We start from the raw sequence: 54,315 nt of genomic DNA, 5'->3' as shown, positions 1-54,315 counted from the left end.
CCGAATGGGCCAACTTCCGCTCGACGCACTCGACGTCCGGCTGGTCCGGGATCGGCGGCCAGACGAACAACCCGTACGTCCTCGACCGCAACCCGTGCGGCTCGTCCTCCGGGTCCGGCGCGGCCGTGGCGGCCACCCTCGCGCAGGTCGCGATCGGCACCGAGACCGACGGCTCGATCGTGTGCCCGGCCGGCGCCAACGACGTCGTCGGCGAGAAGCCGACCCTGGGCCTGGTCAGCCGGACGGGTGTCGTGCCGATCTCGGCCGAGCAGGACACCGCGGGGCCGATGGCCCGCCACGTCGTCGACACCGCCGTCACGCTGTCCGTCCTGCAGGGACCCGACCCGGCCGACCCCGCCACGGCCGCCATTCCCGCTGGTCAGCCGCGCGACTACGCGGCGCTGCTGCGCCCGGGAGCCCTGCGCGGCGCCCGCATCGGCGTCTGGCGGCTGGCCGGTCTGGACGCCGACGTCGACCGCGTCGTCCAGGACTCCGTCCGCACGCTGACCGCACGCGGCGCGACCGTCGTCGAGGTCGACCTGCCCTACCAGGACCGGATCGGCGCGGCGGAGTCCCCCGCGCTGCTCACCGAGTTCCGGCGCGACCTGAACGCGTACCTGACGCACCGGCCGGGCCACCCGGCGACGCTGAGCGAGCTGATCGCCTTCAACCGGCGTGACCCGGTCGAACTGTCGAAGTTCGGCCAGGAGCTGTTCGAGCAGGCGGCGGCCGCCCCGGGCCCGACCGACCCGGTCTACCGCGAGCAGCGCGCGACGGCCACGGACCTGGCGCGCCGCTCGATCGACGAGACGCTCGCCCGGTACCACCTCGACGCCGTGGTCGCCCCGACCAACAGCCCGGCGTGGAAGACGACCTACGGCACCGGGGACGCGTTCGTGCTCGGCTCGTCGACCCCGGCGGCGGTCGCCGGCTACCCGAACGTTTCGGTGCCGGCCGGGTTCACGGGCCCGCTGCCGATCGGCGTGTCGTTCTTCGCCGGCCGCTGGGCCGACGCGCGGGTCCTCGCGCTCGCCGCAGCGTTCGAACGCGCGGCCCCGGCCCGCCGGGCGCCGGCCTACCTGCCCACGATCGGGTGAGTCAGCGCCGGTAGCTGTCCGCGGCGATCCGGACGAAGCTGCGCACCAGCGGGCTGCGGCCGGTCTCCGGCCACGCCACGACCAGGTCGCTCGGCGGCCGCCCCGCCAGCGGCACGACCCGCAGCCCCGCCGGCAGGGGCTGGTCGACCGGCGCGAGGGCCGCGGTCCCGTTCCACAGCACCGCCTGCACGCACTCCTGGACGGTCCGCAGCACCGGCGCCGCGTCCCCGGGCGCGCCACCCGTCCAGTACGCCGTCCACGCCGGGTCGGTGTCGTCCGGGAGCCGGACCCAGCGGCGGCCCGCCAGATCGGCGGCCGCCACCGAGTCCCGCCCGGCCAGCGGGTCGTCGTCCCGCATGAGCACGCCGACCGGCACCGAGCGCAGCACGTGCGTGCCGAACCCCGTGGTGTCGAAGGGAGTCCGGGTCAGCGCGACGTCGACGAGCCCGGCGCGCAGCCCCGCCGTCGGGTCGCCGAGGTCGGCTTCGTGGACGGTCACGGTCACGTGCGGGTGGCGGGCCCGGAACAGCGTCACCAGCCGGCCGCCGACGTGCTCGGCCGCGTCGGCCAGGGTCCCGATCGCCAGGGTCGCGGCGCCGGCCGCCGCCGTCACGCGGCCGCGGATCCGGTCGGCCTGCCCCAGCAGCGCCGCGGCTTCGTCGTGGAGCACCGCCCCGGCGGGCGTGAGCGTGACGCCTTTGGGCGTGCGGTCGAAGAGGGTGACGCCGAGCTCGTCCTCCAGCTGCCGGATCGCCCGGCTGAGCGGCGGCTGGGTCATGTGCAGCCGGCTCGCCGCGCGCCCGACGTGCCGCTCCTCGGCCACCGCGACGAAGTACCGGAGCGAGCGCAGGTCCACCCCGAACACGATACCGGCACGGTATCGAGTTCACCGAGCCGGACTTGGACACCCCGGGCCGTGGCGGCCGACGATCGAAGGCATGACCCCTTTGACGATCGGCTGCTACGAGTACGACACGACCCGCGCGCTCTTCGACGACCCCGAGCCCGGGTTCACCGCAAAATCCGCCCCCACGCTGCCGGACATCTTCGAACGCGCGATCAGCGGGCACGAGTACGACATCGCCGAGCTCGGCCTGACCTTCTACCTGCGCCTGCTCGAGGAGGACCTGCCGTACGTGGCGCTGCCGATCTTCCCGAACCGCGTGTTCCGCCATTCGTGCGTCTTCGTCCACCGGGGGTCCGGGATCACCGGTCCGGGTGATCTCGTCGGCCGGACCATCGGCGAGTTCGGCACCTACGGCCAGGACTCCGGCGTGTGGGCCAAGGGAATCCTCATGGACGAGCACGGCTTCGAACCCCGCCGCAACCGCTGGGTGATCGGCGGCCTCGAGCACCCGGCCCCGCCGTTCGGCTTCATCCCCCACCCGCACCCGGACGACCTCGACGTGTCCGAGGCGCCCGAAGGCCGGACGCTGAACTCGATGCTCGAAACCGGCGAGATCGACGCGCTGTTCACGGCGAACGTCCCGCAGTGCGTGCTCGACGGGTCACCGGACGTCGTCCGGCTGTTCCCCGACTTCGAGCCGCTCGAACGCGACTACCACCGGCGCACCGGGATCTTCCCGATCATGCACACGATCGTCGTCCGGCGGGACCTGCTGGCGGAGGTGCCCGGCCTCGCCCGTGACGTCTACCGCGTCTTCTCCACGGCGAAGGACACCGCTGCCGACCGCTACCGGAGCGCCCGGCGGCTCTACGAGGTGCAGACCATGGTGCCGTGGATGAACGCGCTGGTGGAGCGCAACGAAGCGGAGTTCGGCGCCGATTGGTGGCCCTACGGCGTCGCCGCCAACCGCGCCACGCTGGAGACTTACCTGCGCTACCACCACGAACAGGGGCTTTCTTCGAGGCGGTGGACGGTCGAGGAGCTGTTCACCCCGGAGCTGCTCGGCACGTGAGTACGGTGGCGCCCGGAGGTGATCGTCGTGGCCGATCTGCTGGCGCCGCGGGTGCCCGGTCCCGCGCGGCTGCGGGAGCTGCTGGCCGGTGACGAGGTCGTCGTGGCGCCGGGCGCGTTCGACGCCCTGAGCGCGCGGCTGGTCGAGGCGGCCGGTTTCCCCGCCGTCTACCTGACCGGGTTCGGCACAACAGCGTCGCTGCTCGGGCGGCCCGACGTCGGCCTGCTGACGATGACCGAGATGGTCCAGGCCGCGGGGCGGCTGCGCTCGGCCGTCGAGGTGCCGGTGATCGCCGACGCGGACACCGGGTACGGCAACGCCCTCAACGTCATCCGCACGGTGCGGGAGTACGAAGCCGCCGGTGTCGCGGCGATCCACCTCGAAGACCAGGTCGCGCCGAAGCGCTGCGGGCACCTGGAAGGCAAGCGCGTGGTGCCGGCCGAGACGATGGCCGACCGGGTGCGGGCGGCCGTCGCGGCCCGGCACGACCCGGACTTCCTGCTGATCGCGCGGACCGACGCCCGCGCGGTCGAAGGACTCGACGCGGCGATCGACCGGGCCCGCCGCTACCGGGACGCGGGCGCCGACATGCTCTTCGTCGAGACGCTGCAGTCCGAGGCCGAGATCGAACGGGTCGCCGACGTCTTCCGCGACGTGCCGCTGCTGTTCAACTGGGCCGAGGGCGGCAAGACCCCGCCGCTGGGCCGGGACCGCTTGCGGGAGCTGGGTTTCCGGCTCGTCATCTGTCCTGTTTCGACACTCCTGGCCGCCACCGAGGCGATGCGCGCTGTGCTCGGGCGGATCGCCCGGGACGGGACGCCGGCCGGTGTGGTGCGGGACCTGCCGGGGCTGACCGGTTTCGCCGATCTCGTCGGCCTTCAGGAGGTCAACGAGATCGGCGAAACCTACGGCGACGGCTGAGCGTCAGCGCAGCGGCTCGAGCGCCTTCGCCAGCGGCTCCAGCACGGCCGGGGTGTGCGGCGGCGGCAGGTAGACGATCGCCAGGTCGAGGCCCACCTCGCCGAGAGCCTCCGCTTCCGCGGCGACCTTGGCGTAGTCGGCGTCCGGGCCGAGGCGGACGTGCGAGGACAGCGTGATCTCCGCCGGGTCGGCCGATGTCCGCGCAGTGGCGGTGCAGCACGTCGCGCTTGTGCGCGAACTCCTCGGGGGTGCCGCCGACGAAGTTCCAGTGCTGGGCGTACTTCGCGGTCGTGCGCAGGGTGCGCTTCTCGCCGCCGCCGCCGATGCAGATCGGCGGGTGCGGCGTCTGCACGCCCTTCGGCTCGCAGCGGGCGTCGGTCAGCTGGTAGTGCGCACCCTTGAAGGTCGTCGTCTCCTGGGTCAGCAGGCCGACGAGGACCTCACAGCCCTCCTCGAAGCGGTCGCTGCGTTCCTTGACCGTGCCGAGCTCCATGCCGTAGGCGCCGGACTCCTCTTCGTTCCAGCCGGCGCCGATGCCGATCTCCAGCCGGCCGCCGGAGACGATGTCGAGCGTCGCGGCCATGTTCGCGAGCAGCGCGGGGTGGCGGTAGTGGATGCCGCTGACCAGCGTGCCCAGGCGGAGCCGCTTGGTGGCCTGCGCCAGCGCGGTGAGCGTGACCCACCCTTCCAGGCACGGCCCGGTCGAATCGGAAAAAATGGGATAGAAGTGGTCGAACGTCCAGCCGGATTCGAACAGCTCGATCTCGTCGGCGGCCTGCCAGACGGCGAGCATGTCGGCCCAGACGGTGTTCTGGGGCGAGGTCTTGATTGCGAATCGCATGATCACGATCGTAAACCTGGAGTTCCTCCAGGGCCGTACACCGGAAGTTCGGCCGGAACCCGGGAGAAGTCCACCCCGCCGGGGTAGCTTGCCTCGCGTGAAGACGAAGCTCCCCGCCGCGCTGGCCCTGTCCGCCGCGCTGACCGTCGCACTGGGCACACCCGCGTCGGCCGGCGACGACACGCTCGCACCCGGCGTCACCGTCCACACCACGGTGACCGGCGAAGGCACCGGCCACAACACCTGGACGGTCACCGTGCTGGTCCCCGGCGGGTCGAGCCCCGACCCGGACGCGCCACCGGCCGCGCTCGGCAGCCACGAGCACGCCGAGACGCTGGTGACCTCGTTGCGCGGCAAGGGTTTCGCGGCGCGGGCCGAGCGCGTCGACTGGCCGGCCTTCGCCGACACCCCGCGGGGCGCCCTCGGCTGGCGGGTGCGGGTCGGCTCCTTCGCCGACCGCGCGCAGGCCGCCGCGACGGCGAGCGCGATGACCGGCTTCACCACCGCGGTCGAGTGGACCGGCCAGGACGGGCCGGAGGCCCAGGGGCCGCAGCACGTGCGCGTCGCCGTCGTCGATCCTCGGCGGTTCACCGGAAGCGTCGTCGCGTCCCACGGCGAATCGGTGTCGGGACGGCGGACGACGTCCGCGCTGGCGGCCGCGGCCGGCGCGCTCGTCGGCACGAACGGCGGGTTCTTCGTGATCGACCCGCGCGACGGCATCCCCGGCGAGCCGGCCGGCGTCGGCGTCTACCAGGGCCGGCTGCAGAGCGAAGCGACCACCGGGCGGCCCGCCCTGTTCCTCGGCGACCGTCCGTCGATCGGCGTCCCGCGGACGGTGGTGACCGTCGGCGGCCGTGCGGTCAACGGCGTCAACCGCAAGCCGGGGATCGTGCGCAACTGCGGCGAGCCCGGCGACGTCCCGACCGACCGTCCGCTGCACGACACGACGTGCACCCACCCGGACGAACTGGTGCTGTTCACGCCCCAGCTGGGCACGCCGACTCCGGCCGGCGACGGTGTCGAGGCGGTGCTCGACGCGCGTGACGTGGTGACGGCGGTGCGCCCGGCGGGCGGCGAGGTGCCCGCGGGCGGCCACACGGTGCAGGGCATCGGCACGGCGGCGACCTGGCTGACCGGGCACGCCCGGCCGGGCGCGAAGCTGCGCGTCGAAACCCGCGTGTTCGAGGGCGCCCGCCCGGCCCACCCGGCCGGCGTGGTCAACGGCGGCCCGTGGCTGGTCCACAATGGACGAATCTCGGTGAACGCGGCGGCGGACGGGGTCGTGCACCCCGGTGACCCGTCGTTCGTGTACGGCTGGGGCGTCAAGCGCAACCCGCGCACCATGGTCGGGCTCGACCGCCAGAGCCGCCTGCTGGTCGTGACGGTCGACGGCCGTCAGCCGGGGTACAGCGACGGGCTGTCGCTGATCGAGGGCGCGCAGCTGATGGCGCGCCTGGGCGCGGTGACCGCGATCAACCTGGACGGCGGCGGCTCGACCGCGATGGCGATCGGCGGCAAGCTGGTGAGCTCACCTTCGGACGCCACGGGAGAACGGCCGGTCGGCGACGCGCTGCTGGTCCTCCCCCGGCGCTCCCAGCCGTGAAATCCGCGTGAGGCGGCGCATCTTTCCTAGGGAAAGTGACGCGCACCGAGCGTTCGGACGCCTCTTTCTCAGGGAAAGTGACGGCGCCGGCCGCGGATCCAGGCCTGGGCCCCGGCGACCGTCGGGTGCACGCTGAGGCGGCCGTCCAGCCGGGTGAGCTCCAGCACGCGCAGCACCGCGCGCCGGTCGGTCGCGACCGCGAACGGCAGGTCCGCCGCCTCCGTCGCCGCGACCAGCTCGGCCAGGACCTGCAGTCCCGCCGAACCGCAGAACGTGATGCCGCCCAGGTCGACGATGAGCGCGCCCGGGGTGCCGTCGAGGGCTTCGCGGGCCTGGTCACGCAGCACCGGGGCGGTGCCGAGGTCCAGGTCGCCGTCCGCCGCGACGACGACGGCTTCGGGCACCGTGCGCACCCTGACCGTCAGCGGGAACGGGGCGTCGTCGGGCACAGGAGATCTCCTTCGGGCTGGTCGGTGCCCGACCTTAGGCGGCTCGCATCGGTTTGTCATCGATTTGCCACCCGTGGCGGACCCGGGTCGTGGCGACCGGCGCCCCGGACGGTTAGGTTGGGCTCGCGATGGTTGAGAAGCCAGCCGTCTTCCCCGCAGCGCCACCAGGGAGAACGGCCATGACCACCGATGACGAATGGCAGCAGGACAAGGCGGCCTTCGCCGCCGCCGAGGCACCCGGCAGCGGCCCGCTGGCCCGGCAGTTCGCCGAGCTGACGGCGAGCCTGCTCGCCGCGCCCACCGTCGAGGACGTGCTGCGGCGCGTCCTGGAGGCGACCACCCTCATGGTGCCGGCCGCCGACCTGGCGAGCTTCACCCTGATCGGCCCGGACGGGCGGTTCCACACCCCGGCGGAGACCGGCGCGGTCGCCGTCGAGCTCGACCTGCTGCAGTACCGCTTCCGCGAAGGCCCGTGCGTCGAGGCCGCCGAACCGGCGGGGCCGGCCGTGGCGATCGCGCCGGACCTGACCGACGAGCCACGCTGGCCCCGCTGGGCCCCCGGCGCGGTCGAGCTCGGGGTCGGTTCCGTCCTCTCCACCGCGCTCATCCCCGGCCCGCCGACCGGCCGCTCGGCCGGCGCCCTGAACGTCTACGGGCGCTCCCCGAACGCCCTGGACGAGGCCGATCGCGACGTCCTGCTCCTGCTGGCCACCCACGCCGCCCTCGCCATCGCCCGCACCGACGCGGTGACGCGGGCCGAGCTGGCGGCCACCCACCTGCGCGAGGCCATCCGCAGCCGGGACGTCATCGGCCAGGCGAAGGGCATCATCATGGCGCGCCGCGGGGTGACGGCCGACGAGGCGTTCGACGTGCTCCGGCGGACGTCGCAGGACCTCAACGTCAAGCTGGCCGAGCTGGCCGGCACGCTCGCCGCCCGGTACACCGAGATCGACCTGCCCGCCGGCTGAGCGTCCCGCATCGACCTCGCATCGGTTGGTGCCGGCCCGGTAACACCCGCCCCCGGCGGTCCGATTCCTCGTGGACCCCGGCAGGACGGATCATCATGGCAGCCAGGAGACCGGCTTTGGGCGTGCTGGCGCTCGTGTACGCCGTGCTCGGGCTGGTCAACGTCGTGCTGGCCGTCCGGCTCGGCGCGTTGTGGCACCTCCTGCTGGCGCTCGTGCTCCTGGCCGGCGCGGGCGCGCTGGCCGCCGTCGCACGCCGCGCCCCGGCGCGCTAACGCCCGTCGAGCTCGTCCCGGAGGCGGTCGGCGGCCTGGTGGCGGCCCTGTTCCCGGTAGAGCTCGAGCGCTTCGAGCCACGCCGCCCGGGCCTGCTCCTCGTCACCCAGGCTGCGGTGGGTCTGGCCGATCCAGTCCAGCGCCAGCGCCACGTTCTGCGAGTCACCCACCTCCCGCAGCAGGGCGAGCGACTCCGCGTAGTGCTCGAGCGCTTCGGAGTGGCGGCCGGTGTGCTGGTCGATGTACCCGAGGTTGCCCAGCACGTGCGCCTCGTTCGACGGCGCGGGGTGCTGCCGGACCAGGGCGAGCGCGGCCTCGAGGTGCTCGCGCGCCGGCCCGAACTCCGTGAGCCGGCAGTAGAGCCAGCCGAGCTGGTTGAGTTCGACGGCCTCGAACAGCGGGTCGCCGAGGGCCCGGAACAATGCCAGCGCACGCCGGCTGCGGTCGATCGCGCTGCGGTAGTCCTCCTGGTACATCCAGGACTGCGCGAGCGTGTGCTGGGCGTAGGCCTGGCCCGCGAGGTCACCGTGGCGTTCGGCCAGGGTGAGCGACGCGTGCAGGTGGTCGGCCGCCTCGTCGTAGTGCCGGAGGTCGGCGAGCGCGTGGCCGAGGTGCGCGTGGGTCACGATGTGCGCTTCGGGGTCTTCCAGGCGCTGGGCGGCGTCCGCGGCGACCTGCCACACCGCCAGCCGCTTCTCCCGGTCGGCGCGCCGGTAGTGGTAGGTGGTCAGGACCCAGGCCAGCTGCCACGCGTCGCGGTGCCGGCCGAGCGTGACGGCCAGCTGCTGGGCCGCCAGCAGCGGCTCGTACTCGACCTCGAACCAGGCCATCGCGGCGGTGATGTCCGGCGGCGCCTGGGGCGTGGTCCCCGGCGCGGGCGGATCGAGCCGGATCGGGCTGCGGTAGGGCGCGAGGACCCGTTCGGCGTGGAAACCGGTGTGGAGGTAGAAGTCGAACACCCGGCGCAGGGCCGCGTCGCGCTCGTCGCCGGTCAGGTCGCGCTGCGCGATGTCGGTGGCGTAGCGCCGGATCAGGTCGTGCATGCCGTAACGGCCACGGACGTCCTGGGTGATCAGCGACGCGTCCTCCAGGCCGCGCAGCCGCGCCCGCGCGCCGGCGGGCGAGCACCCGGCGAGGCTCGCCACCGCCGCGAGGGTGAGGTCGGCGCCGGGCGCGATCGCGAGCAGCGCGAACATCGTGGCCTGCTCCGAGGACAGCCGCTGGTACGACCACGACAGCACGGCGGGCAGGCTGGCCGTCGGGTCGTCGTCGTCCAGCGCGCCGAGGCCCAGGTCGTGCAGCTCGTCCGCGAGCATCGGCAGCGGCAGGCGCGGCCGGGTGTGGGCCTGCCCGGCGATGATGCTCAGCGCCAGCGGGTACCCGCCGCACAGCCGGATGAGCCGCTCGACGGCGGCCGGGTCGGCGCTCAGCCGGGCCGCGCCCAAGCGGTCGGCCAGCAGCGCGCGGGCTTCGTCGTCGGTCAGCACGTCGAGCAGCAGCTGCCGGGCGCCGTGCCCGGTGATCAGGCCGGAGAGCCGGTTGCGGCTGGTCACCACCACGGTGCAGCCCGGGCTGCCCGGCAGCAGCGGGACGACCTGGGCGGTGGACGCGGCGTTGTCCAGCACCAGCAGCATCCGCCGGCCCGCGACCAGGCTGCGGAACAGCGCGGCCTGGGCGTGCGGCTCGGCCGGGATCCGGCCCGGCGGCACGCCGAGCGCGTCCAGGAACCCGCGCACCGCGACCGCCGGCGCCATCGGCTCGTCCTCCGGGCTGAACCCGCGCAGGTCGACGAAGAGCCGCCCGTCCGGGAACCGGCCGGCGTGCCGGTGCGCCCAGCTCAGCGCCAGCCACGTCTTGCCGATCCCGCCCGCGCCCGCGATGGCCGAGATGACCACCGTGCCGGCCGGGCCGGGACCGGCGAGCAGACCGTCCAAACTGGACAGGTCGGCGCGCCGGCCGACGAACGACGCGGGCGCGGCGGGCAGCTGCCGGGGCGGCGCCGCCTCCCCCGCCTCCGCGACGGGGGCCGGCGGCGGCTCGGCGACCAGCAGCTGCCGGTGCAGCTCCTGCAGGGCGGCGGCGGGGTCCACGCCCAGCTCCTCGGCGAGGCGCTCGCGGACGACCTGGAAGTGCTGCAACGCGTCGGCAGTGCGTCCGGCCTGGTGCAGAGCCATGAGGTACTGGCCGGCCGTCCGCTCGTCGAGTGGGTGTTCCCGGGTGCGCGCCGCCAGCTCGACGACGAGGTCCTCCCCGAGGCCCCGCCGCAGCTGGGCGTCGACGAGGTCCTGCCAGGTCGCCAGCCGCTCCTGACCCAGCCGTTCGCGCTCGGCCTCGGCCCACTCCCCCGCCAGCCCGGTGAGGGCGTCGCCCCGCCACAGCGCCAGCGCGCGGGTGAGCAGCGCCGGCGCCGCCTCCTGGTCGGTCCGGGCGGCCGCGCGCAGCTCGCGGCCGAGGCGGAGGTCCACGGTGAACAGGTCCGGGTCGATCTCCAGGGTGTAGCCCCCGGACCGGCGCACGACGGCGACCCCGTCGACCCCGGCCAGCGCCATCCGCAGGCGCGAGACGTAGCTGTGCAGGGTGGTCCGCGTCCGCGGCGGGGCGTCGGCGCCCCAGACCCGCTCGACCAGCCGGTCGACGGGAACCACCTGGCCCGCCTCGACGGCCAGCACGGCCGCGACACAACGCTGCTTCGGCGGCCCGAGGTCCACCGTGCCTTCGCCGGCCCGCAGGTCGACCTCCCCCAGCAAGCGCATCATCGAGACCACGCCTTGCCCCCTCAAACGCACGCACGAACGGCGAATTTCCAACCTAGCGCACGGGTCGCCGAACCCGCGAACCGGCGGGACGACGCTGACCAGGGGATTCGCCGGAGCCCCGTCCCGCTCGGCGGAACACCGGGGTCCACGCACGACAACGGGGCGCCGCACCGGGATTCCCGGTGCGACGCCCCGTCGGCGAGTGCCTACTTGGCCTTGTTCTGGCTGCGGGCGGCCGTGGTGCCGTTCGCGCCTTCGGTGTGTTTGCCGTTCGGCTGGGCGGGCTGGGGTTTCGCGGGCTCGACCGGCTTTTCGGCAACCGGGGCGACCGGGGCCGCCGGGGTCACCGGCGTGGCCGGCTTGGGGGTCGTCCCGGCCGGCGTGGTGGTCGCGTTCGGCGCCGGAGTCGACACGGAGTCCGCTTCCACCAACGGGTTCGACCGCCGGACCTGCACCACGGCCACCACGGCGCCGGCGACCACGCCGAGCGCCACCAGCCACGGCCAGCGGGACTTGCGGGAGCGTTCACCGCGCGCCGCGCTCTTCGCCTCTTCGAGCGCGACGGCGAGGTCGCGCTTCGCCGTCGCGACGGCCTTCCGCCGCTTGCGGCCGGACTCGCCCGCCGAACCCGCCACGGCCGCGACCGCCAGCGCCGCCTTCCGGCCCGGGTCGCGCAGGTTCACCGCGCGGGACAGCACTTCGTCGCGCGCGGCCACGGAGTTCGCGCGCACTTCACGGCGGGACGACTTCGTGCTCTTGTCGAAGTCCTTGGTCGCCGCGCGGCCGACCTTCGCGAGCTCGTCCGCGCCTTCGGTCAGCTTCCGGTCGGTGATCTCGACCGCCCGCGCGGCCGCGGCCGCCCCCACCCGCGCGGCTTCCGCGGCCAGATCCCGGACCCCGGCCGCCGCCGTCTTCACCGATCGCCCGACCGGGGCGTCGCCCTGGCTCATGTGATCACCTCTCACTCGTCGCAGCAGGCGGCGCCTGCAGCCTCACACCTGTGGGCTACCCACCCGGGGGCCATCCGGAACCTCGACCACCCGACGGCGTCACGCCCGCACGTCGGGCAGGCTCACGCCGCGCTGGCCGCGCCAGGCGCCGCCGGCCTCGTCGTGGTCGGTCGAGCTGCTGAGGTGGGCCCACTTCGCGTCGGTGTCGACGCGGTGCCGCCACGCCTCGCGGCCGAACTCGTAGGCGTCGCTCCCGGCGAGCAGGCGCAGCGGCGGCTCGTCGAGCCCGGCGACGGTGAGCACGAGGTCGGCGACCTTGCGCGGGTCGCTGTTGGCGTGCTCCTCGAAGTCGGCCATCGCGCGGGCCGACGCGCCGACGGTCGCTTCGTAGGGCTCGCTGATGACCGGCGTCGCCATCGACGCGCCGCCCCAGTCGGTGCGCATCCCGCCCGGCTCGAGGACGGTGAGCTTGATGCCCAGCGGCGCGACCTCGGCGGCGAGCGCCTCGGTGAACCCGCCGACGGCCCACTTCGCCGACTGGTACGCGGTCATCCCGGGGCTGCCGACCCGGCCGCCGACCGACGAGATCTGGATGATCCGGCCGCCGCCCTGCCGGCGCAGCACGGGAACCGCCGCCTTCGTGACATACACGGTGCCGAGAAAGTTGGTCTCGATCTGCCGGCGGAAGACGTCGAGAGTGGTGTCCTCGAGGGACACCCGGTCGCCCTGGCCCGCGTTGTTGACCACGACGTCGAGCCGGCCGAAGGCGGCGACCCCGTTCGCCACCGCGGTTTCGGCGGCCGCGGCGTCGGTGACGTCGAGCCGCTCGACGTGGACGCGGTCGCCGTAGCGGGCCACGACGTCGTCGAGCGCCCGCGGGTCACGGGCGGTCGCGACGACGCGGTGCCCGGCCGCGAGGGCCTGCTCGACGATCCGGCGGCCGAGCCCGCGCGACGATCCGGTCACGAAGAACACTGCACTCATCGGAAGCTCCTTCTTAACGCAACGTCTTTGCGTTAACTCGAAGCTAGACCCGGGCCGAAGTTAAGTCAAAGGCGTTGCGTTACCCTGGCGCGGTGACCCAGCCCCGCCGCCGCGCCCGCTCCGACCAGGACAAAGAGGTCCGCAAAGCCGCCCTGCTGACCGCCGCGCGCGAGCTCGCGATCGACCGCGGTGTGCGCGAGGTCACCCTGACCGAGGTGACGAACCGCGTCGGCCTGCACTCGTCGGCGCTGCGCCGGTACTTCGAATCCCGCGAAGAGCTCCTCCTCGAGCTGGCCGAGCAGGGCTGGGCCGACTGGCGGGACCGCCTCCTGGCCGACCTCGGCGGCCGCCGCCTGACCGCCGGCGAGGTCGCCGACGTGGTCAGCGGGTCCCTCGACGCGTTGCCGCTGTTCTGCGACCTGCAGACCCACGTCGGCCTCAGCCTGGAGGGCGCGGTGCGCCTGGACCGCGCCCGCCAGTACAAAACGGCGGCGACATCGGCGTTCGACGTCATGACGGCGGCCCTGGTCGAGACGGGAGCGGGGCTGGACCCCGACGGCGCCCGAACGGTCCTGACGGCGGCGATGAGCTGCGCGGCCTACCTGTACCAGCTGTCCCGGCCGTCCCCGACCCTGCGCCGGCTGTACGAGGAGGAGCCCCGCTGGGCCCACAGCGCGCTGCGCTTCCGGGAGCAGCTCACGACGTTGCTGACAGCGGTCACCCTCGGCGCGGCGCGCACCTGAGTCACGGCATCAGCGGGACCGGCTTTAGCGATCTCGCCAAGCCAGGGGGGACACGGCGACGGCCGCCTCGGCGACGCGCCGAGCCGTCTCGGTCGCGAGGCCCTTCCGAGCGGAGTCGATCCACCCGGTGACTCGCTGCACTCCGGCATCCCGGTACTCGACGGCCTGGAGAAGCATTTCCAGCTTGTCCGCGTCCTTCGCGCACCGGGCTTCCAGGGTCTCCCGGGTCTCGTACTCGTCGACGGCGGCCCGGACCAGATCGCGGGAGGGACCGGGCAAGGCGGCCGTCTGGTCGGCGGTGATCTCGCGCGGCTCCGGCTTGCTCAGGTACTTGGCCGCGGTGTGCGGGATATCGCCGGTGCGCGTCTCCTGTGTGTCGTGCCAGAGCGCCAGGAACGCCGCGCGTTCCGGATTCGCACCCTCTTCCGCCGCGAGCAAAGCCGCGATTTGCGCGGTCCGCAAGCTGTGTTCGGCGACCGACTCGGGATCGCGGACGCCGACGTGCCACCAGCCGGCGCGCCGGATGCGCTTGAGCAACCCGAGTTCGTAGCCGAACGCAGCGAGAGCGGCAGGCTCGTCTGGCATGGGTGTTCTCCCTATCGGTCAGCGAGACGGAGTGCGTAGTGGAGGCCGGCGACCTGGTCACGTCCGCCGCGGGTCAGCACGTCGCCGGACGTGAGCTTGTCCAGCGCCTCGGCCAGCGCGCCACGAGCAGCGGGTTGGCCTGCCAAGAGAGCGGGACGGCTGGCCACGAGCGTGTGCATCGTGCGGAGGTTCAAGGGCAGGTGGGGCGAAGACGGGTCGAGACGGCCGACGAGGTGGTCGAAGAGCCGCACGCCCGACCAGGCTTTGGTGTCCTCGGCGGCCATGAACGTGTCATCGGTCTGGTCGTCGCTCAGCTCGCCGATCCAGTGCGCCCAGTAGTTGAGGTTCGCCAGCTCGGCGCGAGTGTCGTCGGTGCGCGCCACGAAGTCGTACAGATGAGCGCCGTCGCCGGCCGACGCGAGGGCGACCGACGCGGAGCGGGCTTCGAGCAGGTCGGTGACACTGCCACCGGCGATCGGCCGGCGACCCGCGCTTTCCCATTCACCGCGCAGCCAGTTCGCCACCTCGTCGCGCTGGTCGAAGCCGAGCAGATACACAGCCTGCCGGCGAAGCAGCGCTTCACTGGACTTCACGCCGCGCTCCGCGACTGTCATCAGGTGGTCGAAGAACCTGGTCCGCGCCTCGGCGCTCAGGGCGGGCCCGGCCGCGACAGGCCCTCGACGGGAGACCTTCGACGTGAAGACGCCGAGTTCCGGTGGGAGGTGCCCGGTGAACGGCCACGTGATCAGGTTGGTGAGGGTCTTGCGGTGCACGCTCGTGGCGAGCGGGTGCAGATCGGGTTCGACCCAGGCCTCACCGGCGACGATCCCGGTCGACAGGACCAGGTCGGCTTCGACGGCGGCACGAAGGTGCCGGCCGGAAGGCGAGGGCGCGCCCAGCCGAGGCAGCCTGCTGCACAACCGGACGAAGTCCCCCGCGTTCATCGCGGCGAGCGGACGCCGCCCCGACTCCCATCCTTGGACAGTGCTCACGTCCACCGAGAGGCTTTCCGCGAACCGCTCCTGCGTCAGGGCCGCGCTCTGGCGCGCGAGCTTGAGGACGTAGCCCGACACAACACCTGTCGAGCGCGAACCCTGACTCCCGGTCAGTGCCGCCGATCCTCCGCCCAAGGAAGCTCCCGAGTCTGGCCGGTTCCGGTCGGATCGCACGCGTACTCGCGGTCCGTTCTGCTTTTGCTCTCCCGATCGTAGCGTGACAGTCCGAGGTGGATTGGCCACCTGTGAGTAGCCGGACCAGGACAAGAGGGCGCCATGACAGCCGTGATCTACATCGACCCGGACGCGATCCACCCCGTGGTCGAGGGTGTGTGGCACCGCACCCGCCTGGCCGGCATGCCCAGCCCGGGACAAGGAATCACCATGCTGTGCGGCCTGACCGCCGCAGCCACGTTCAAGCCGCTGGACGAGCGTCGCGACCACGGCGCCCCCGCGATGTGCGCCAGCTGTGACTCGGTTTACCGGCGGGCACACGGCATCCCGCTCCAGCACGACCGCCTCCGGCGATCACGATGACGACCCGCCCCGACCCCGTCGATCACAACACCCTCGTGGAGAACACGACCGTGCCCATGCAGCCGATCCACCATCCGCGTCGGCACAAGGACAGCGCACCTCCCGCCGCCATCGCGGCCGGTCTCGCAATCCGGCAGTTCCGCACTGCTCGCGGGCTCGGCCTACGCCGGCTGGCCACCGCGGCCGGCGTGCCGTTCCAGTTCCTCTCGCAGTGGGAGCTGGGACGACGTGTCGCGCGGACGGCCGATGTCGGCCGGATACTCGCCGTCCTCCGCATCACGGGCGCGGACGCCGACGACCTCCTCAACCTGACCCGCCACTCCGACGAACCCGGTTACGTCGACACCCGCCCGAGCGACCACTCCTCCCTCGCCCACTACTACGAAGACCTCTCCACCCAGGTCATCCACTGGACGCCCACGCTCCTCCCCCGCCGGCTCCGCACGCCTGCCTACGACCTCCACCTGCTCAACCACCAGCTCGCCCATGCAGACGTGGTGGATGCACAACTCCTCATCGTCTCTCCGAAAGGCACCGACCTCGAACGGCACCGCATCTTCCTGATCGGCGAGACCGCGCTCGATGTCTGCCCTCCGCAGCTGCGCACCGAGCAGCTCGGCCACCTCCGCGCACGATCCGGCCTGCGCACCAGCACCCTGCGGATCGTCCCCACCGACGAGTGCCCGCCCGGTCTGCTGAGCGGTTTCACCCTCTACCGCGCCGGAAAGATCACCCTCGCCGTCTCGATACCGCACCACCACGCCTGCACTTACCTCGCGCATCGCGCCATCCTGGCGCGCTACAACCGCACCGTCGAGTGGCTGACCGGACACGCCCTCGAGCTGGACTGAACCTCAGCGGGAAAGGGGTTCGTCGACGGGCTGCCCGACCGCCTTCCGCAGCAACCGGACCCGCTCGGCGTCCGCGTCCCGGCCCTGCTGCCGGTACAGCTCCTCCGCCTCGGTCCACGCCGCCCGCGCGTCGCCGGGGCGGCCGAGTGAGACCAGCGGGTCGCCGAGGTTGGCCAGGGTCGTCGCGGTCTGGTAGCCGTCGCCCAGCTCCCGGTACCGGGTCAAGGACTGCTCGTAGTTCCGGACGGCTTCCTCGTGCCGGCCGGTGTGGTGGTCTATCCACCCGAGACTGTCCAAAGTGGCCGCCACGCCGTTGACGTCGTCGTGGCGGCGGAACAGGACCAGCGCGTCGCGGCAGTGCTCGCGGGCGCGGTCGTACTCGCCGACGCGGGCCTCGCACCAGCCCACCGCGTTGAGCGCCATCGCCTCCCACAGCGGGTTGCCGAGGGTGCGGTGGATGTCCAGGGCCCGCGTGGCGTGCTCCAGCGCGCGCCGGTCGTCACCCCACTGCTCCCACGCCAGCGCCAGGGTCCGGTGCGTGTGGGCCTGGGTCGCCCGGTCGTCGTGCTTCGCGGCCAGCTCCAACGCGCGGTGCAGCTGCTCGAGCGCGTCTTCGCGCCGGCCGAGCTCGAGGTGGGCGCGGCCGAGCAGGCGGTGGGCGAGGATCCGGGCGGCGGCGGGCAGGTGCTCGGTGGCGGCCAGCCCGGCTCGGCACGCGGCGAGCTGGTCGTACCGGTGCCCACGGCGGGTCTGGAACGTGTTGAGCGCCCAGGTCAGCTGCCAGACGAGCTCGTGCCACCCGCGGCCGCGCGCGAGCTGCTGCGCCGTCAGGAGATTCGGGTGCTCGGCGTCGAACCACGCCAACGCCGTCGCCGCGTCGGGCAGGACGTGCCGCACCGTGCCGGCCAGCGGCGGGCCGAGGGGCATCACCTGCGAGTGCGGGTACAGCAGCTTGTCGGCGGCGGACGCGGTGTGCAGGTAGAAGTCCAGCACGCGCCGCAACGCCGTTTCGCGTTCGGCCTCGGGCAGGGACTGGCCGGTGGTCACGGCGAACCGGCGGATCAGGTCGTGCATCCCCCACCGGCCCTGGGCGTCCTGGGCCACGAGCGACGCCTGTTCGAGGCTGCGCAGCATCGCCCCGGTGTCCTTTGTGGACAGCCCGGCGAGGCTCGCCGCGGCCGCGAGGCTCAGATCCGGACCGGGAGCGAGCCCGAGCAGCGCGAACGTCTTCGCCTGCGCCGCGCTCAGCGCGCGGTGGGACCAGGACAACACGGCGGGCAGGCTGGCGGTGGGGTCTTCGCTGTCCAGCGCGCCGAGGCCGAGGTCGTGCAGCTCCGCGGCGAGCGCGGCCAGCGGGAGGTCGGGACGGGTGTGGGCGTGGCCGGCGACGATGCTCAACGCGAGCGAGAACCCGCCGCACAGCCCGATCAGCCGGTCGACGACGGCCGGTTCCACCGCCACCGGGCCGCGCCCAGCCGGTCGGTGAGCAGCGCGCGGGCCTCGGTGCCCGACAGCACGTCCACCGGGAGGTGCTGCGCGCCGTGGCCGGTGATCAGCCCGGTCAGGCGGTTGCGGCTGGTCACCAGGACCGAGCACGACGTGCTGCCCGGCAGCAGCGCCGAGACCTGCGCGGTGTCGGCGGCGTTGTCCAGCACAAGCAGCACCCGCTTGCCCGCCAGCAGGCTGCGGAACAGCGCCGACTGCGCGTGCAGGTCGACCGGGATGCGCTCGGGTTCGACGCCGAGCGCGTCGAGGAACCCCCGCACCGCGACGGCCGGGGCCATCGGCGCGTTCTCCGGGCTGAACCCCCGCAGGTCGACGAACAGCTGCCCGTCGGGGAACCGGGCCGCGTGGCGGTGGGCCCAGTGCAGGGCCAGCCACGTCTTGCCGATGCCGCCCGCGCCGGAGAGCGCCGAGATCACGACCGTCCCGCCCGGAGCGTCGCCGAGCACGGCGTCGAGGCGGTCCAGCTCCGCGCCGCGGCCGACGAACGCCCGGGGCGGCGCCGGCAGCTGCCGCGGGGCGGCCGGCGTGCGGGGACCGGCCGGCAGCGGCGGCCCGGCGGCGAGGATGCGCTGGTGCAACGCCTGGATCGCGGGGCCGGGGTCGGTGCCGAGCTCCTCGACGAGGCGCGCGCGGAACCGCCGGTAGTGCTCCGACGCCTCCCCCACGCGCCCGGCCTGGTGCAGCGCCGAGAGGTACTGCCCCGCCACCCGCTCGTCGAAGGGGTGTTCCGCGGTGCGCGCGAACAGCTCGGGCACGAGGTCGGCGCCCTGGCCCAGCCGCAGCCGGGTGTCGGCCAGGTCGTGCTGCGCCGCCAGCCGCTCGCCGCGCAGCCGGACGCGCTCGGCGTCGGCCCACTCGCCGTCCACACCGGTCAGCGGCTCGCCGTGCCACAGCGCCAGCGCGTCGGTCAGCGCCCGGACATCGCCGTCGTCCGCGCGGGCCTGCCGGCACAGCTCGCGGAAGTGGTGCAGGTCGACGACCGGGTCCGGGCCGCTCGTCAGGACATAACCCCCCGAACGCCGCACGATCGCCAGGTCGGCCGCGTCGCCGAACGCCCGGCGCAGCCGCGAGATGTAGCCGTGCAGCGTGGTCCGCGCCCGCGGCGCCGCGTCGGCGCCCCAGACCCGCTCGACCAGCCGGTCCACCGGCACGACGTGCCCCGCGTCGACCGCCAGGGCGGCGAGGACGCAACGCTGCCGGGGCCCACCCAGCTCGACGTCCCGCCCGCCGGCCCGCGCGGCCACCTCGCCCAGCAGACGCACCAGCGTCGCCACACCGACCTCCCCTGCTCCCCCAGGTTCGGACCTCCACTATCCCACCGGGTCGCGGCTCAGAGCTCCCCGGCGCGTTCGTAGAGCTTCCGCACCGGATCGGTGAAGGCGGCGCTGGTGAGGTCGAGCGTGACGAGGTCCTCGTTCATCGTGCCGCGGCTGGTGACGCCGAAGAGGGTGCCCGTGCCGGTGGCGGGGTCAAAGTCCCGCAGCCACGGGCCGCCGCTGGCGCCGCCGGCGAGGTCGCAGCCGGTCTTCCACACCGAGCTCACCGAGTTGGCCTCGAAGGTGGCGGGCCGGGCGCAGGAGACCAGCGCCTCGCCGCCGGCCAGCTTCGAGACGGGGTACCCGAGGAGGGTTGTGTCCACAGGGGACGGTGGCTGCGCGAAGGAGACGTCCTGCGTGCCCGCGACGTCGGCGGCGTGCCGGCCGCCGACCGGGTCCAGGGCCAGCACCGCGTCGTCGTCGGTGCCGCTGGTGGGGCCCGAGTAGGTGGCCGACCAGGCGAAGGCCCGGACCGGGAACACCCCGTGCGGCGCCTTCCCGTGGTCGTAACCGGGCACGAACACGACGTTGACGATCTTGATCGGGTTGTCGAAGCGGTCCAGGCCGCCGTTGACGCAGTGCCCGGCGGTGAGCGCGACGTCCTTGCTGGAGCTGGGAACCACGGTCGCGGTGCAGGACTCGTCGACGCCGGGCTCGGCAGTGAAGAACAGCCGGCCGACCCCCGCGGGCACCGGGCCGGTCCACTCGCGGCCGATCTTTTCCGCTGGAGGCAGGGAGTCGTCGCCGGCCCACTGCCGCATCCGTTCCGGTGTCCAATGGGCCAGCGCCGCGGCGCGGTCGGCCTCGCTCACACGGGTCACGACCTGGTCGTCGGCGGCCGCGGTCGCCGGGGCGGCCGCCACCGCCATCGCGGCGCCGGCCACCGCCAGCAGGGTGACGGCCCGGGCAAGGGCGCGGCGCGGCTTCGTCGAGTTCGGGCTCATGTCCGGGGGACGCCCGCTCGTCGCCGGGGTTGCCCGCCGGCCGGGTGATCTTGCCACTATGGCACTGAGTGCCAGAGGTCAGCTCGTCCGGTCGCCGTGCAGCGCCGCGCTGAGCTGGGCGACGACCTCGCGCAGGGGCGTCGCCGTGGTCATCACCGCGACCACGGTGCCCTCCTCGCCGGTTTTGGGTGCCCGGAACGCTTCCATGACCAGCGCGAACGCCTCGGCGGCGGCGGCCGTGATGTCGTCCCGGCCCCCGGCGCGCAGCCAGCGCCGGAGCACGTGGTTGTTGGCGGCGGCGATCGCGGCCGCGGCGACGGCGGCGCGCAGGCTCGCCGCCTCGTCACCGGCCGCTTCGAAGCGGGCCTGCAGGTAGCGCGCGAGCACCCGCTGGTAGCGGTCGACGGTCGCGACCTCCTTGTCCCGCAACGAAGGAACCGTCCGGGTCAGCGCGAACCGCTTGAGCGACACGTCGAGCTCGGCGGCGTAGGAGCCGAGCACCAGCCCGACCGCGTCGCAGGCCACCTCCACCGGGTCGCGCGCCGGGTCCGCGGCGGCGAACGCCTCCTCCATCTCCGCCACGATCTCGTCGTGGTTGGCGAAGAGCACGTCGTCCTTGGTGTCGAAGTACCGGAAGAAGGTGCGGCGCCCCACCCCGGCGGCGGCCGCGATCTCGTCGACCGTGGTGGCCTCGTAACCGTGGGCGGCGAAGAGGTCCACGGCCGCGGCGGCGAGCTCCCGGCGCAGCCGCCGGCGCCCCGCCGGCGTCGCCCCGGCCCGGGTGGCCGGCACGCGGCGAGGGGTATCGGTCATCCCCGGACGGTAGCAGCCGGGCTTGCTAGCGGCACTCAGTGCCGTTACGCTGGTTCCCACCCCAGCGGAAGGCGCCGACGATGTCGCTCGACCAGCAGCTCGACCCGGCCGTGAGCCACCCCGTGGACTACGACCGGGTCAACGCCTACTACAGCCGTCTCTTCGGCTGGTCGGTGAAGTGGCGTGGCCCGCGCCCGTTCCTGGCGCTGGAAAACGGGATCTGCGCGGTGACGATGCCGAAGCTGGGCACCGGACCGCTCCTCGACCGCCTCGCCGCCAACGGCTGCGAAGGCCCGGTCCTGGCCTGGGCGACCCAGCGCGGCCGGCGGGTGGCGCTGCTCGCGGAGATCGACGGGCTCGTGCCCGCCCGCGAGACGCTGCCCCAGGCTGTCGAGGTGCTGGCGTGGGGCGCGCTGCTCCCCCTGCCGACTGGCTCCCAGCGCACGGACGCGGCCACGGAGTGGCTCAAGGCGCCGGATCCCCACCAGCGCTGGCTCCCGAGCCTGGACGCGGTCCTCGCGGCGGCACGACCCGTCTAGCCGTTCCGGCGAGGCGCCTGGGTGTCCGGGCGCCTCGCCGGATCAGCCGGTCACTTCTGGTCGACGAAGCACGCCTGCGGTGACCACCCGCGGACCTGGTCGTCGGCGGAGATCAGGCGGATCCAGCCGTTGCCGTCGGAAACGCCGCACGCCGTGTAGCGGCGACCGAGGTCGATGTCTTCCGCGCAGCGGACCAGATCGCCTTTTTCGACGTGGCCGATGACCCGGTAGCTCTTCCAGCCGCTGTAGACGTTGGCGGGGTGGTTCGCGACCACAAAAATGCTGCCGGCGCACCGCGCCAAGGCTCTCGGCACGGCGGCCGACGCGGGCGAAGCGACGACGACGGTCGTCGCGAGCGCAGCGTTTGTCATCGGTCAGACATTCGGGGAAAGGTCGAGCCCGTGGGTGGCCGTGCCTTCGTAGACGGTCCCACCGGAAAACACCCGGCCGTTGTTGACGAGGGTCTTTCCGAAGCAGACCGACCACGAGTTCGCGGCCACGCCCGACGGGCGGCACGCCCAGGAGCCGAGAGGGTGGTAGGACGCGGCGGTGTAGAGCTGCGCGTCCACGTCCGCGCGGTAGGCGGTGGTCCGGTTGTTGCGCAGGATCACCGCCGACTGGACGCTCCGCCCGTCCGTCGACCTGATCGCGCAGGACTGCGCCTTGATGCCCGCGCTGATGTCCGAGGTCGAACCGCACTTCCACGTGCTGGTGATCGGGTTGGTGTTGCCGTAGGGACGCCAGGTGCCGTCATAAGGGGCGGCCGAGGCGGTTCCGGCGGTCGCCAGCACCGCCGTGGCGGCCAGGGTCAGTCCCGCGGCAATTCGTGAAAAGGGCATATCGATCCTCTCTGTGGTTTTCCGGTTTTCCGGGTGAATCAGCGCGCTTCGCCGATTTCGCCGCTCGCGGCGGCGATCGACGAACCGAGTGTGGTGCGCCGGTAGAGCACACTGCGGCCCTCCCGGGCCGCGGTGACCAAGCCGTTGCGGCGCAACGTGGACAGGTGTGTGCTGGTCCCGCCCGGGCTGGCGCCGAGCAGCCGGGCGAGCTGGCTGGTCGACCGGGGAACCGCGAGCTCACGCAGGATCCGCGCCCGCGTCGACCCGATCAGCGCGGCCAGTGCGTCTTCACCACGGCCGGCCGAACCGACGTCCAGCCACGCCCGGCCGATCTCGCGCACGGGGTAGTGCAGCTGGACGGTGTCCGGCGAGCGGTTGACCACCACCAGCCGCGGCCACGCGAACACCGACGGCACCAGCGTGATCGACGCCTCCGCCACCCCGGCGCAGGCGTGGTGTCCCTTCGCGATGATCAGCCGCGCGCCGTCGACGCGGATTTCGGGGTGCAGGCCGGTGAACACGCCGTAGAGACCGTCACGCAACGCGCATTGGGCACGGTGGGCGATCTCGGCGTCGAGCGCGGCACGCAGGTGCGGCCGGACCGGCACCAGCACCCGGTCGGCGTAGGACCGCAGCGCCCGCACCAACCGCACCCGGCCGTTCTCGCCGTGCAGCGGCTCCGGAACGGGCTCGGACGCCCACACCTGCGCCAGTTCGGCCTCGTACTGAGCCAAGGGCAGCGAGGCGAGCCCGGCGAGCTGGTCGTCCAGGGAGACCCCGGGATCCGCGTCGGCCGGGTAGAGGAAGTCGGGGGCCAGGCCGCTGTCGGGGACGGCCAGCCGCAGCAAGCGCAGGTCGTCCGCCGCGACCTGCCCGGGCACGTGCCGCAGCCACGGCCGCAGCAGCGGCGCGGAGCCGGGGTCCCCGAGCGCCCGCAGGCTGCAGGCGACCTCCCCGAGCGGCGAGTACCCCAGCCGCGTAGCCCCCAGCGCGTCGACGCTCAGCCCGAATTCGATCACGGATCCGCCCCCTCAGGCCGCGGCCGCCCCCTGCGACCACAGAGAACAGCATGCAGGCGGAGGAGCCCGGAACCAAAGGATTCAGGGACGGCTGAATCTCTTCGGCGCCGGGCTTGCCCGGTTCCGCCCTATTTGCAGCGGGAACCGCCGTCCGAGGAGTACCACGAGGGATACGGGGCCACCGTGGCGTAGGTGATCTTGAGGCACGCGTTCTCGCTGACGGCCAGCTTGGCGACGTGGTTCGCCACGGCGTAACTGACCGCACAAGCGGCGCTGCCCGGGAACGGGATGAAGCCGCACGCGGTGCCGGGCAGGGCGCTGGTCGAAATGGTGCGCGTCTGGCTCCTGGTGAAGACGAAGCTGCACCGAAGGAAACCGCATTCGAACTGACCGGCCACCGAGTCCGGTCCCCGCGTGTCGACCGGGCTCGCCGTGGCGCCGGGGGCCGCGACAGCGGTGCCTCCCAGCATCGCGCCACCGATCATCACGCCGGCGCAGAATCGTCGCAGCTGCATGGTTTCCTCCCGAGGTGTGCGGATGTTGATCACTCAGGAGGTTCACACGCATCACCGAGCCACGGTTTACCGCGCCCGGCCGAATCACTCGATCGAGGCCGGCCGGTCCGCACTGCGGCTGAAGGTCTCCCACGCGGTCAGCTCGGCCAGCCGGGCCTGCTCGGCCTCGAGAATCCGATCGAACGCCGCTCCCCCGAGCGGCACCCGCAGCGGAGGCGCGTCGAGCCCGATGACGTCGAGCACAAAACGGGCGGCCGCCGCGGCGGAAGTTCCCGCCGAAGCACCCTCGGCGTAGGCCGCCGCGAGCGGCGCGACCAAGTCCGCGTAAGGCGCGCTCGCCACCGGGATTCCCATCGACGACGCCAGCGAAGTGGCCATCCGGCCGGGCTCGACGATCGTCACCCGGATCCCGAACCCCTCGGTCTCCTTCGCCACGGCTTCGAGAAACCCCTCGGCGGCGAACTTCGCCGTCACGTACGGGCCCAGCCCCGGCGCCGGTGCCAGCCGGCCGCTCACCGACGAGATCTGCACAAAGTGCCCGCGGCCCGCCCCGCGCAGCAGCGGCAGCGCCGCCTCGACGACGTGGACGACACCCCAGAGGTTCGTCTCCACGACCGCCCGCACCGACGCCAGATCGGCGTCCTCGATGCTCACGATGTCCGAGTACCCGGCGTTGGTGACCACCACGTCCGGCACCCCGAAACGCCTGGTCACGACGGCCAGCGCATCCTCGGCCGCCGCCGGGTCCGTAACGTCGAGGGCCAGCGCCTCGGCCGTCGAGGGGTACGCGGCGGCCAGGTCGGCGACCGACGCGGGGTCGCGGGCGGTGAGCGCCACCTGGTGCCCGGCGTCGAGGGCCACCTCGCCGATCGCGCGGCCCAGGCCGCGGGACGCGCCGGTCACGAAGATCGTCTTCACTGCCACCTCCTGAACACGTGTTCAATGGCGAGATGGTCACCCGGAACCTCCGCGCCGAGCTGGTCGCCGCCGCCGTGGCGAAGCTGGCCGAACCGCAGGCCCTCGCCGTGCCCTCCCTGCGGTCCATCGCCCGCGAGTGCGGGGTCGCGCCGTCCGCGGTGTACTGGCACTTCCCCGCGGAAGCCGACCTGCGCTCGGCGATCCTCGACGCCGTGTACACCGACCTCGTCGAGCACATCGAAGCGGCGATCACCGCCACGCCGGAACAGGCGGACCGCCTGGTGACGGCCGGCCAAGCCTACGTCCGCTGGGGCCTGGCCCACCCCGGCGCGTACCAGCTGCTCTTCGAAAGCGGCGACCCCGTCCCGGAAACCCGGGCGCCCACCGGCCCGCGGCTGCAGAACCGGATCGTCGAGCTCGTCGCGGCGGCCGACCCGGAGACGCCGTTCAGCTCGGCGCTCCTCCTGTGGTCGGCCTACCACGGCCTCGTGTCGCTGCGCCTGCACAAACCGCACTGGGACTGGGGAACCACCGCCGACGACGCGGCCGCCCGCATCATCACCGCGCTGGTGAAGAGCTTCTAGCCGTCACCGCCACGGGGCCCAGGGCACCACCTCGCCGTCGCGGACAAGCTCGCCGTAGTGCGCCGGGTCGACCGGCCCGGACACGAGGTCCAGCAGGGTTTCCGCGGCTTGGGCGGGACTCGGCGCGTCGCTCACGTCCCACCACAGCGCGGACGTCGGGGTGTTCATCATGCCCGGGCAGACAGCGGCGAGGAGGATGTCCCGCGCGAGGTCGTCGTCGCGCCGGCCGGCGGCGAGGGCGCGCACGGCCGCGACCTGGCCGATCTTGGACGGGATGTTGACGAACCCGGGCCAGTCGCCGCCGCGGGCGCTGCCGTCGGCGACCGCGTCACGCCAGGCGGCCACCTGCTTGTCGACCTCGTCCAAAGAGGACAGACCGTCGAACCGGTCGTGCAGGGCGGGCGCGAGGTGGTTCAGCGTGCCGTACGAGCTGGCGACGACGAGGAACCGGCCGCCGTCCTGCAGCAGCGGCGCGAACGCCCGCAACAGCCGGGTGGTGCCGAAGTTGTTGACCTCGGCGTAGGCACCGACGACCGCGCGCGGATCGTCGTCGGGACCGACCCGCATGACGGCGTTGCCGAACACGACGTCGACACCGCCGTGCCGCTCCCCCAGCTGCGCGGCGAACCGGTCGGTGGCGTGGGGGTCGGCGACGTCGAGGACCTCGCCGCGCACCCGGGCACCGCCCGCAGCAAGGGCTTCGACGGACTGTGCGACCCTCCCGGCGTCACGGCCGGTCAGGTAGACGGTGTCCTCAGTGGACAGCCGGGCGGCGAGCCCTTCGACGAGGGCGAGACCCAGGCCCTGGGTGGCGCCGGTGACAAGGGCGACTTTGCCGGTCATGCGATTCCTTTGGCGAGCAGGGTTTCCGACAGGGTCCAGAGACGCTCGGCGCCTTCGGGGTCGAGCGCGTACCGGGCGACGCCGTGCAGCGGCGCCGCTTCGCCGCGGCGGTCGATGGTCTCGGTCTCGTTGCAGTCGGCGAAGTAGCGGCCGCCGACGCCGTCGAGCAAGGGTGACGTCGCGAGCAGGACCGACGTCGCCGCGCCCTGCTCCGGCGTCTTGATCAGCTCGGGCGGGACCTTGCCACTGCCGCGGCCACCGGTGTGGCGCTGGAGGTTCGTGTAGATCGCGCCGGGCATCAGCGCGTTCGCGGTGATGCCGTCACGGGCCCAGCGGCGCGTCGCTTCGACGGCGAAGAGCACGTTCGCGGTCTTGGACTGGCCGTACGCGAGCCACGGATCGTAAGGCCGGAAGGCGAAGTGGACGTCGTCGAAGACCACCGGCGACTGCTGGTGGCCGGTGGAGCTGACCACCACGATCCGGGCGGCGCCGTCGGCGGCCAGCGCCGCGTGCAGGCCGGTGGCCAGGGCGAAGTGCCCCAGGTGGTTGGTGGCGAACTGCCACTCCCAGCCCTGCGGCGTGTACTTCTCGGGGGTGGCCATCACTCCGGCGTTGGCGATCAGGACGTGCAGCGGACCGTCCCAGGCGGTGGTGAACGCGTCGACCGACGCCGGGTCGGTGAGGTCCAGCGGCGCCACGCGCACCGCGGCGCCGGTCGTCGCGGTGATGTCCGCGGCCGCGCGATCGCCCGCCTCGACGTCGCGGACTGCCAGGGTCACCTCGGCGCCGGTGGCGGCCAGGGCGCGTGCGGTCTCGACACCGAGGCCGGAGGACGCGCCGGTCACCACGGCCCGCCAGCCGGTCAGGTCGGCGCCCGCGGCGACCTCCGCGGCGGTGCTGCGGAATCCGAACGGGTCTTGATCAGGTCCATGACTCCACGCTAGGTCCGGTCCGACCATGCCGAAAGCGAAAGATCCGCACACCTGGTATGCAGTTATGTCATGGCCTTCACCGATGCGTCGCTGACCGCGCTGCGGGTGTTCCGCGAGGTCGCCGAGCGCGGCACGCTCACCGCCGCGGCCGCCGCGCTGGGCTACACCCAGTCCGCAGTCTCGCGGCAGATCGTGTCCCTGGAACGCGCGGCCGGCGCGCCGTTGCTGGAGCGGCGCCACGACGGCGTGCGGCTCACCTCGGCCGGGCGGATCGTGGTGCGCCGCGCCGCCGACGTGCTCGACCAGCTGGACGCGACCGCCCGCGAGCTCGCCGGGCTGCCCGCGGAGGAGGGCACGGTCCGGCTGGGCTGGTTCCCGACCGCCGGCGCCTCCCTGCTGCCGCGGGCCCTGGCCGCGCTGCGGCGCACCCACCCGGCGATCACGGTGCTCAGCCGCGAAGGCGGCACCCCGGCGCTGGTCCGTGCCCTGCGCGCCGGGACCGTCGACCTGGCCCTGCTGGCTTCGGCGCCGCCGTTCCGCCCACCGGACACCGAGACCCCGGCGCTGGCCCTGCACACGCTGACCGAGCGCAGCCTGCACATGGCGGTGCCGGCGAACCACCCGCTGGCCCGCCGCGACTTCATCGACGTCGCCGACCTGCGCGGGCAGCGCTGGATAGCGGGTTCGGGCGACGACCGCGTGCTGGGCGTGTGGCCGGGGCTCGACGAACGCCCCGAGATCGCCCACACGGCCCGCGACTGGCTGGCCAAGCTCCACCTGGTCGCGGCCGGCTGCGGCATCACGACGGTGCCGGGCGCGCTCGACCCGGTGGTGCCGCCTGGCGTGCGAGTGCTGCCGGTCCACGGCGGCCCGGGAGAGCAGCGCCGCATCGTGCTCGCCCACCTGCCACGGCCCCTCTCGGACGCGGCCGCGCGTGTTGTCGCCGCGTTGCGCGTCGCGGCGTCGGAGGCGGTCGCCCAGGCGCAGTGACTGTCCGGCTAGCGGCGCTTGCGCGACATCCACTGCCAGACATGGGTCCCGCCGACGCTCGGGTCGTTGCGGGCCACGTAGATCCACGACCAGTGCCCCGGGAACTGGTGGCTGTTCCGGACGACGTGGTCGTAAAGCGTCAGCTCCGACCGCGGGATCAGGTCGTGCGCGTGGACGCTGTTGGCCTGGGGATCCACCGTGTCGTCGTCGCGGGAGGCCACCAGCCACGTCGGGGTCCGGATCGCGGCCAGCTCGGCGTCGGGCACCAGCGGCGGGTCACCTTCCTCACGGCCGGCGACGACTCCGCAGATCGGGATCGACGCGGCGAACGTGCCCGGGTAGACCGTGGTCATCTTCAGGCTCATGTACCCGCCGTTGCTGCAGCCGACGACGTACACCCGCGACGGGTCGACCAGCCGCGTGCGGAGGAGGTCCCCGACGATTTCCCGGATGAGCGGGGCGAAACGCGGGCCGTCGTCCATCCAGGCGGCCGTGCACTGCGGCGCGACGACGTAGGCGCCGTCGAAGATCTTTTGCGCATCTCGAGTGGCGAAGCCCAGTGCGCCGCGGTTGGCGCGCAGGGTCGTCTCGTTGTCGTAGTAGTTGTCGGGCAGCGAAGCGCCTTCGCCGCCGCCGTGCAGCCAGACGATCAAGGGGCGCCTGCCGTGGCGCTCCGGCGGCGAGTACAGCCGGTACTTCATGCCGGAACGTGAGGCGTGGTAGGTGAAAGCGTCGACTTCGGGGTTGGCCAGGCGGCCTTGCGTGAACCCGGTGAACGAGATCGGCCGGCCGTGGCGCTGCCGGATCGGCGTGTTCTGGGTGATGGTGTAGACCAGGTCTAGCCGGACGTTGCGGCTCTTGCTGTTGATGTAACCGAGGGTTCCGCCGCCGGTTTCGCCTTCGCCGTGCCGCAGTTCGAGCACGATGTTCCCACGGCGGTCGAGCCGCACGGCCGTCACGGGCCGGTCGAGGTCGTAGCCGATGTCCTGGCCGCCGGTGCCGATCGGGCTGGTGGCCTTGGCGTGCACGCCGAACGTGCCGGTGGTGAGGCTCGCGGGGTCGATCGGCCCGGCGCGGGACGTGTCGAGCGTGACCGACGTGACCTGCTCGCCGCCGTCGAGCGTTTCCGCGTCGAGGGTGAACCCGACGCGGCCGGTTCCGGCGGCGTGGGCCAGGCCGGGCACCGCGAGGCCGACGGTGGCTCCCGCGCCGGCGACCAGCGCGGCGCGACGGCCGAACACCTTGTCCATGCGAACTCCTTCGTCCGTGGATCTCCCTGTCGAACGGTAGTTCTCCGGCCGCGACGATTCGAGGTTCTGTCGGAGGAACTCGGGCCGATTTCTGTGTCTAGTCCCTTTGGCCGATACGAAACTGCTCCGAAACCATTCGCGCGATCGATGTCCGCCCGAGCCCCGATCACCAAGATGGAAAGCGTTCACCGCCCGCAGCCAGGAGAGGTTCGCATGAGGAAGACGTGGTCGATCGTGCTCGCGATCGGCGTGGTGGGGGCCGGAATACTCGCGGGAGTGCCGGCGGGGGCGTCGCCGGGCGGGGTGCGGTGGGGCCCCTGCCCGGCCGATGCCACGGCGCCCGGCCTGGAGTGCTCGACGATCAAGGTTCCGCTGGACCACGCAGATCCCGGCGGCCGGCAGATCGACGTCGCGATCTCCCGGCTGGCGAGCAAGCACCTGGAGCAGCGGCGCGGCGTGCTGCTGACCAACCCGGGCGGCCCGTCGGCCGGGTTGAAGTTCCCTGCCGAACTGGCGGCGGCGAAGCTGCCGCAAAGCGTGCTGGACAGCTACGACCTGATCGGGTTCGACCCGCGCGGGTTCGGGCACAGCACCCCGGTCACGTGCAACCTGACACCGGAGCAGCAAGCGGTCGGCAACGTTCCGCCGTACGCGCGCAACGCCGCCGACGTGACGAAGCGGGCCGAGCAGTCCCAGGCCATCGCTCGCCAGTGCGCGGCTTCGAAGACCGCGTGGATGCTGCCGCACGTCAGCACCGCCGACGTCGCCCGCGACATGGACCGCATCCGCGTCGCGCTGGGCCAGCAGAAGATCTCCTTTGCCGGCTACTCGTGGGGCACCTACCTCGGCGCGGTCTACACCACCCTGTTCCCGCAGCGCGGCGACCGGATCGTGCTCGACAGCAACGTGCACCCGACCGGGTGGGACTTCGCGAACGACCGGCTCTACGCCCAGGGCTTCGACGACCGGTTCCCGGACTTCGCGAAGTTCGCCGCCGCCCAGGACAGCACCTACCACCTGGGCAGCACACCCTCGCAGGTCACCGCGAAGTACTTCGAGCTGGCCGCCCGGCTCGACAAGACGCCCGCCCAGGGCATCGACGGCCCGTCGTTCCGCATGGCCACCTACGGTTTCCTCTTCAGCAACGCCGGAATGCCGCTCGTGGCCCAGATCTGGCAGGCGCTCGACACGGGCACCCCACTCCCCCCGCTGCCCGGCGACGGCACCACCCCCGACGCGGACAACGTGATTTCCGGCCGCTACTACACCATCTGCGCCGACTCACGGTGGCCGAGGTCGGTGGCCACCTACCAGGCCGCGGTCGCGGTCGACCGCCTCCGCCACCCGATGTTCGGCGCGGCAGGGGCCAACGTCCAGCCCTGCGCATTCTGGCCGGAACCCACCGAAGCACCGGTCCGCATCGGCAACCAGGGTCCATCAAACGTGTTGATGCTGCAGAACCAGCGCGACCCGGCAACACCCCTGGCAGGCGCAGTCCAGCTGCGGCAGGCATTCGGCGACCGAGCCCGAATGGTCACGGTCGACGCGGGAGGCCACGGGGTCTACCCGTACGTGGCAAACGAATGCGCCAACACCGCGGCGACGGCCTACCTGACCACGGGCCGCTTCCCAGACCACGACCTGGCTTGCGCGGCCAAACCTCAGTGAGCACGCCGGCGGCGGGGTGCCGGATGGTCGGTGCCCCGCCTCCGGCCGTCACCTCGACCTCCCAGCTTCCGCCGGGCAGGAAGCCGCTGGTGGCGCAGCGAATCACCGAACTCCCACCACCACGACCCTCGATTAGCAGCTCATCGGCGACCTTCCACCGCCCAGCGCGGGTCGCCGCCGGCAGCAGGTGCTGCTGGCCCGGCACCCCACCACCGACCATCGCCTCTCCCCCAGCCATCGCCAGACAGGAACCGCCGGTAACGCAACGAATCAGCGAGCTCCCACCACCAAATCCCTCGACAAGGAACTCCTCAGCGACCTTCCGCCTGTCCACCTCCGAGTCGCCGCCGGCGGCAGGCGCTGCTGGCCCAGCACCCCACCACCGGCCACCGCCCCGGGAACTCCTCGGCGACCTTCCGCCCGCCCAGCTCCGAGTCGCCGCCGGCGACAAGGTGCCGAGTGGTCCCGCACCCCGCCACGGGCCCGAACCGTTCCCAGCCATCACCGAGCAGGAAACCGCCGGTGACACACCAGATCACCGAACTCCCATCACCACGACCCTCGATTAGCAGCTCATCGGCGACCTTCCACCGCCCAGCGCGGGTCGCCGCCGGCGGCAGGCGCTGCTGGCCCGGCACCCCACCACCGGCCACCGCCCCGGGAACTCCTCGGCGACCTTCCGCCTGTCCAGCTCCGAGTCGCCGCTGGCGGCATGGTGCCGAGTGGTCCCGCACCCCGCCACCGGCCACCGCCCCGAACCCCGCCCACCCAGTCATCGCCAGGCAGGAAACCATCGGTGACACACCAAATCAGCGAACTCCCACCACAACGCCCCTCGATGAGGAACTCGTAGCCGACCTTCCGGCCGTCCGATTCTCCGCCAGCGGCAAGGTGCCGAGTGGTCCCGCACCTCGTTACTGGCCACCCCCTCGAACCCGTCCACCGAGACATCAACACGACCCTCCAACCGTCCAGCGCGAGCTCCCCGCCGGTGCCAGGGTGCCGGTGGTCCCGCTCCCCACCACCGGTCAGAATGATCACCCGGGCCATCCACCCAGAAAGGACGATCACCGACGTGCTGCCGACCACTGCGCCGAAGCCGGTCCGCGGTCTGGTGATCGCCGAGATCGTCGTCCTGGCCGGCCTGAACATCGACCAGCTCCTGCGCCACCTGATCCTGCGGGGACCGGCCCCCGCAGGCGAACTCTCCTACTTCCTGATCGGGGCGGTGCTGGCCGCGCCCGCGCTGCTGCGACGTCGCTTCCCCGAGCGGACGGCCGTGCTGGCCGCATCGGGGATCGCGCTGTCGCTGGCCGGCAGCGCCGTGGGCTTCCTGGTCAGACCGGCCGCCGCGGTTGATGGGGATCCTGAGATCGTGGCCTTGATGCTGCTGGTCGGGGCGGCGTGCCACCGGCTGCCGAGAACACTCGCCGCCGTGCTCGCGGTGCTCGGGGGGCTCGCGATGGCGTTCGCCCCGCTGCTGCGCTACGGCGACTCGCCCGCGTCGCTGACCGTGTCGGTGCTGTGGGCCCTCTTGTGGGGATGCAGCGTCATGGTCGGGTTGATCCTGCGTGACGGCGACGCTCGCCGCGAAGCCGCGCTGGCGGCTGCGCGCAACCGGGAGCGGCTCGAGCTGGCCAGGGAGCTGCACGACCTGGTCGCCCACCACATCACCGGGGTTGTCGTCCGCACGCAGGCCGCCGGCGTGATCCTGGCCGACGGCCCCGAGCGCGACCTGATCAAGGAGATCGAGTACGCGGGCACCGAAGCCCTCGGCGCCGTGCGGCGGCTGGTCATCATGCTGCGCAGCCCCGGACACGCCTCACCCGTCACCGCCGGCGACCTGATCGGCACGATCGAATCCGCGGTCGGCGACGACGAGGGTGTCACCGTGCGGCTCGCGCCGGGGCTGGCGGACCTCACCGTCACGCCGGAAACCGTCTCGACCGTCCACCGGGTGGTGCTCGAATCGCTGACCAACGTCCGCAAGCACGCCTCGGACGCCCGGCACGTCACCGTGGTGGTCGAGCCCGCCGACCACGGCCGGCACCTGCGGGTCGAAGTGACCAACGACGGTCTCCGCCCGGGCCGCGTGCGTCGCGCGCCGGGCGGGTACGGCCTGATCGGGATGGGCGAGCGGATCGCCGCGCTGGACGGCACGCTGATGGCCGGGGAACACGGGGAGCGCAGCTGGCGCGTTCTCGCCGAACTCCCCTTGCCGAAGGGAGCGGCGGCCTCGCCGCCGGAAGAGGAGGGTGCCCGGTGACGCTGCGAGTCCTGCTCGCCGACGACCAGGCGATGGTGCGCACGGGGTTCCGGCTGATCCTGGAGCGCGTCGCCGACATCGAGGTCATCGGCGAAGCGGAAAACGGCCAGCAGGCCGTGGAGCTGGCCCAGGAGCTGCGCCCGGACGTCACGTTGATGGACATCCGCATGCCGGTGGTCGACGGCCTCGCCGCGACCCGCCGGCTGGCGGGCCCGGACGTCGAGGACCCGTTGCGGGTGCTGGTCGTCACGACGTTCGACCTCGACGAACTGGTCCACGAAGCGCTGTGCGCCGGGGCGTGCGGTTTCCTCCTGAAGGACGCCGGTCCCGGACTGCTCGTGGAGGCGGTGCACGCGGCCGCCAACGGCGAGGCGCTGGTCTCGCCGTCGATCACCACGCGGCTGCTGTCCCACTTCAGCGGGTCTCCGACCCGGAGACGCGCCCGCCGCGCCGACCCCGCGCTGAGCCAGCGCGAGCTCGACGTCACCCAGGCGATCGCGAGAGGCCGGACCAACGCCGAGATCACCGAGGAGCTGACGATCTCGCTCTCGACCGTCAAGACCCACCTCGCCTCGATCCAGCGCAAGATCAGGGCCCGCAACCGCACGGAAATCGCCGTGTGGGCTTGGGAATCCGGCCTGGTGCGCTAGCGGTCCGGCCGCGCACGAGGGCGCTACGCGAACACCGGGAGCTCGGCGACCACCTCCCTGGTCGCCAAGGCGAAGTTGAACGTGATGAAGTGCAGCCCGGGCGCCCCCTCGGCCAGCAGCCGCTGGGCCAGCAGCCTCGCCTGCTCGATGCCCAGCGCACGGACAGCCGCGGGATCGTCCGCGACCGCCTCGAACCGCGCCGCCAGGTGGGCGGGGAACGGTGCGCCGGACAGCTGCTCGGAGCGGGCGATCGTCCGCATGGTCGTGACCGGCATCAGCGCCGGGATGATCGGCGTGGCGCACCCCGCCGCCGCGACGCGGTCGCGCAGCCTCAGGTAGTCGTCCGCGTCGAAGAACATCTGCGTGATCGCGTAGTCCGCGCCCGCGCGGCACTTCGCCACGAAGTGCGCGGTGTCCTGCTCCAGTGACACCGACCGCGGGTGCCGCTGCGGGAACGCGGCCACGCCCACGCAGAAGTCGCCGTGCTCGCGCAGCAGCGTCACGAGCTCACTCGCGTACGTCAGGCCTTCCGGGTGGCGGACCCACTCGCCGTCGACGTCGCCGGGGGGATCTCCGCGCAGCGCCAGGACGTTGACCACCCCGGCGTCGGCCAGCGCGCCGACGAACGAGCGCAGCTCCCGCACTGAATGGTCCACCGCCGTCAGGTGGACCACCGGGAGCATCGTGGTCTCCGTGGCGATCCGCCGGGCGACGGCGATCGTGTTGTCCCGGGTGGACCCGCCCGCCCCGTAGGTGACGGACACAAAACCCGGCCGCAGCGACTCCAGCTTGCGGACGTTCTGCCAGATCCGCTCCGCGTCGTCGGTCGGGCGCGGCGGCATGAACTCCAGCGAGAGCACCGGTTTTCCGGCGGCCAGGCGGTCGCGGACCCGCGCGGGAACCGCGGCGGGCGGGGTGACCACCCGCCGCGGTGAAGTGCTCGTCACGCCCGTGCCCTCAGCTGTCCGGTGGCCTCGACCAGGTTGGCCAGGGTGGCCCGCACCTCCGGGTACCCGCGGGTCTTGAGCCCGCAGTCCGGGTTGACCCACAACCGGTCGGCCGGGAACGCGCCGGCCGCGACGCGCAGGTGCCCGGCGATCTCCTCGACCGACGGGACCCGCGGCGAGTGGATGTCCCAGACGCCCGGGCCGGCCTCGTTCGGGTAGCCGGCGCGGGCGAGGTCGGCGACGATCGCCATGGCCGAGCGGGCCGCCTCCAGGCTGATCACGTCGGCGTCCATGTCGACGATCGCCTGCAGGACGTCGCCGAACTCGGCGTAACACATGTGCGTGTGGATCTGGGTGTCGTCGCGCACCCCCGCGGTCGACAGCCGGAACGACGCGACCGCCCAGTCCAGGTACTCAGCACGGTCGGCGGTGCGCAGCGGCAGGGTCTCCCGCAGCGCGGGCTCGTCGACCTGGATGACCGAGATCCCCGCCGCCTCCAGGTCGACGACCTCGTCGCGCAGGGCGAGGGCGACCTGGCGGGCGGTGTCGCCCTCGGGCTGGTCGTCCCGCACGAACGACCAGGCCAGCATGGTGACCGGTCCGGTCAGCATGCCCTTGACCGGCTTCTCGGTCAGGCTCTGCGCGTAGGTGGCCCACTCGACGGTCATCGGCGCGGGGCGGGCCACGTCGCCGACGATCAGCGGCGGCCGGACGTACCGGGTGCCGTAGGACTGGACCCAGCCGTGCTGGGTGGCCAGGAACCCAGTGAGCTGCTCACCGAAGTACTGCACCATGTCGTTGCGCTCGGGCTCGCCGTGCACCAGCACGTCCAGGCCGATCCGCTCCTGCTCGGCGATCACCGCGCGAACCTCGGCGCGCATCGCCTCGCGGTAGGCGTCCTGGTCGAGCTTGCCCGAGCGCAGGGCCGCACGGGCCTGCCGCAGCTCGGCGGTCTGCGGGAACGAGCCGATCGTGGTCGTCGGCAGCTCGGGCAGGTGCAGCCGGTCCTGCTGGGCCTGGCGGCGCTTGCCGTACGGGCTCGTGCGGCGCAGGTCTGCGTCGGTGACCGCGGCGACCCGGTCGCGCACGGCCGGCACCCGCACGATCGGCGACGCCGCCCGGGCGGCCAGCCGGCCGGCGTTCGCCCGCAGGACGTCGCTGATGGCGCCGCGGTCTTCGGTCAGGCCACGGCGGAGCGTGACGATCTCCGCGAGCTTCTGCCGCGCGAAGGACAGCCAGCCGGCGATCTCGGGGTCGAGGCCGGTTTCGAGGGTGACGTCCAACGGCACGTGCAGCAGCGAGCAGGACGCGGCCACGTCGACGGAGCCGGCGAGGCCGAGCAGCGTGCCCAGGGTGGACAGCGCGGCGGTGAGGTCGGCGGCCCAGATGTTGCGCCCGTTGACGACCCCCGCGACCAGGCGCTTGTCCTGGATCCCGGGCGCGGCGGCCAGGGCGTCAAGGGTGGCCCCGGCGTTGTTCGTGAAGTCCACGGCCAGGCCCTCGACCGCCGAGGACGCCAGCACCGGCAACGCGTCCCCGAGGCGGTCGAAGTAGGACGCGAGCAGGATCTTCGGGCGCACCGGCTCGGCGGTCAGCGTGGCGTACGTTTCGGCGACCTTCGCCAGCACCTCGGCCGGCTGGTCGGTGACAAGCGCGGGCTCGTCGAGCTGGACCCACTCGGCGCCCGCCTCACGCAGCCGGCGCAGCAGGTCGGCGTAGAGCGGGACGACCTGGTCGAGCAGATCCAGGGGCCGGAAGCCCTCGGTGCCGGTCGGATCCTTGGCCAGCAACAGAAAAGTGACCGGGCCGACGAGCACCGGACGGGTGGTCACGCCCTGCGCGAGCGCCTCGGCGAACTCTTCGAGCGGCTTGGCCGGGTCGAGGGTGAAGCGGGTGTCCGGGCCGAGCTCGGGCACGAGGTAGTGGTAGTTCGTGTCGAACCACTTCGTCATCTCCATCGGCGGCGCGTCCGCGGTGCCGCGCGCCATGGCGAAGTAGCGGTCGAGCCGGCCGGCCGGGGTCGTGGTGTCCGGGACGGCGGTGACGTGCCGCTCGGGGACGGCGCCGAGGAGCACCGAGGTGTCCAGCACGTGGTCGTAGAGCGAGAAGTAGTTGCTCGGGATCTCGTCGATCCCGGCGTCGCGCAGTTCCGTCAGGTTCCGCAGCCGCAGCTCACGGGCGGTGCCGAGCAGGGCGTCGGCGTCGATCCGGCCCTTCCAGTAGGCCTCGATCGCCTTCTTGAGCTCCCGGTCGGCGCCTTGGCGCGGGTAGCCGTGCACGGTCGCGCGGCTGGTCGGGGTGGTCGATGTCACGGGGGCTCTCCTTCGCGAGTCCGCGTGGACCTGCGGGAGCGCACGACAAGACAGACCGTCTCCGGTCCGGCTCGGCATGACCTGCCCGCGAGGTCGCAGCCAGCACCCCACGGTCGTGGGATGCACAGCGGGCAGGTCTTCGGACTCGCGGGCAGTCCGGCGCGCGCGCCGGGTTCCTACTGGCCGTCGCTTCCCAAGCCCGTCGGGCTCAGTGCTCGTCTCCGCGGAGACTGACGGCGGTCGTTCCCACTCACCGCTGCGGGGCAGTCCCGGATTCGCACCGGGTTCCCTCTTGCCTCGGTCACCGCCACCTTGCTCGCGGAGACCGAACCAGCTGCCCCGCCACTGTAGCGCCTCCGGGAAGGGACGAACGCGGCTCGGAACGGATCACGGATCCGGGAAGACGTAGTGGACGTCCGAGCCGAACAGCCGCCACTGCTCGATCGGGCTCGACGGCGGAAACGTTCGGTGATCTGCCGCGCCCTCTTGTCGAACATCGTCGCGTTCGTCCGGTAGGCCCCGGCCGCGGCCGCAGCAGCCGCGGCCGAAACCAGCCCGGCCTTCAGCTCCCCGATCGTCATCCCCCGGCCACCGCGTCAAGCGTGGCTTGCACGCTTGACGCGCGCTCGGGCAGCCCGAGGGCTCGCCACAGCTCCACCGCCAAGCCCAGGTGATGGCGGGCCGCCGGCGCGTCGCCGAGTTCGCTCTCCAGCTCGCCGAGCTGTTGCCAGCACGCCGCTTCGTTGCTGCGGTCGCCGTTGAGGCGGAAGACGTGCGCCGCGCGTTGCAGGGCCGAGTCGGCTCGGGAACGGTCGCCGAGCTCCGCGTAGATTCCGCCGAGGCGTTGGTCGGCGTACGCGCCGCAGCGCTCGTCGCTGATCTCGGTGAAGATCGTCAACGCCTCGGTGAGGTCGTGCAGCGCCGCGGCCGTGTCGCCGATGCCCAGGTGGTAGCGGCTGACCGTGCGGAGGATCACCGCCTGCCGGTGCCGGTCGCCGAGCTGCCGGGCGGTCCGCAGGCCCTGCTCGATCCACTGGCCCGCGTCCTCGGTGCCCTGCTCGAAGCCGATGATGCCGATCGCGGTGCGGATCTGCGCCTCCGCCTGCCGGTGCCCGGACGCCACCAGGTGGGCCAGCGCTTCCTTGTCGACGGTCAGTGCCGCGTCGAGCTCGCCGAGGACCCGGTGCACGGTACCCAGGCTGGCCAGCGCGAGTCCTTCACCGCGTCGATCGCCGATGTCGCGGTACAGCTCCCGGCAGCGGCCCAGGTCGTCGCGGGCTTCGTCCATCTCGTCGAGGTAGATGTGCACCTGGCCGAGGCCCTGCAGCAACGCCGCTTCACCGTGGGCGTCACCGCACGCTCGCGTGGCCGCCAACGCGATCTGGTGACTGCGGTTCCAGTCCTGGTAGAGGCTGCGGTGGTCGTAGTACGGGACGGCGGCGGCCGCCAGCTCCCACGCCAGGCCGGCCAGGCCCCAGTCCGCCGCGAGCTGGATCATGCGCAGCAGCGTCCCGCGTTCGGCGTCGAACCACGCGATGGCCTCGACGACCTCGTAGTCCGGGGACCAGCGCGGCGACGAGCCCGGGGTCGGCTGGAACAGGCTGGGGTAGAACAGATCCCTGGCCTGCTCCGCGAGGGCGAGCCACGCGGCCAGCACCCGTTCGACCGCCGCTCGCCGGTCCTCGACCGGGCAATGGTCTTCCGCGCCCTTCGCCGCGTACGTGCGCAGGAGGTCGTGCAACCGGTACCGGGGCTGCCCGGCGTTGTCGGTGGTCACGAGCCGCACCAGGTAGGCGTCGGCCAGCAGCTCCAGGACGTCGTCCGCGTCCGGCCCGCCGAGCAGCGCCCCCACCACCCACGCGGGCAGGGTCTCGGGCCCCAGCAGGCCCAGCAGCCGGAACGCCCGGACGGCCTCGTCGGGCAGCAGGCGCAGACTCAGGTCGAAGTTGGCCCGCACGTCGAGATCCCCGACGCTCAGCTCGCGCAGGCGCCGGGACTCGTCCTCGAGCCGGTCACGCAGCACCCGCAGGGTCCACGCGCGCCGCCCGGCCAGCTTGGCCCCGGTGATCCGGATGGCCAGCGGGAGGTGCCCGCACAGCTCGACGATCGCCGCCGCCGACTCCGGTTCCCGCTCGACGCGCTCCTCGCCGATGATCTGGACCAGCAGGGCGCGCGCGTCTTCGGCGGACAGGACGTCCAGCTCGACGTGCTGGGCGCCGGTGAGGCCGCCCAGCCGCTGCCGGCTCGTGACCACCACGGCGCACCCGCCCGACGGCGGCAGCAGCGGCCGCACCTGCTGGGCGCCCGCGGCGTCGTCGAGCAGCACCACCATCCGCCGGTCGGCCAGCCGCGACCGGTAGAGGGCGGCTCGTTCGTGCAGGCCCGGCGGCATGACCGCGTCCGTGACGCCGAGCGCGCGCAGCAGTTCGGCCAGCATCATCGCCGGGTCGCGGGGCACCTCGGAGGTGCCGGCGAGGTCGAGGTAGAGCTGGCCGTCGGGAAACGCGTCCCGCGCGTGGTGGAGCGCGCGCACCGCCAGCGCCGACTTCCCGGTGCCCGGCGGGCCCGCGATGACCGCGAGCCGCCGCCGGGCCAGCAGGCCGCGCAGCTCCCCCAGCGGCCCGGCGCGGCCGGTGAAGTCGGGGATGTCGGCCGGCAGCTGGGCGATCGGCCGCCGGTCCGCGGCCGGGGTAACCAGGTCGAGCTCGGGGTCCGCGCGCAGGATCCGGGCGTGGACGCGCTGCAGCCCGTGCCCGGGACTGGCCCCGAGCTCGTCCGCGAGCAGCCGCCGGATCTCCTCGAACACGGCGAGGGCGTCACCCTGGCGGCCGCTGCGGTAAAGCGCGGTCATCAGCAGCTCCCGCACCCGCTCGCGGTACGGGTGCTCGGCGGCGAGCCGGGACAGCTCGGGGATGGCCAGCGCGTGCTCCCCGCGCAGCAGGTCGAGCTCGGCGAGGTCTTCCAGGGCGCCGAAGCGGTACTCGTCCAGCCGGGCGCGTTCGGTGGTCGCCGCGGGGGTGTCGATGCCGCTGAAAGCGGGTCCGCGCCACAGCGCCATGGCTTCGGCGAGGTACTTTCGGGCCGCGGTCAGGTCGCCTTCGCTCTTCGTCTCGCGGGCGAGCGCGAGCCCGGAGGCGAACTGGGCGCTGTCGAGCTGGTCGGAGCCCACGCGCAGCAGGTACCCGGTGCCGACCGTCTGCAGGGAGCCGTCGTCGAGGTCCAGCGAGCGGCGTACGTCCCCGACGTACTTCTGGACGAGGTTGACCGCGCTCCTCGGCGGCGTTCCGCGCCAGGCGCCCTCGATGATCCGGTCGCGGTCGACGCGCTGGTTCGCGTGCAGGAGCAGCACCCCGAGCACCCGAAGCGACTTCTCGGGGCCCACTTCGACCACGTCACCGCCGCGCCAGACCGTCAGCGGGCCGAGCACACCGAACCGAACATCGGGCATGCAAACGCCCTCCTCCCGCGGTCGAGACTACCTCGACCGGCCCCGTTCCCCGCGACTGCAGTGCGACTGCAGCGGGCACTGCCAGGCTCCCCGGCGACCGGCACCCGAGCCGACCGGGAGGAGATCAACGATGACCGGCATGTGAACCCGTCAGGCGGCGAGAAAGGGTCCGAGCCGTCGTTGTCGTGCCCGACCGAGGCCGAGGATGTCCACTGGACCCGCTCATGACGATCCCCCCGGACGGCGGCGGGCCCCCGCAGCACCGGCACGACTTCGAGGAGATGTTCACGATCCTCGACGGCGAGATCCGGTTCACCTTCCGCGGCGAGACCGTCACCGCGACCGCGGGCACCACCGTCAACATCCCGGCCAACGCCCCGCACTTCTTCCGCAACGAGTCCGGCCGCGCCGCCCGCATGTTGTGCCTGTGCACCCCGGCCGGCCAGGAGGAGTTCTTCCTGGAGGTCGGCGACCGCCTCGAGTCCCGGACGGCGCCGCCGCCCCACCTGGACGACGCTCAAATCCGCGAACGCCAGCAGAAAGCCCTCGAGCCGGCCGACCGCTACCGGACGGAAATGCTCAGCTGACGCGGCCCGCGGCGTCGATGAAGAACCCGATCTGCCGGGCCATCCGGGCGGGCCAGTCGTCGATCCGCCCGTGCAGCTCGCCTTCGAGCCGCGCGGTCTCGGCCGAACGCGACACCGGCGCGCCGTGGTGCGGCAGGACCAGCTGCGACCCGTGCTCGACCGTGCGTTCCAGGAACACGCGCAGCGCGTCGATCCCGGACAGATCCCGCGCCTCGATCTCCTTGACGAGGTCGATCACCAGACGGAAGGCCCGTTTCCGCAGGTCCTCGAACAGCGCCTCCCGCGACGGACAACGCCGGTGGAGCGTCGCGATCCCTACGCCGGCGTCCGTGGCGATCCGGGCGAGGGAGACGCCGGACCCGGCCGGGTCCGGCGCTCTGCCGGGGCGCGCCGGATGGGGCATGCTCGGGACCATGGCCGACCGGGTGACCCTGCGCGAAGAGCAGCAGACGATGCTCATGACGCTGTACCTGCACGCCCAGGACGCCGCGTCGGCGTGGCCGATCCTCGGCGACGAGCACGCCGCCGGGCTGCTGGGCGAGATCGAGCACGATCCCGCCGCGATGAAGAAGCTCTCCGGGAACCTGCCGGTGATCTGCGCCCGCGCGCGGCTGATCGACGACGCCGCCCGCGCGTTCCTCGGCCGGCACGCCGACGCCGTTGTCCTGCACCTCGGCTGCGGGCTCGACAGCCGGGTGCTGCGCCTCGATCCCGGGCCCGGTGTCGCCTGGTACGACGTCGACCAGGAGCCGGTCGTCGAGCTGCGCCGCCGGCTCTACCCCGAACGGGACGGCGTCACCACGATCGCGACGTCGGTCACCGAGCCCGGGTGGTGGTCCGGGATCCCGCGCGGACGGCCGTTGCTCGTCCTCGCCGAGGGCCTGCTGATGTACCTCTCCCCCGACGGCGTCCGGGCCACGGTCGCCGCCGCCCTCGGCCATCCCGCGCCGCGGCACACGGTCGTCGCGGACACGGTCGCGCCCTGGGTGGCCCGCGTCGCCGGGCGGCAGGCGACGATGCGGGCGGCCGGGGCCGGGTTCCGGTCGTCCACTGTGGACTTGACCCGGGCCGTCACGGAACCCGCCACCCACCACGAGATCTCGCTCGTCAGTGAAGCGGCACGACGCACCCGCGGCGCGATGTCGGCGTTCCTCAAGGTGTTCGACGTCGTGCCCGGCGGGCACCGGGCCATGGTCCTGCACACCTACGAGGCCCCGCTCAGCAGCAGTGGTCGCCCCGCCAGGCCTCCCGCCCTTCCCTGACCGCCACCGCCGCGATGACCAGGGCGACGACCGCGTCGGCCCACGACCAGCCGAACAGTGCGTTGAGCAGCAGCCCGGCCAGCAGCACACCGGAGAGGTAGGTGCACAGCAGCGTCTGCTTCGAGTCCGCCACCGCGCTGGCCGAGCCGAGTTCCCGGCCGGCGCGGCGCTGGGCGTGGGAAAGGAACGGCATCACCAGCAGGGAGACGGCGGCCAGCACGATGCCGGCCGTCGAGTGCCCGGCGGAGTCCGTGCCCAGCAGGGAGCGCACAGACTCCACGGTGACGTAGGCGGCGAGGGCGAAGAACGACACCGCGATCACCCTCAACGCGGTCCGCTCGCGCGCTTCCGGATCGGCGCCGGAGAACTGCCAGGCGACCGCGGCGGCGGACGCGACTTCGATGACCGAGTCCAGCCCGAACCCGATCAACGCCGTCGACGAGGCGACGGTCCCGGCGGCGAGCGCGACGACCGCCTCGAGGACGTTGTAGGTGATCGTCGCGGCGACCAGGAGCCGGATCCGCCGGGTCAAAACCGCGCGGCGGTCCGCGGCGACGGACGTCACCGGTCCACCGTTTCGTCGTCCAGGCAGGGCTCGGCGGGGTCGACGGCGAGGACGACCTGGACCAGTTCGCGCAGGGCCCGGGCCAGGTGCCGGTCGGCGAGGGCGTAGCGGACCTGGCGGCCCTCGTAGGTGGCGACGACCAGCCCGCAGCCGCGCAGGCAGGCGAGGTGGTTGGAGACGTTGGAACGGCTCAGCTCCAGCTCGGCGGCGAGCCGGCCGGGATAACTGACGCCGTCGAGCAGGGCGACCAGGATCCGGCAGCGGGTCGGGTCGGCCAGCGCCCGGCCCAGGCGGGCGAGCGCCGATTCACGGGTCTCACAGGTCAGCACACAGAGAACAGTACAGCGAGCGCTGACATGACGACAACCGGCCCCTTTGCCTGAGCCGGCTTCAGTCCGGCCGGCCTTGGGACACCGCGGCGCGCACCGGGCCTTCGAAGAGTCCCGCGATCCGCGCGTAGCCGACGTCGTTGGGGTGGAACCAGTCGTCGGCGAGGCTGCCGCGCAGCGGCCCCAGTGCCCCGCCGCGCAGGTCCGCGACGCGGATGTCACCGCGGGCTGCCGCGGCGTCGAGGAGCGCGTTGACCGCTCGCGCTTCGGTGTTGCCCTGGGGCAGGGTGGCGACCACCGAACGCCCGGCGGGGAGCCGGGCGAGCAGTTCGGCGAAGCCGGCCACGACTCCGCGGCGGCGGGCCCGGGTCAGCATGTCGTTCGCGCCCACCAGCACCGTCACCAGAGCCGGCGGCGAAGGCAGCGCGAGCAGCCGGGGCAGCTGGTCGCCGAGGACGTCGGCGACCCGGGCGCCGGATGCCGACAGGTTGACCACCGCGAAGGGCTCGCCGAGCCGGGCGTTCAGCCGCGGGACCCAGCCGCCGCCCACCTCCGCCGAGCCGATGCCCTGGGTCATCGAGTCGCCGAGCGCGACCCACAGCGGACGTCCCGAGCCGAGCGCGGTGCGGTTGCCCTCCGCCCAGGCCCGCGCGAACGGCTCCTTCTGCGCCCGGACCCGGCCGATCCCGGGGATGACGAAAGAAGCGACGTCGAGCAGCCGGCCCGACCAAGTCCGACTCGGCAAAGCACCGTCCTTTCGATCGCCTCGCGGGGGTTCGGCGCCCGGCGCTTCCCGGATGGGTCAGCCGACGGGGTCGGACAGGGACCGGATCCGGGTGAGCAGGTTCGCGGTCGTCGTCCCGCAGAGCTCCGCGAGCCGCTCCAGGGCCGCGGGGTCCAGGTGCACCTCCTGCGGGGCGTCGCCGGCGCCGCACTCGGCGAGCTTGCCCTCGGCCCAGCGGCGGAACGGCGCCAGGTCCTGGTGCTGCGCGCGGACGACGCGGCGCAGGTCGACCCGGACCCCGGTCGACTCCGTGGCGTCGAAGGTGCCGAAGTAGCGCTCGCCGACCCGGGCGAGCAGGGCTTCGGGAGACACCTCCAGCGCCAGGCACAGCTCCACCAGGCGGACGACCGAGCACTGCCGGGTGCCGAGCTCGTAGGTGGCGAGGGTCTGCAGCGAGAGGTCGCTGTGCAACCGGTGGTTGAGGTCCCGGCGGGTCAGGCCGCGTTCCTCGCGCAGCCGGCGGAGCTCCTCGCCGAGCATCTGCTGGTAGGCACCGGCATCCAGCTGCACCATCGCCCCTCTCCGTCGGTGTGCCGCGGGGCACACCGACACATTAGCCTCGTCCCGTCGTGGTCCCCCGCCGAGCGGCGAGTGGCAGGCGCGCGGGGCGAGCCCGTAGATTGTGCCGGGGCCGGTGTGAAGAGTCCGGCGGGAGCGGACGCTGGACGAGGAGGTGCTTGCGGGTGCCCGAGAGCTCCGCGTCCCTCGACCGGGTGACCGGGTTGCCCGGACACCCGGTGCTGGAAGCCGAGCTGACCCGGCTGCTGGCAGCGGAAACCGGTCCCCAGGTCGTGGTGCTGCTGGTGGGCCTCGACGGGTTCGCCGTGGTGCGCGACGGCCTCGGGTTCGACGCGGCCGAAGAGCTCCTCGCCGGGGTGGCCCGAACGCTCGAGGAGGTCTTCCGCGACCACCGTCCGGTGCTCGCGCTGCTGCCCGGTGACGTGTTCGCCGTCGCGCTGACCGGCGAACACGGCGAAGTGTCGGTGGGAGAGCTCGCGGAGTCGGTGATCACCGCGCTGAGCCGTCCGTCCTATGTGGATGGAATCGGGGTCGGGGTCAGTGCGAGCGTGGGCGTTTTCCTCGTCGACGTCCGGAAGGCGCACGCGCCGGAGGCGATCCGGTCGGCGCAGGTCGCGCTGCGCCGCGCGAAGGAGCTCGGCCGCACCCGGTGGGTGCTGTTCGACCCGGTGGCCGGGCACGCGGACGCCGAGCGGTACCGCCTCGCGTGCGGCATCGCGGGCGCGCTGGCCTCGGGCGAGATGGCGGTCGGCTACCGGCCGCACATCGTGCTCCCGGACGGCGCCATCATCACCTCGCTCAACGCCGTGCTGCGCTGGCGCCACCCCGAGCTCGGTGAGCTGCGGCCCGAGGAGTTCTACCCGCTCGCCGAGACGACCGGCATGACGGTCGCGCTCGGCCGGCACCTGCTGGCCGAGAGCCTGCGCGCCGCCGGTGACTGGCGGGCCCGGTTCGGCGACGACGCGCCCACGGTGTGCCTGACCCTGCCGCGGCGGATGGCGATCGACGGCGACCTCGTGCGCCTCGTCGGCCAGGAGCTCGACCGCAACGGCCTCCGGCACCGGCACCTCATGCTGTGCACGGACGGGGCGTCCCTGCTCGACGACCGCGGCGACCTGCTCGGCTCCCTCGCCGAACTGGCCGGGGCCGGGGTGGTGTTCGTCGTCAACATCACCGGGCTCGCCGAGCTGGAGCTGCTGCCCGCCCTCGAGGTCCCGGCGCCCGCGGTGATGCTGACCGGGGCGATCATCGACGCACTGGAGGTCGACGACCCGCCGCGGCAGGCCGTGCGAGCCGTCCGCCAGGTGGTCGAGCGCGCCGAGGAGCTCGGAATCAAGGTCGGCGCCCGCGGCGTGCTCTCCGAGGCGCACGCGGAGCTGCTGTTCGGCATCGGGGTGGTGGTCGCCTCCGGGCCGTACCTGCCCACGTACTCGACGGCCGCGGAAGCCGAGACGTGGGTGGGCCGCGTCTTCCCGATGGGCTGACCGGGCCGCCGGTGACCGTGGGCTGAGGCTCAGGCGATCAGCTCCGCGAACCGTTCGGGACTGACGTTCCCGCCGCTGATGATCACCCCGACCCGGCCGGACGCGGTCACCTGGCCGTCGAGCAGGGCGGCCAGGCCGGTCGCGCCGCTGGGCTCGAGGACGAGCTTGAGGCGTTCGAAGGCGAACCGCATCGCCTCGCGGACGGCGTTGTCGGAGACCAGCGCGATGTCGTCGACCAGGGTGCGGTTGATCGAGAAGGTCAGCTCGCCCGGGATCGAAGCGGCCTGGCCGTCGGCGATGATCCGCGGGACGGGGATCGAGACGCGTTCGCCCGCTTCGAGCGAGCGCTTGGTGTCGTCCCCCTCCGCGGGTTCGACGCCGATGACCCGGATGCCGGGCCGCAGGGCTTTCGCGGCGGTCGAGCTGCCCGCGATGAGGCCGCCGCCACCGACCGGGACGACCAGGGTGTCCACCGGGCCGGCGTCCTCGAGCAGCTCCAGCGCCGCGGTGCCCTGGCCGGCGATGACGTGCGGGTGCTCGTAGGGCGGGATCAGCGCCAGGCCCCGCTCGGCCGCCAGCGCCTCGCCGAGCGCGACCCGGTCGCCGGTGTACCGGTCGTAGGTGACGATCTCGGCGCCGTACCCTCTGGTGGCGTCCACTTTGGACTTCGGGGTGTCCTCGGGAACGAGGATGACCGCGCTGCTGCCGAGTTCGCGGGCGGCGAGCGCGACGGCTTGGGCGTGGTTGCCCGAGGAGTACGCGGCGATCCCCTTGGCCAGCCGCTCCGGTGAGAGCCGGGACGCGGCGTTGTACGCGCCGCGGAACTTGAAGGCCCCGATGCGCTGGAGGTTCTCGCACTTCAGCAGGACTTCGGCGCCGACGAGGTCGTCGAGGGTGCGGGAGCGCACGACCGGGGTCCGGTGGGCGACCCCGGCCAGCCGGGCGGCGGCGTCGCGGATGTCGTCGAGGGTCACGGGCGGGGTCATGATGCTCCTTCGGCGCGGATTTCGGCGAGGTAGGTGTAGGCGGAGGCGCGGGAGATGCCGATCCGCGCGGCGACCTGCGGCACCGCTCGCCGGACGGCGAAAACGCCGCGCCGGTGCAGGCTGCGGAAGAGGTCGAGGCGTTCCTCGCGGCTCAGCGCGGCCCACGGCTTGTTCAGGCGCAGCTGGTGTTCGTCGACGATCGCGTCCACGACGGCGTCGACGTCGTCGCCGAACGTCGTGGTCGGCGCTTCCGCGGCCGTCCCGACGTCGGCCAGCTCACCGACGAGGGTTCGCAGCTGCCCCAGGGCCGTCACGTCGAGGTTGACGCACAGGGCGCCGAACACCGCGCCGCCGCTGTCGCGGACCAGCATCGTCGAGGACTTCACGAGCTTCCCGGACGCGGTGCGGGTGACGTAGTTCAGCTGGTCCTCGGCGGTGTCGCCCTGGGCGAGCAGGCCCATGCCGATTTCGCTCATCGCCCCGCCGACCCCGCGCTCGGTGACCGACCCGGCGATCGCCACCACCGAGGCCTCCGGACGGCGGAAGTCGTGGACGACGACTTCGCAGAACGAGCCCAGGGTCGCGGCGATGCCGTCGGCCACCGGAGCGAGCGCGGCGAGGATGGCGTCGCGCTCAGACATCGCGCACCCGGGGGAGCGCTTCGACCTCGACCACGCCGCCGTAGGGCAGCGACGCGGCCCCGACACAGCTGCGAGCCGGTCGCGGCTCGGCGAAGAAGTCTTCGTAGACGCGGTTGAGGCCGTCCCGGTCGGCGATGTCGGTCAGGTAGGCGACGACCTTCACCACGTCCGCGCGGCTGGCCCCCACCGACCTCAGGGCGGCGTCGAGGTTGGCGAAGGCCTGGGCGCACTCGGCGGTGAACCCGCCGGGGTAAGGGTGCTCGTTGCTCACCAGACTGACTGTATAGGGCCTGGACGAACAGTCCAGATGATGCGCGTCACCCCTTGGCGGCGCGGCCGAGGCGGATCGCCGAGACGAGGAAGAAGATGCCGCCGAGCACGGCGTAACCGGCCACAGTGGACAGTGACGGGTTCGCCCCCGACGCGCCGATGACGAAGTTGGCCCCGGCCAGCACGGAAATGCCGCCGCTGAGGATCATCGGCCACTGGCCGCCCATCTTGCGCCGGGTGACCCCCACAACCAGCTGGACCAGCCCGGCGACGATCGCCCAGGCGCCCCACACCCGCAGCACCGCCGGGATGCCGGAGGTGGCGGCGACACCCACGCCGATGGTGGCCAGCAGACTGATCGCCATGTTCACGTACAGGCCGCGAACCGGGCTCCCGCCGCCGGCCGAGCGAGCGTCCACGACGGCCGAACCGAGGTCGAACAGCGGGTACACGACGACCAGGGCGACGCCGAGCGCGCCCAGCCCCGACTTGGTCGTCAGGAACACCAGGACTGCCCACACGATGGCGAACGCGAACCGCACGAAGTACAACCGGCGCAGAGCCGGTGCAAACCCACCGATGGCGGGCGAGTCGACAGTAGTCATCATGATCCCCTTCAGAGCTGCGGGGAGTTCCCCCGACGAGACAGAACGTTCTACCTCGACTCAGCTTGGCGACCCGGCTGCGCACTGTCAAGACAGAACGTTCTATCCAAAGTCTTACGCGCGCGAACGCCGCCCAAGGGCAACGACTGCTACTTGGCCGCGGAGTCGAGCCGGAACTGCAGGATTCCGTCGACACCCTGCAGGAACGTGTCGCAGACCTCGGCCGGGTCCGACAGGCAGCCCGACGCCATCGCGCCGTCCCGCAGCATCACGAAGTGCCGCCCCGCGAGCTCCGGCGGCGTTTCGCCGACCTGTGCGAGCAGGTCCGTGACCATGTCGCGAAACCACTCGCGGTGGGCGAGCACGGCCTGGTGCACCGGGTGCGCGGGATCCGCGTACTCCGCCACGGCGTTGAGGAAGGCGCAGCCGCGGAAGTGCGCCGACCGGATGCCGTCGGTGATCGACCGGGCGATCGCCCGCACGGCCTCGACCGCGGGCAGGTCGCCGGCGAGCGCCTTCTCGAAGCCGTCGCGCTCCATCGCCGAGACACCCTGGAGGTAGGCGAGAACGAGGTCTTCCTTGCCGGGGAAATGCCGGTACAGCGTCGCGCGCGTGACCTTCGCCTCCGCGACGATCCGGTCGATCCCGACGGAGTGCAGACCCTCCGCGTAGAAGAGCCGGGTGGCCGTCGCGAGCAGCCTCGACCGCGCTTCCGACACCTGACCTCGAGTGCTGTCCACCATCCGCTCGAGTTTAACAGAGAGAACGGTCGGTATCTCCGGTCTCGATCACTGCGCGGGCACGAGCGGGACGTCGAGGAGGCGCCGATCGCCGTCGATGCCGTGCGCCAGCGCGGCCGCCACGTCTTCGTGCGGTGTGCCCGGCCGAACGGCGCTGACCTCGTCGAGCAGCCGGTGGTGCTCCTCGGCGAGCTCGACGTCCAGCGCGTCGAGATAGCCCGTCAGGTGCTCCGGGGTGCGGGGCCCCACGATGGGCACCAGCGAGGTCCGCGCCTCGGCGGCGCGCCGGCGCAGCCAGGCCAGGGCCACCTGGACCGGGCCCGTCCCCGCCTTTTCGGCGACCGCCAGGACCGCGTCGAGCACGGCCGAGCCCTCGGCTTCGCTCCCGGCCCGGCCGCTGAGCCGCCCCCGCTCACCGCGCCGGTACTTGCCGGTCAGCAGCCCGCTTCGCCACGCACGGCTTCGCCCGGACGTCCATGACCGACCTCGTCGAGGCCTCCGGCCTTTCCGTCGGCGCGATCTACCGGTACTTCAAGGGCAAGGACGAGATCGTCGCCGCCATCTGCGAGCAGGCGAGCCAGGCCCTCCCCACCGAGCTGACGGCGGCGTCCGCGCACGGGTTCCTCGAGCACATCCGCACCATGGCGCGCGAAGAGGACCACGCCCGGCTGGTCGCGCAGATCTACGCCGAAGCCGCCGTCTCCCCGCCGGTGGGAAGCGGCGCGGATCGCCGAAGCCTTCGTGGCCCTGTGCGACGGTTATTCCCAGCAGCTCGCCGTGCGAGGCGACCTCGACCCGGCGCCGTTCGCCGCGGCGCTCGTGGCGGTCATCGGGGTATGAGCGGACCTCACCGCCGGTTCGCGCAGGTGATGCAGATCCGCGTTGCCGGGAGCGCGGTCAGCCGGCCTTCGGCGATCGGGCCGCCGCAGCGTTCGCAGATCTCGTAGACACCGGCGCGGACGCGCTCGGCCGCCTGCCCGAGCGCCGCGAGGTCGTCCTGGGCCTGCCGCAGCAGCGCTTGGACCTGCGCCCGTTCGAAGGCGATCGTGGCGCCTTCCGGGTCGTGCTCGTCGTCGGCGCTGGTGAACTCCGACGCCGCCACGATCTCGTCCCGCTGCCGGGTCAGCGCCTCGGCCAGCCGCGCGGTCTCGGCCCGCGCCCGCTCGATCAGCTCGCTCGCGACGCGGTCATCCATGACGGACGTCGTCTGCCGGCGCCAGGAAACCCAGCAGGGACAACGCGGACGGCGCCGGCAGCGGCCCGTTCGCCGGGTGGGCGCGGAACGCCTCGAGCAGGTACGCGACCAGGCGCCGGGACGCCGCGGCGTCTTCGGGCAGGGCGGTCACGAGCCCGCCGTGCGCCAGGAAGACCACCGCGAGGTCGGACGGGCGGAAGTCGGCCCGCAGCTCCCCCGCCGCCTGTGCCCGGCGGATGAGGGCCACGAGGCCTTGCTCGGCCTGGCCGCGCGACCGCGCGTGCGCCGATGCGGCGTCCGGGAAGGCGGCGAGGAACGCGGCCGGAAACCCGCGTTCTTCGCGCTGCAGCTCACAAATCGTCTCGACGAGCCGCCGGAACCCGTGCCACGGATCGGGATCGGCGAGCGCCTCGGTGAAGGCGTGGGCGCAGGTCTCCATCTGCCGGGTGAACGCGGCCCGCACCAAGGCGTCCCGGGCCGGGAAACGCCGGTACAGGGTCGCGACCCCGACCCCGGCGCGGCGGGCCACGGTCGCCATCGGCGCGTCGATCCCGCGCTCGGCGAAAACCGCGCGGGCGGCGACGAGGATGCGCTCCTGGTTGCGCCGGGCGTCCACTCGCAACTCGTCGCGGGCCGGTATCCGAGAAGAAGCCCCTGGCATTGTCTCTCACCTCGAAAGAACCGGATGATCTCGTCCATTTGCCAGCCTACGCTCGCGATCACCGACCAAGACGAGAGCGAGCTCCCACGATGCAGGCAGTGCTTTTCGACCGTTACGGCGACCCCGGCGTGCTCTACGTCGGCCAGGTGCCGCGGCCTTCCCCGGCCCCGGGCGAAGTCCTGGTGCGGGTGCGCGCGTTCAGCGTCAACGGCGGTGAGCTCGCCGCCCGCGCCGGCCGGGTCCGCCTGCTCACCGGCCGGAAGTTCCCCCAGCGCGTGGGGCTCGACCTCACCGGCGAAGTGGCGGCGCTCGGCACCGGGACGACGGGGTTCACCGTCGGCGATCGGGTGTGGGGTGTCCTGGCTCGCACGTCGGGCTTCGGCAGCGCCGCGGAGTACGTCACGGTGTCCGCCCGGCGGCTCGGCCTCGTTCCCGACGGGCTCGATCTGGTGGAAGCGGCGGCACTCCCGGTGGCGACCACGGCGGTGACGGCGTTGCGGGACAAGGCCGCGCTGCGCCCGGGCGAACGGCTGCTCGTCCGGGGCGCGGCGGGCGGCGTGGGCAACGCGGCCGTCCAGCTCGGTCACGCTTACGGCGCCGAGGTCACGGCCTTGGCGCGCGCCGCCAACCTCGGCTTCGTCCGCGAGCTCGGCGCCACCCGGGTCTTCGACCACCGGACCGTCGAGCCCGCCGAGCTGGGCCGGTTCGACGTCGTCCTGGACACCACGGGCACCGGCCTGCCGACCTTCCGCCGGCTGCTGGCACCGGGCGGCCGCATGGTCACCATCGCCTTCGACCTGACCCGGCCCGTGAGCTCGCTGGGTTACATCGCGGCGAGCGCGGCCCACGGGCGCGGCCGTGTGCGCGCCTTCAGCGGCAACCCCCGCCGGGCGGAGCTGGACGACCTCGCCCGCCACGTGACCGAGGGAAAACTCCACCCGGCGGTCGACAGGGTGTTTTCCCTGGCGGAGACGGCGGACGCGCACCGCGCGCTGGAAGCCGGTGGGGTGCGGGGGAAGTACGTGGTCCGGGTCGGGTAGGCCGGGGTCACTTCGTCTGGACGTCGGGACTGAGGTAGCTCCACCCGGCACCGCAGTTCACGCTGGAATGGATTTCGTTGCCTTGCGTCCGCCACGGGCCGTAGAAGTAGGAGTGGTCCTCCGAGCCCGTGGGCGTGACGTACTTGCACCAGGCCATCGCCCGGAACTGCGAGCCGGGAGCGGAGGCGATGCAGTAGGCCGTCGCTCCGTTGGTGCCGTACTTCCCGGTGCTGCAGCCATTTACGGCCGCGGCCGCGGGCGACGCCAGGGAAACGGACAACCCGGCGGCCATCAGTGTTGCGGCGAGTACGGCTTTTGCGGTGCGAGAGCTCATCGATCCTGCCTTCCGGCGTGGCGAATGGGTGCACAGTACCCACGCCGCCGCCCGGTGGGCGGTTGAGGGTCCGGCCGGAACGTCACCCGGTCGGCCCAGCCGCGATCACCGATCCGGCCGGTAGCGCTCGACAAAGTAACCGGCCAGGACCAGCCCGAGGCTGGGCAACGTGTACTTGAGCTGCGGCCAGGTGTCTTCGCCGGGTGGGTCGACGCTGGCGGTTCCCGGGTAGAGCCCGGCGGAGAGCTGAGTGAGCCCATACATGCTCGCGATCATCGCCGCGCTCTGCAGTGATGCACGCGACCCGCCCGGTTTCCACAAGTGGTACAGGGCCGCCAGGGACAGCGCGGCGCCCATGCTCATCGTCTGGGCGTTGTGGAACTTGGCGTGCGGTGGCCAGGCCGGGTTGTGGATGTGCGTCTTGTTCCAGTCGGCGACGGGACCTTTCGGAGACCGGGCATCACGCCCGCCACGCGCGCGCCCGGTGGGCGGCCTCCGCCGCGTCGGGGGGCGCGGTCGGGTAGACGTCGGCTTCGAAGAACCGGGCGAAGGGCAGTGTTGCCAACGTTTCCGCCGCGTCGTTCTCGTCCGCGGCGATGACCTCGACGAAAGTGGCCCGCCGGGCGGGGGAAACGTAGTGGGCGCCGACCCTCCCCTCCGCGCGCAGCACCGCCAGCTGCTTCTGTTCGTCTTCCCGCAGGGCGGCGAACTCCGTCATGTCCGTGTCGGCACGCAGGACTCCGAACACCATGAACGTCTGCGCCGCGGGCGCGTCCGGGATTGCCGGCATGGGCTTGCCTCTCCAAAGTGATGTCACTGGGTGACATCACCGTAGCGATGTCACCCAGTGACGTCAACTCAGACGGCGGTCCGCAGCGTGGTGAGAACGTCGTCGACGACCTGGGCCATCCCGACGTCGTCGCCGGCGTCGAGCCAGCGGTCGTACGCGGTGCGGCACAGCGCGATGCCGACGTCGGCGGCCAGGCGCGCGGTGGCGTCCTCGAAACCGTGCCGCAGCAGCACTTCGGCGAGCGCGAGCCGGATCGTCTCGTACTTGATCAGCTGACGCTCCAGCAACTCCGGGTTGGCGGCGATCACGGCGCCGCGCTCGCGCTGCATCGCGCGCGGCGCCAGCGCGTCCCAGTCGTAACCGGCGACGGCGGACGCGATCATCCGCAGCGGCATCAGGTCGCCGTCCGCGGCGGCGATCACCTCGACGATCGCGGCTTCGGGAATCCCGGTCGCCGCGCCGGAGAAGAGGACCTCGCGTTTGTCGGCGAAGTGCCGGAAGAACGTCCGCCTCGTGACGCCGGCGCGCGCGGCGATCTCGGTCGCGGTCGTCTTTTCGAATCCCTGCTCGGCGAAGAGCTCAAGAGCAGCCTGCTGCATGCGCTCCTTGCTACCCGGTTCCCAGCGCGGCATGGCCGGACTATACCCGGCGGGGGGGGGGGGGGGGGGGGGGGGGGGGGGGGGGGGGGGGGGGGGGGGGGGGGGGGGGGGGGGGGGTATTGTGGGGTGGGGGGGGGGTGGGGGTGGGGGTGGT

At 72.9% G+C, this 54,315-nt stretch carries 57 protein-coding genes, 3 pseudogenes and 1 riboswitch (1 of these 61 running past the window's edge); of the genes and pseudogenes, 19 read left to right on the top strand and 41 right to left on the bottom strand.

The window, feature by feature from the left end:
- Positions 1-1,097: the 3' portion of an amidase gene (locus tag ACZ63E_RS32480; RefSeq protein WP_465339997.1), read on the top strand. The gene continues 475 nt to the left of window position 1, outside the view; 1,097 of the gene's 1,572 nt are visible here — the last part of the coding sequence; the start codon falls outside the window, past its left edge; it ends in the stop codon at positions 1,095-1,097.
- A gap of 1 nt (position 1,098) precedes the next feature.
- Here ACZ63E_RS32480 and ACZ63E_RS32475 read toward each other — a convergent pair whose 3' ends face one another.
- Positions 1,099-1,953 carry a LysR family transcriptional regulator gene (locus ACZ63E_RS32475; RefSeq protein WP_465339996.1) on the bottom strand — a complete coding sequence of 285 codons (855 nt, stop codon included), beginning with the start codon at positions 1,951-1,953 and terminating at the stop codon, positions 1,099-1,101.
- Positions 1,954-2,035: 82 nt separating this feature from the next.
- Here ACZ63E_RS32475 and ACZ63E_RS32470 point away from each other — a divergent pair, with 82 nt between their 5' ends.
- Positions 2,036-3,016, top strand: a complete 981-nt coding sequence (locus tag ACZ63E_RS32470; RefSeq protein WP_465339995.1) for a substrate-binding domain-containing protein — start codon at positions 2,036-2,038, stop codon at positions 3,014-3,016.
- A gap of 27 nt (positions 3,017-3,043) precedes the next feature.
- Positions 3,044-3,937, top strand: coding sequence for an isocitrate lyase/PEP mutase family protein (locus ACZ63E_RS32465; RefSeq protein WP_465339993.1), 894 nt, complete (start codon positions 3,044-3,046; stop codon positions 3,935-3,937).
- Positions 3,938-3,940: 3 nt separating this feature from the next.
- On the opposite strand, the pseudogene ACZ63E_RS32460 reads toward ACZ63E_RS32465, so the two are convergent.
- Positions 3,941-4,778, bottom strand: a pseudogene (locus ACZ63E_RS32460) (LLM class F420-dependent oxidoreductase).
- Positions 4,779-4,875: 97 nt separating this feature from the next.
- On the opposite strand from ACZ63E_RS32460, the gene ACZ63E_RS32455 reads away from it, so the two are divergent.
- Positions 4,876-6,381: a phosphodiester glycosidase family protein gene (locus tag ACZ63E_RS32455; protein ID WP_465339992.1), complete on the top strand. Its 1,506-nt coding sequence runs from the start codon at positions 4,876-4,878 to the stop codon at positions 6,379-6,381.
- A gap of 68 nt (positions 6,382-6,449) precedes the next feature.
- Here ACZ63E_RS32455 and ACZ63E_RS32450 read toward each other — a convergent pair whose 3' ends face one another.
- Complete coding sequence (locus ACZ63E_RS32450; RefSeq protein WP_465339991.1) at positions 6,450-6,830, bottom strand: STAS domain-containing protein; 381 nt, start codon at positions 6,828-6,830, stop codon at positions 6,450-6,452.
- 179 nt (positions 6,831-7,009) lie between these two features.
- Here ACZ63E_RS32450 and ACZ63E_RS32445 point away from each other — a divergent pair, with 179 nt between their 5' ends.
- Together ACZ63E_RS32445 and ACZ63E_RS32440 are read left to right on the top strand one after the other, a co-directional pair.
- Positions 7,010-7,798, top strand: a complete 789-nt coding sequence (locus ACZ63E_RS32445; RefSeq protein ID WP_465339989.1) for a GAF and ANTAR domain-containing protein — start codon at positions 7,010-7,012, stop codon at positions 7,796-7,798.
- A 95-nt stretch (positions 7,799-7,893) separates the two neighbouring features.
- Positions 7,894-8,070 (top strand): hypothetical protein, encoded by a 177-nt coding sequence (locus tag ACZ63E_RS32440; RefSeq protein WP_465339988.1) that lies wholly within the window; start codon positions 7,894-7,896, stop codon positions 8,068-8,070.
- Here the strand turns inward: ACZ63E_RS32440 and ACZ63E_RS32435 are convergent.
- The 3 genes from ACZ63E_RS32435 to ACZ63E_RS32425 form a co-directional block, all read right to left on the bottom strand.
- Positions 8,067-10,823 carry an AfsR/SARP family transcriptional regulator gene (locus ACZ63E_RS32435; RefSeq protein WP_465339986.1) on the bottom strand — a complete coding sequence of 919 codons (2,757 nt, stop codon included), beginning with the start codon at positions 10,821-10,823 and terminating at the stop codon, positions 8,067-8,069. The genes ACZ63E_RS32440 and ACZ63E_RS32435 overlap by 4 nt on opposite strands.
- Positions 10,824-11,032: 209 nt before the next feature.
- Positions 11,033-11,776 (bottom strand): hypothetical protein, encoded by a 744-nt coding sequence (locus tag ACZ63E_RS32430; protein ID WP_465339985.1) that lies wholly within the window; start codon positions 11,774-11,776, stop codon positions 11,033-11,035.
- Between the two features lie 99 nt (positions 11,777-11,875).
- The gene (locus ACZ63E_RS32425) at positions 11,876-12,760 is read right to left on the bottom strand and encodes an SDR family NAD(P)-dependent oxidoreductase (protein ID WP_465339984.1); all 885 of its coding nucleotides are present in this window, start codon (positions 12,758-12,760) and stop codon (positions 11,876-11,878) included.
- Between the two features lie 92 nt (positions 12,761-12,852).
- Here ACZ63E_RS32425 and ACZ63E_RS32420 point away from each other — a divergent pair, with 92 nt between their 5' ends.
- Positions 12,853-13,503 carry a TetR/AcrR family transcriptional regulator gene (locus tag ACZ63E_RS32420; protein ID WP_465339983.1) on the top strand — a complete coding sequence of 217 codons (651 nt, stop codon included), beginning with the start codon at positions 12,853-12,855 and terminating at the stop codon, positions 13,501-13,503.
- A 24-nt stretch (positions 13,504-13,527) separates the two neighbouring features.
- Here ACZ63E_RS32420 and ACZ63E_RS32415 read toward each other — a convergent pair whose 3' ends face one another.
- Together ACZ63E_RS32415 and ACZ63E_RS32410 are read right to left on the bottom strand one after the other, a co-directional pair.
- Complete coding sequence (locus ACZ63E_RS32415) at positions 13,528-14,088, bottom strand: HD domain-containing protein (protein WP_465339981.1); 561 nt, start codon at positions 14,086-14,088, stop codon at positions 13,528-13,530.
- A gap of 11 nt (positions 14,089-14,099) precedes the next feature.
- A complete protein-coding gene (locus ACZ63E_RS32410; protein ID WP_465339979.1) occupies positions 14,100-15,161 on the bottom strand; it encodes a helix-turn-helix domain-containing protein in 1,062 nt (353 codons plus the stop codon).
- A gap of 198 nt (positions 15,162-15,359) precedes the next feature.
- On the opposite strand from ACZ63E_RS32410, the gene ACZ63E_RS32405 reads away from it, so the two are divergent.
- Both ACZ63E_RS32405 and ACZ63E_RS32400 read left to right on the top strand, forming a co-directional pair.
- Positions 15,360-15,620, top strand: coding sequence for a hypothetical protein (locus ACZ63E_RS32405; protein ID WP_465339978.1), 261 nt, complete (start codon positions 15,360-15,362; stop codon positions 15,618-15,620).
- A 35-nt stretch (positions 15,621-15,655) separates the two neighbouring features.
- Positions 15,656-16,471 (top strand): Scr1 family TA system antitoxin-like transcriptional regulator, encoded by an 816-nt coding sequence (locus tag ACZ63E_RS32400; protein ID WP_465339976.1) that lies wholly within the window; start codon positions 15,656-15,658, stop codon positions 16,469-16,471.
- A gap of 3 nt (positions 16,472-16,474) precedes the next feature.
- Here ACZ63E_RS32400 and ACZ63E_RS32395 read toward each other — a convergent pair whose 3' ends face one another.
- The 4 genes from ACZ63E_RS32395 to ACZ63E_RS32380 form a co-directional block, all read right to left on the bottom strand.
- Positions 16,475-17,932: a tetratricopeptide repeat protein gene (locus tag ACZ63E_RS32395; protein ID WP_465339974.1), complete on the bottom strand. Its 1,458-nt coding sequence runs from the start codon at positions 17,930-17,932 to the stop codon at positions 16,475-16,477.
- Positions 17,899-19,251: an AfsR/SARP family transcriptional regulator gene (locus ACZ63E_RS32390; protein ID WP_465339973.1), complete on the bottom strand. Its 1,353-nt coding sequence runs from the start codon at positions 19,249-19,251 to the stop codon at positions 17,899-17,901. The genes ACZ63E_RS32395 and ACZ63E_RS32390 overlap by 34 nt, the downstream gene beginning before the upstream one ends.
- A 56-nt stretch (positions 19,252-19,307) precedes the next feature.
- Positions 19,308-20,237, bottom strand: coding sequence for a trypsin-like serine peptidase (locus ACZ63E_RS32385; RefSeq protein ID WP_465339971.1), 930 nt, complete (start codon positions 20,235-20,237; stop codon positions 19,308-19,310).
- 78 nt (positions 20,238-20,315) lie between these two features.
- Complete coding sequence (locus ACZ63E_RS32380; protein WP_465339970.1) at positions 20,316-21,050, bottom strand: TetR family transcriptional regulator; 735 nt, start codon at positions 21,048-21,050, stop codon at positions 20,316-20,318.
- An 80-nt stretch (positions 21,051-21,130) separates the two neighbouring features.
- Here ACZ63E_RS32380 and ACZ63E_RS32375 point away from each other — a divergent pair, with 80 nt between their 5' ends.
- Complete coding sequence (locus ACZ63E_RS32375) at positions 21,131-21,589, top strand: glycogen operon protein GlgX (RefSeq protein ID WP_465339969.1); 459 nt, start codon at positions 21,131-21,133, stop codon at positions 21,587-21,589.
- A gap of 50 nt (positions 21,590-21,639) precedes the next feature.
- Here ACZ63E_RS32375 and ACZ63E_RS32370 read toward each other — a convergent pair whose 3' ends face one another.
- The 5 genes from ACZ63E_RS32370 to ACZ63E_RS32350 all read right to left on the bottom strand — a co-directional run bounded on the left by ACZ63E_RS32370 (position 21,640) and on the right by ACZ63E_RS32350 (position 24,880).
- Positions 21,640-21,960: a hypothetical protein gene (locus ACZ63E_RS32370; RefSeq protein ID WP_465339967.1), complete on the bottom strand. Its 321-nt coding sequence runs from the start codon at positions 21,958-21,960 to the stop codon at positions 21,640-21,642.
- A 3-nt stretch (positions 21,961-21,963) separates the two neighbouring features.
- Positions 21,964-22,428, bottom strand: a complete 465-nt coding sequence (locus tag ACZ63E_RS32365; protein ID WP_465339965.1) for a hypothetical protein — start codon at positions 22,426-22,428, stop codon at positions 21,964-21,966.
- A gap of 38 nt (positions 22,429-22,466) precedes the next feature.
- Positions 22,467-23,447: an ArsR/SmtB family transcription factor gene (locus ACZ63E_RS32360; RefSeq protein WP_465339964.1), complete on the bottom strand. Its 981-nt coding sequence runs from the start codon at positions 23,445-23,447 to the stop codon at positions 22,467-22,469.
- A gap of 128 nt (positions 23,448-23,575) precedes the next feature.
- Positions 23,576-23,962: a hypothetical protein gene (locus tag ACZ63E_RS32355; protein WP_465339963.1), complete on the bottom strand. Its 387-nt coding sequence runs from the start codon at positions 23,960-23,962 to the stop codon at positions 23,576-23,578.
- Positions 23,963-24,046: 84 nt separating this feature from the next.
- The gene (locus tag ACZ63E_RS32350; RefSeq protein WP_465339962.1) at positions 24,047-24,880 is read right to left on the bottom strand and encodes an SDR family NAD(P)-dependent oxidoreductase; all 834 of its coding nucleotides are present in this window, start codon (positions 24,878-24,880) and stop codon (positions 24,047-24,049) included.
- 32 nt (positions 24,881-24,912) lie between these two features.
- Here ACZ63E_RS32350 and ACZ63E_RS32345 point away from each other — a divergent pair, with 32 nt between their 5' ends.
- Entirely contained in the window at positions 24,913-25,464 is a 552-nt protein-coding gene (locus tag ACZ63E_RS32345; RefSeq protein WP_465339960.1) for a TetR/AcrR family transcriptional regulator, read from the top strand.
- Positions 25,465-25,467: 3 nt separating this feature from the next.
- On the opposite strand, the gene ACZ63E_RS32340 is transcribed toward ACZ63E_RS32345, so the two are convergent.
- The gene (locus ACZ63E_RS32340) at positions 25,468-26,307 is read right to left on the bottom strand and encodes an SDR family NAD(P)-dependent oxidoreductase (RefSeq protein WP_465339959.1); all 840 of its coding nucleotides are present in this window, start codon (positions 26,305-26,307) and stop codon (positions 25,468-25,470) included.
- On the bottom strand, positions 26,304-27,266 hold the full coding sequence (locus ACZ63E_RS32335) for an SDR family NAD(P)-dependent oxidoreductase (protein WP_465339958.1): 963 nt from the start codon (positions 27,264-27,266) through the stop codon (positions 26,304-26,306). The genes ACZ63E_RS32340 and ACZ63E_RS32335 overlap by 4 nt, the downstream gene beginning before the upstream one ends.
- A 42-nt stretch (positions 27,267-27,308) precedes the next feature.
- On the opposite strand from ACZ63E_RS32335, the gene ACZ63E_RS32330 reads away from it, so the two are divergent.
- Positions 27,309-28,229: a LysR substrate-binding domain-containing protein gene (locus ACZ63E_RS32330; protein ID WP_465339957.1), complete on the top strand. Its 921-nt coding sequence runs from the start codon at positions 27,309-27,311 to the stop codon at positions 28,227-28,229.
- 8 nt (positions 28,230-28,237) lie between these two features.
- On the opposite strand, the gene ACZ63E_RS32325 is transcribed toward ACZ63E_RS32330, so the two are convergent.
- Positions 28,238-29,479, bottom strand: a complete 1,242-nt coding sequence (locus ACZ63E_RS32325; RefSeq protein WP_465339956.1) for a prolyl oligopeptidase family serine peptidase — start codon at positions 29,477-29,479, stop codon at positions 28,238-28,240.
- A 213-nt stretch (positions 29,480-29,692) separates the two neighbouring features.
- Between ACZ63E_RS32325 and ACZ63E_RS32320 the strand changes: the two genes are divergently transcribed.
- Entirely contained in the window at positions 29,693-31,147 is a 1,455-nt protein-coding gene (locus tag ACZ63E_RS32320; RefSeq protein WP_465339955.1) for an alpha/beta hydrolase, read from the top strand.
- Positions 31,148-31,915: 768 nt separating this feature from the next.
- On the opposite strand, the pseudogene ACZ63E_RS32315 reads toward ACZ63E_RS32320, so the two are convergent.
- A pseudogene (locus tag ACZ63E_RS32315) lies at positions 31,916-32,023 on the bottom strand (SRPBCC family protein); the annotation flags it as partial.
- A 199-nt stretch (positions 32,024-32,222) separates the two neighbouring features.
- On the opposite strand from ACZ63E_RS32315, the gene ACZ63E_RS32310 reads away from it, so the two are divergent.
- Together ACZ63E_RS32310 and ACZ63E_RS32305 are read left to right on the top strand one after the other, a co-directional pair.
- Positions 32,223-33,413: a sensor histidine kinase gene (locus tag ACZ63E_RS32310; protein WP_465339954.1), complete on the top strand. Its 1,191-nt coding sequence runs from the start codon at positions 32,223-32,225 to the stop codon at positions 33,411-33,413.
- Positions 33,410-34,063 (top strand): response regulator, encoded by a 654-nt coding sequence (locus ACZ63E_RS32305; protein WP_465314466.1) that lies wholly within the window; start codon positions 33,410-33,412, stop codon positions 34,061-34,063. The genes ACZ63E_RS32310 and ACZ63E_RS32305 overlap by 4 nt, the downstream gene beginning before the upstream one ends.
- Before the next feature lie 23 nt (positions 34,064-34,086).
- Here the strand turns inward: ACZ63E_RS32305 and metF are convergent, their stop codons facing one another.
- The 3 genes from metF to ACZ63E_RS32290 form a co-directional block, all read right to left on the bottom strand.
- The gene (gene metF / locus ACZ63E_RS32300; protein WP_465339952.1) at positions 34,087-35,010 is read right to left on the bottom strand and encodes a methylenetetrahydrofolate reductase [NAD(P)H]; all 924 of its coding nucleotides are present in this window, start codon (positions 35,008-35,010) and stop codon (positions 34,087-34,089) included.
- Complete coding sequence (gene metE / locus ACZ63E_RS32295; protein WP_465339950.1) at positions 35,007-37,322, bottom strand: 5-methyltetrahydropteroyltriglutamate--homocysteine S-methyltransferase; 2,316 nt, start codon at positions 37,320-37,322, stop codon at positions 35,007-35,009. The genes metF and metE overlap by 4 nt, the downstream gene beginning before the upstream one ends.
- A gap of 113 nt (positions 37,323-37,435) precedes the next feature.
- Positions 37,436-37,672: riboswitch (cobalamin riboswitch) on the bottom strand.
- A gap of 227 nt (positions 37,673-37,899) precedes the next feature.
- The gene (locus ACZ63E_RS32290; RefSeq protein WP_465339949.1) at positions 37,900-40,770 is read right to left on the bottom strand and encodes an AfsR/SARP family transcriptional regulator; all 2,871 of its coding nucleotides are present in this window, start codon (positions 40,768-40,770) and stop codon (positions 37,900-37,902) included.
- Between the two features lie 224 nt (positions 40,771-40,994).
- Between ACZ63E_RS32290 and ACZ63E_RS32285 the strand changes: the two genes are divergently transcribed.
- On the top strand, positions 40,995-41,357 hold the full coding sequence (locus tag ACZ63E_RS32285; RefSeq protein ID WP_465339948.1) for a cupin domain-containing protein: 363 nt from the start codon (positions 40,995-40,997) through the stop codon (positions 41,355-41,357).
- On the opposite strand, the gene ACZ63E_RS32280 is transcribed toward ACZ63E_RS32285, so the two are convergent.
- Positions 41,350-41,760 (bottom strand): TetR/AcrR family transcriptional regulator, encoded by a 411-nt coding sequence (locus ACZ63E_RS32280; RefSeq protein ID WP_465339947.1) that lies wholly within the window; start codon positions 41,758-41,760, stop codon positions 41,350-41,352. The genes ACZ63E_RS32285 and ACZ63E_RS32280 overlap by 8 nt on opposite strands.
- Positions 41,761-41,770: 10 nt before the next feature.
- Here ACZ63E_RS32280 and ACZ63E_RS32275 point away from each other — a divergent pair, with 10 nt between their 5' ends.
- Positions 41,771-42,619 carry a class I SAM-dependent methyltransferase gene (locus ACZ63E_RS32275; RefSeq protein WP_465339945.1) on the top strand — a complete coding sequence of 283 codons (849 nt, stop codon included), beginning with the start codon at positions 41,771-41,773 and terminating at the stop codon, positions 42,617-42,619.
- Here ACZ63E_RS32275 and ACZ63E_RS32270 read toward each other — a convergent pair.
- The 4 genes from ACZ63E_RS32270 to ACZ63E_RS32255 all read right to left on the bottom strand — a co-directional run bounded on the left by ACZ63E_RS32270 (position 42,576) and on the right by ACZ63E_RS32255 (position 44,807).
- Positions 42,576-43,184, bottom strand: coding sequence for a cation efflux transmembrane domain-containing protein (locus tag ACZ63E_RS32270; protein WP_465339944.1), 609 nt, complete (start codon positions 43,182-43,184; stop codon positions 42,576-42,578). The genes ACZ63E_RS32275 and ACZ63E_RS32270 overlap by 44 nt on opposite strands.
- On the bottom strand, positions 43,181-43,513 hold the full coding sequence (gene cmtR, locus ACZ63E_RS32265; RefSeq protein WP_465339943.1) for a Cd(II)/Pb(II)-sensing metalloregulatory transcriptional regulator CmtR: 333 nt from the start codon (positions 43,511-43,513) through the stop codon (positions 43,181-43,183). Before cmtR ends, ACZ63E_RS32270 begins: the two co-directional genes overlap by 4 nt.
- Positions 43,514-43,574: 61 nt before the next feature.
- Complete coding sequence (locus ACZ63E_RS32260; RefSeq protein ID WP_465339942.1) at positions 43,575-44,258, bottom strand: SGNH/GDSL hydrolase family protein; 684 nt, start codon at positions 44,256-44,258, stop codon at positions 43,575-43,577.
- 57 nt (positions 44,259-44,315) lie between these two features.
- On the bottom strand, positions 44,316-44,807 hold the full coding sequence (locus tag ACZ63E_RS32255) for a helix-turn-helix domain-containing protein (RefSeq protein ID WP_465340100.1): 492 nt from the start codon (positions 44,805-44,807) through the stop codon (positions 44,316-44,318).
- Between the two features lie 173 nt (positions 44,808-44,980).
- On the opposite strand from ACZ63E_RS32255, the gene ACZ63E_RS32250 reads away from it, so the two are divergent.
- Positions 44,981-46,300: an EAL domain-containing protein gene (locus ACZ63E_RS32250; protein WP_465339941.1), complete on the top strand. Its 1,320-nt coding sequence runs from the start codon at positions 44,981-44,983 to the stop codon at positions 46,298-46,300.
- A gap of 29 nt (positions 46,301-46,329) precedes the next feature.
- On the opposite strand, the gene ACZ63E_RS32245 is transcribed toward ACZ63E_RS32250, so the two are convergent.
- The 8 genes from ACZ63E_RS32245 to ACZ63E_RS32210 all read right to left on the bottom strand — a co-directional run bounded on the left by ACZ63E_RS32245 (position 46,330) and on the right by ACZ63E_RS32210 (position 51,353).
- Positions 46,330-47,286: a pyridoxal-phosphate dependent enzyme gene (locus ACZ63E_RS32245; protein ID WP_465339940.1), complete on the bottom strand. Its 957-nt coding sequence runs from the start codon at positions 47,284-47,286 to the stop codon at positions 46,330-46,332.
- A complete protein-coding gene (locus ACZ63E_RS32240) occupies positions 47,283-47,927 on the bottom strand; it encodes a helix-turn-helix transcriptional regulator (protein ID WP_465339939.1) in 645 nt (214 codons plus the stop codon). Before ACZ63E_RS32240 ends, ACZ63E_RS32245 begins: the two co-directional genes overlap by 4 nt.
- Positions 47,920-48,198, bottom strand: a complete 279-nt coding sequence (locus tag ACZ63E_RS32235) for a RidA family protein (protein ID WP_465339937.1) — start codon at positions 48,196-48,198, stop codon at positions 47,920-47,922. Before ACZ63E_RS32235 ends, ACZ63E_RS32240 begins: the two co-directional genes overlap by 8 nt.
- A gap of 46 nt (positions 48,199-48,244) precedes the next feature.
- Entirely contained in the window at positions 48,245-48,802 is a 558-nt protein-coding gene (locus ACZ63E_RS32230) for a hypothetical protein (protein ID WP_465339936.1), read from the bottom strand.
- A 149-nt stretch (positions 48,803-48,951) separates the two neighbouring features.
- Complete coding sequence (locus tag ACZ63E_RS32225) at positions 48,952-49,521, bottom strand: TetR/AcrR family transcriptional regulator (protein ID WP_465340099.1); 570 nt, start codon at positions 49,519-49,521, stop codon at positions 48,952-48,954.
- A 69-nt stretch (positions 49,522-49,590) separates the two neighbouring features.
- Positions 49,591-49,980: an aldo/keto reductase gene (locus ACZ63E_RS32220; RefSeq protein WP_465340098.1), complete on the bottom strand. Its 390-nt coding sequence runs from the start codon at positions 49,978-49,980 to the stop codon at positions 49,591-49,593.
- 409 nt (positions 49,981-50,389) lie between these two features.
- Positions 50,390-50,737, bottom strand: coding sequence for a TraR/DksA family transcriptional regulator (locus ACZ63E_RS32215; RefSeq protein WP_465339935.1), 348 nt, complete (start codon positions 50,735-50,737; stop codon positions 50,390-50,392).
- Positions 50,730-51,353, bottom strand: coding sequence for a TetR/AcrR family transcriptional regulator (locus tag ACZ63E_RS32210; RefSeq protein ID WP_465339934.1), 624 nt, complete (start codon positions 51,351-51,353; stop codon positions 50,730-50,732). The genes ACZ63E_RS32215 and ACZ63E_RS32210 overlap by 8 nt, the downstream gene beginning before the upstream one ends.
- A 134-nt stretch (positions 51,354-51,487) precedes the next feature.
- Here ACZ63E_RS32210 and ACZ63E_RS32205 point away from each other — a divergent pair, with 134 nt between their 5' ends.
- Positions 51,488-52,438 carry an NAD(P)-dependent alcohol dehydrogenase gene (locus ACZ63E_RS32205; protein ID WP_465339933.1) on the top strand — a complete coding sequence of 317 codons (951 nt, stop codon included), beginning with the start codon at positions 51,488-51,490 and terminating at the stop codon, positions 52,436-52,438.
- A gap of 7 nt (positions 52,439-52,445) precedes the next feature.
- On the opposite strand, the gene ACZ63E_RS32200 is transcribed toward ACZ63E_RS32205, so the two are convergent.
- The 4 genes and pseudogenes from ACZ63E_RS32200 to ACZ63E_RS32185 all read right to left on the bottom strand — a co-directional run bounded on the left by ACZ63E_RS32200 (position 52,446) and on the right by ACZ63E_RS32185 (position 54,194).
- Positions 52,446-52,772, bottom strand: coding sequence for a hypothetical protein (locus ACZ63E_RS32200; protein ID WP_465339932.1), 327 nt, complete (start codon positions 52,770-52,772; stop codon positions 52,446-52,448).
- Between the two features lie 105 nt (positions 52,773-52,877).
- Positions 52,878-53,198 (bottom strand): annotated as a pseudogene (locus ACZ63E_RS32195) (DUF6640 family protein); the annotation flags it as partial.
- Positions 53,199-53,232: 34 nt separating this feature from the next.
- Positions 53,233-53,562 carry a hypothetical protein gene (locus ACZ63E_RS32190; protein ID WP_465339931.1) on the bottom strand — a complete coding sequence of 110 codons (330 nt, stop codon included), beginning with the start codon at positions 53,560-53,562 and terminating at the stop codon, positions 53,233-53,235.
- Positions 53,563-53,630: 68 nt separating this feature from the next.
- Complete coding sequence (locus ACZ63E_RS32185; RefSeq protein WP_465339930.1) at positions 53,631-54,194, bottom strand: TetR family transcriptional regulator; 564 nt, start codon at positions 54,192-54,194, stop codon at positions 53,631-53,633.
- Positions 54,195-54,315 lie beyond the last annotated feature (121 nt).

The sequence above is a fragment of the Amycolatopsis sp. NPDC104819 genome (assembly GCF_055583145.1).
The sequence above is the reverse complement of the archived record's forward strand: the minus strand, read 5'-3'. Positions and strand labels throughout refer to the sequence as shown.

Bases quoted from the DNA above. Each gene is read 5' to 3' on its own strand.
- ACZ63E_RS32215 (WP_465339935.1), bottom strand. From the start codon at position 50,737: ATGGATGACCGCGTCGCGAGCGAGCTGATCGAGCGGGCGCGGGCCGAG.
- ACZ63E_RS32445 (WP_465339989.1), top strand. From the start codon at position 7,010: ATGACCACCGATGACGAATGGCAGCAGGACAAGGCGGCCTTCGCCGCC.
- ACZ63E_RS32190 (WP_465339931.1), bottom strand. From the start codon at position 53,562: ATGCCGGCAATCCCGGACGCGCCCGCGGCGCAGACGTTCATGGTGTTC.
- ACZ63E_RS32375 (WP_465339969.1), top strand. From the start codon at position 21,131: ATGTCGCTCGACCAGCAGCTCGACCCGGCCGTGAGCCACCCCGTGGAC.
- ACZ63E_RS32275 (WP_465339945.1), top strand. From the start codon at position 41,771: ATGGCCGACCGGGTGACCCTGCGCGAAGAGCAGCAGACGATGCTCATG.
- ACZ63E_RS32405 (WP_465339978.1), top strand. From the start codon at position 15,360: ATGACAGCCGTGATCTACATCGACCCGGACGCGATCCACCCCGTGGTC.
- ACZ63E_RS32205 (WP_465339933.1), top strand. From the start codon at position 51,488: ATGCAGGCAGTGCTTTTCGACCGTTACGGCGACCCCGGCGTGCTCTAC.
- ACZ63E_RS32335 (WP_465339958.1), bottom strand. From the start codon at position 27,266: ATGGTCGGACCGGACCTAGCGTGGAGTCATGGACCTGATCAAGACCCG.
- ACZ63E_RS32280 (WP_465339947.1), bottom strand. From the start codon at position 41,760: ATGCCCCATCCGGCGCGCCCCGGCAGAGCGCCGGACCCGGCCGGGTCC.
- ACZ63E_RS32200 (WP_465339932.1), bottom strand. From the start codon at position 52,772: ATGAGCTCTCGCACCGCAAAAGCCGTACTCGCCGCAACACTGATGGCC.
- ACZ63E_RS32240 (WP_465339939.1), bottom strand. From the start codon at position 47,927: ATGTCTGAGCGCGACGCCATCCTCGCCGCGCTCGCTCCGGTGGCCGAC.
- ACZ63E_RS32385 (WP_465339971.1), bottom strand. From the start codon at position 20,237: ATGAGCCCGAACTCGACGAAGCCGCGCCGCGCCCTTGCCCGGGCCGTC.
- ACZ63E_RS32415 (WP_465339981.1), bottom strand. From the start codon at position 14,088: ATGCCAGACGAGCCTGCCGCTCTCGCTGCGTTCGGCTACGAACTCGGG.
- ACZ63E_RS32340 (WP_465339959.1), bottom strand. From the start codon at position 26,307: ATGACCGGCAAAGTCGCCCTTGTCACCGGCGCCACCCAGGGCCTGGGT.
- ACZ63E_RS32470 (WP_465339995.1), top strand. From the start codon at position 2,036: ATGACCCCTTTGACGATCGGCTGCTACGAGTACGACACGACCCGCGCG.
- ACZ63E_RS32320 (WP_465339955.1), top strand. From the start codon at position 29,693: ATGAGGAAGACGTGGTCGATCGTGCTCGCGATCGGCGTGGTGGGGGCC.
- ACZ63E_RS32425 (WP_465339984.1), bottom strand. From the start codon at position 12,760: ATGAGTGCAGTGTTCTTCGTGACCGGATCGTCGCGCGGGCTCGGCCGC.
- ACZ63E_RS32285 (WP_465339948.1), top strand. From the start codon at position 40,995: ATGACGATCCCCCCGGACGGCGGCGGGCCCCCGCAGCACCGGCACGAC.
- ACZ63E_RS32440 (WP_465339988.1), top strand. From the start codon at position 7,894: ATGGCAGCCAGGAGACCGGCTTTGGGCGTGCTGGCGCTCGTGTACGCC.
- ACZ63E_RS32245 (WP_465339940.1), bottom strand. From the start codon at position 47,286: ATGACCCCGCCCGTGACCCTCGACGACATCCGCGACGCCGCCGCCCGG.
- ACZ63E_RS32230 (WP_465339936.1), bottom strand. From the start codon at position 48,802: ATGACTACTGTCGACTCGCCCGCCATCGGTGGGTTTGCACCGGCTCTG.
- ACZ63E_RS32330 (WP_465339957.1), top strand. From the start codon at position 27,309: ATGGCCTTCACCGATGCGTCGCTGACCGCGCTGCGGGTGTTCCGCGAG.
- ACZ63E_RS32290 (WP_465339949.1), bottom strand. From the start codon at position 40,770: ATGCCCGATGTTCGGTTCGGTGTGCTCGGCCCGCTGACGGTCTGGCGC.
- ACZ63E_RS32380 (WP_465339970.1), bottom strand. From the start codon at position 21,050: ATGACCGATACCCCTCGCCGCGTGCCGGCCACCCGGGCCGGGGCGACG.
- ACZ63E_RS32430 (WP_465339985.1), bottom strand. From the start codon at position 11,776: ATGAGCCAGGGCGACGCCCCGGTCGGGCGATCGGTGAAGACGGCGGCG.
- ACZ63E_RS32185 (WP_465339930.1), bottom strand. From the start codon at position 54,194: ATGCCGCGCTGGGAACCGGGTAGCAAGGAGCGCATGCAGCAGGCTGCT.
- ACZ63E_RS32355 (WP_465339963.1), bottom strand. From the start codon at position 23,962: ATGCAGCTGCGACGATTCTGCGCCGGCGTGATGATCGGTGGCGCGATG.
- ACZ63E_RS32370 (WP_465339967.1), bottom strand. From the start codon at position 21,960: ATGACAAACGCTGCGCTCGCGACGACCGTCGTCGTCGCTTCGCCCGCG.
- ACZ63E_RS32365 (WP_465339965.1), bottom strand. From the start codon at position 22,428: ATGCCCTTTTCACGAATTGCCGCGGGACTGACCCTGGCCGCCACGGCG.
- ACZ63E_RS32435 (WP_465339986.1), bottom strand. From the start codon at position 10,823: ATGCGCTTGCTGGGGGAGGTCGACCTGCGGGCCGGCGAAGGCACGGTG.
- ACZ63E_RS32345 (WP_465339960.1), top strand. From the start codon at position 24,913: ATGGTCACCCGGAACCTCCGCGCCGAGCTGGTCGCCGCCGCCGTGGCG.
- ACZ63E_RS32325 (WP_465339956.1), bottom strand. From the start codon at position 29,479: ATGGACAAGGTGTTCGGCCGTCGCGCCGCGCTGGTCGCCGGCGCGGGA.